This is a genomic window from Rhizobium sp. 21-4511-3d (assembly GCF_053522545.1).
Genome location: NZ_JBNWCF010000005.1, coordinates 224306 through 279838, shown reverse-complemented (window position 1 = coordinate 279838; position 55533 = coordinate 224306). Strand labels below are relative to the sequence as shown.

Here is a 55533-nt window from a genome sequence, read left to right as displayed (position 1 = left end):
TCGGCTGGATGGCCGGGCGGCGCATCAAGGCCGAGGAGATCGGCGCGCGCGAGGAAGCGCTGCGCGACCGGCTGAGCGGCCTCTGGAACCGTGACGGTCTCGGTGTTGCCATCGACGCGATGGTCGAGGAAGCGCAGCAGGCCAAGAAGAACATCCTTATTCTCTATCTCGATCTCGATGGCTTCAAGGAAGTCAACGACAGCTATGGCCACGGTACTGGCGACCAGCTGATCCGCGCCGTCGCTGCGGGTCTTAAGGTGCTGATCCCGCCTCATGCCGTTCTCGCCCGCATCGGCGGCGACGAGTTCGCCATCGCCTTCCACACCGATGGCGGCAATGCTGAAGCGTTGCAGCTTTCCGAGCAGATCCTCGATTTCTTGGCGGAGCCGCTGGAAATCGGCCGCCGCGTCGTCGTCATCGGCGCCAGCATCGGTATCGCCATGTCGCCTGAGGGCGCCGTCGGCCGCGAGGAATTCGTCCGCCGCGCGGATCTTGCGATGTACAAGGCCAAGGAAGCCGGCCGTGCGCGGATGATGCTCTACGATCCGGCGATGGATGCCGACCGCGAGGAGCGCAATGCGCTTGAGATCGATCTTCGTGCGGCAATCGAGAGCGGCGACCTGACGCTGGCCTATCAGCCGCTGATCGATGCCGAGACCTATGAGATGAACGGGGTCGAGGCGCTGGTGCGCTGGAACCGTCCGGGCTTCGGGCCGATCTCGCCTGACGTTTTCATTCCGGTTGCCGAAACCAGCGGCCTCATTGAGGCGCTCGGCCTCTTTGTGCTGCGCAAGGCCTGCGAAACCGCCAAGCAATGGCCGGAGCTGCGCATATCCGTCAACGTCTCGCCCGGCCAGTTCCGCAACCCGGCCTTCACCGATTATGTCCGCTATGTGCTGAAGCAGACGGAGATCGAGGCGTCGCGCGTGACGCTGGAGATCACGGAAGGCTACATGATCCAGAACCCGCAGCGCACCCGCCAGTCGATCGAGCGCTTGAAGACGCTCGGCGTGAAGGTGGCGCTCGACGATTTCGGGTCCGGCTTCTCGTCGATCGGCTATCTCCGCCAGTTCGGCTTCGACCGCATCAAGATCGACCGCTCGCTGGTCGATGGCGTGACGGAGAGTGAAAGCCAGCGCGAAATGCTGCAGGCGACCGTGGCGCTCGCCCGCTCGCTCAACATTCCTGTTACCGCAGAAGGCATCGAGACCGAGGCCCAAGCGGTTGCTGTCAGGCTCTTCGGCTGCGACAGCCTGCAGGGCTACTATTTCAGCAAGCCGGTTCCGGCCGACAAGATCACCGACATGCTGGAGACGCGGCGGGAAGAAAACAGCAAGCCGCGCCGGACCAGCGCGGCCTAAAAGCTATTCGCAGCTAAAGTTTACGTGCCGATATGCTTCTGGCCGCGCTTCTTGGCGAGCGCGATCTGGTGCTGCCGCTGGCGGTAGCGGAGACGGTCTTCCTCGGTGCGCGTGCCGTAGCAGTTGCTGCAGGAAACGCCTTCCTCATAGTGCGGCGAGGTGATCTCCTCGGCGGTGATCGGGTTGCGGCAGGCGTGGCAGAGCTTGTGCTCGCCTTCCTTCAATCCGTGCTCGACCGAGACGCGCTCGTCGAAGACGAAGCAGGCGCCCTCCCAGAGGCTCTCTTCCTGCGGCACTTCCTCGAGATATTTCAGGATGCCGCCCTTGAGGTGGTAGACCTCTTCGAAGCCCTGCTCCTTCATGAAGGCCGTGGCCTTTTCGCAGCGGATGCCGCCGGTGCAGTACATTGCGATCTTCGGCTTGTTGTGCAGGCCGGTATTGTTGCGCACCCATTCCGGAAACTCGCGGAAGGTCTTGGTCTTCGGATCGACCGCGCCGCGGAAGACGCCGATTGCCGTCTCGTAGTCGTTGCGGGTGTCGATGACGATCGTATCGGGGTCGGAGATCAGGGCGTTCCAGTCCTGCGGCGCCACATAGGTGCCGACGACCTTGTTGGGGTCGATATTCTCGACGCCCATGGTGACGATCTCTTTCTTCAGCTTCACCTTCATGCGAAGGAAAGGCATCTTCGATGCGCGGCTTTCCTTGTGCTCCAGGCCGGCGAATTCCGGCTGGGCGCGCAGATAGGCAAGCACCGTCCTGACACCGTCGTCCGGACCGCCGATCGTGCCGTTGATGCCTTCATGGGCAAGCAGGAGCGTTCCCTTCACGCCGTTTTCCTCGCAGAGCGCCTGCAAAGGGTCGCGCAGGCTTTCGAAGCGCGGCACGGAAACGAAATGATAGAGCGCCGCCACCAGGAACGGGCTGGATGTAGTGATGCTGTCGGTCATGGGCGGTGGAAATACAGAATATGGCGCTCCTGCGCAATGACATTACGCGGGAGCGCTGCGCTCTCATGGCGTTGGTCGCGGGGGTGAATGCTTCGAAAGACGCGTCTTCCATTCCGTATAAGAGCGCATACCGAAGGCGGGATCCGGCTCATCGTCGAGCACGCTCAGCAATTCGATGGAGTGCTTGTCCGGATCGTCAAAGTAGAGCGAGAGCGCGGGCACCCAGCCGATGACGATTGGCTCGGACACCGGCTCGCCATGGAAGCCGCGAACGTCAATACCTTTGCTCTTCAGCAGAGCGGGTGCTCGAAACATCTCATCCTGTGATAGCCGAAAGGCGATGTGCAGGCGCATCCTTATTGGCGCTGTGCCGGTTTCCCAAAGGCCAAGCATGGCGTTCTCTTTGCCGTTGACCCAGAAGAAGGCGATCCGCCGTTCCGGGAATTCGGCCGCGAGCTCAAGGCCCAGGATATCGCGATAGAAGGGGATGGAGATTCTCAGGTCGGCAACACTGAGATGCGTTTCGTAGATGCCTTGGATTTGCGGGACTGTCGCGTTGTTGGCAGGCATGATGTCCTCGGTCAGGATTTTTTTGACCGAGCCAACCTAGGACCTCAAGTAATATTGAGGTCAACGGCGCAGCTTCATTTTCTCAGTGAGCTCCAGAGCAGCCCGACGCGCCTGGCTTCCTCGTCAGGACTGTCGGCGAAGATCTCTTCGGCCTGTGCAAGCGCCAGGCGCCGGTCTTCCTGCTGCCTGCGGATGATGGCGTCGAGGAGATGGGCGAGGTCGTCGCTGCGGGTGAACAGCTGCGGTTCGGCCTCGACGAGATCGCTGAGGACGGAGAGGTCATGGACGTGGCCGAGGCGGTCGACGAGCTCCTTGGCGGCGGCGCGCTTCGCCTTCATCGCGGATGGCCAGAGCGGGGAGAGCAGCCCGTGATGGGCGCGGTAATCCTGCGTGCGCTTGCGGAGTTCGTGGAACGCGCTTTCCGAGGCTTCGCCATGGCAGGCTTCGAGCGCCTGATGCGCCTTTGCTGCCGTGCGCTTCCAGCCGTTGGCGACGAGTTTAGCGGCTTTGTTTGGGCTTGACGGAAAGGATATGTCGTCGAGGGCCCAGAGGGCGTGCTTGAGGGCTTCCGATGTTTCCCGGAGCTTCGCCTCAATGCCGGCTTCGGCCTCAGTCATCCAGTTTCGCCGCGTTTCCAGGATGGCTGCGATGCGGTCCAGCGAGCTTGCCTCTTCTGGGGCCGGTGCGTGCGACTTGAGATAGCGAACGGTCTCGATCAGTGCTTCGGCATCGCGGATGGCGGACAGCGATCGCGCCATCTCGCGCAGCCTCGCATTCTCCTGCTTCTGGAATTTCCGCGCATCCGCCGCAACCAGGCGGTAGAGCGAGCGCACCTTCTTCAGGTTCTTGCGGAAGGCGTGGATTGCCGGGTGCGTGCCCTCGGGCCGCTGCTCGATGACATCGCGCGCAGCCTGCAACTCGCCGGCGGCGGCTTCTCTGAAGCTCTTGGTGAAATCCGCGTCAGGCCGAATGCGGAAGGGCATGCCGGTCGTACTGGTATTCGGTCGCCAGCGCCTGGTTCGAATAGCGGAAATCGCCCGTCACCTCGCGACCGAGCCAGGCGGGAAGGGGCGGGGCGTCGCTTTCGGATTTCATCTCGACTTCAGCGATGATGAGGCCGCGATGCGGCCCTCCGAAGACATCCACTTCCCAGACGAAGCCTTCGTGGGGCACGCGGTAGCGGGTCTTCTCGATGACGATGCCGATGGCGCTTTCCATCAGCTCTTCGGCATCTGCAACGGGGATGTCGTATTCGAATTCGTCGCGGGTCATGGAGCTGCGGCCGATCTTCATCGTCAGCCGCGCACTCTCTCCGTCGAGGACGCGTACCCGCACCGAGCGGTCGTCCATCGAGGCGACATAGGCCTGTTTGAGGATTGCTTTCGATACGGCTTTGGCGCGCCATCCATCGGTGCGTACCAGAAACTTCCGCTCGATTTCCTTCGCCATTACAGTGAACCTTTTGTGACGACGGGGCTAAGCTAGCGCAAAAAAATAATCGTTCAAACCCATTTATGCCAAAGATCGCTTTAGTCTCGACAAAGTGTACCCTTGGGCGTATGCCGAACCCGAATTTCAATCGTTTCAAAGGATCGTGGCCATGGGCGAAAAAACACAAAAGCTCCTTTCCATCCTCAAGCTGCAAACTGTCGTTCCGGTGCTGATCATCGACGACGTGAAGGCCGGTGTTTCGCTGGCCCGCGCGCTGGTCGCGGGCGGTCTGAAGGCGATCGAGATCACCATGCGCACGCCGGTTGCTCTCGATGCCGTCCGTGCCGTTGCCGAAGAAGTCGAAGGCGCCGAAGTCGGCGCAGGCACGATCCTCAATGCTGCACATTGGGAAGCTGCCGTCGCTGCCGGTTCCAAGTTTATCGTCAGCCCGGGGGCAACACAGGAACTGCTCGATGCGGCTGCCGACTCCCACGTTCCGCTGCTTCCGGGTGCTGCCACCGTCAGCGAGGTCATGGCGCTTCGCGAGGAAGGCTACCAGGTCCTGAAGTTCTTCCCGGCCGAACAGGCCGGCGGCGCCGCTTACCTGAAGGCACTTTCCTCGCCGCTCGCCGGCATGATCTTCTGCCCGACCGGCGGTATCTCGCTGAAGAACGCCAACGACTACCTGTCGCTGCCGAACGTCGTCTGTGTCGGCGGCTCGTGGGTCGCGCCGAAGGAACTGGTTGCCGCTGGCGACTGGGCAGGCATTACCAAGCTCGCCGCCGAAGCCGCAGCGCTCAAGGCCTGACATTTTATTGATCGCTATTGATGCAGGCGGTTTCCGCCTGCATTTGTATTTACAGTTGCAGTTCCTATCTTCATCCCAGCCTCAAAACAGGGAGAAGACGGGGAATGTTCGACGCAAAGAAGCTTCTTGACCAGTTCCTGGGATCGCAGATTCCAGGTGTCGGCGGTTCGGTTCGCGACCGCGCAGGCGGCGCCGTGCAGATGGCCAAGGACAATCCTTGGAAGGCCGGAGCGCTGGCGACCGTGCTGCTCGGCACCAAGACCGGGCGCAGCATTGCCGGCAATGCGCTGACGATCGGCGGACTGGCCGCCATCGCCGGCCTCGGCTACCAGGCCTACAAGAATTATCAGGCGGGACAGGCGCCCGCCGCTCCTGCCGAGCCCGCCCGGCAGCCATCCACGCCGCTTGTTCTGCCGCCTCCTGTCGATTCCGGTTTCGGTCCGCAGTCGCCGGCAGGTAGCAACGAATTCGTGCTGGTGCTGATCCGGGCGATGATCGCCGCAGCCAAGGCCGACGGCCATATCGACGATGGCGAGCGGGCGCTGATCATGGACAAGATGAAGGCTGCTGATGTCAGCGGCGAAGCGGTCGCCTTCATCGAGAAGGAGCTGGCGTCTCCGACCGATCTCGACTCGCTGATTTCGGCTGCGAAGACCGAAGAGCAGAAGGTGGAGCTCTACACCGCTTCGCGCCTGACGATCGAGCCGGATTCGCGTGCCGAGCGCGGCTATCTCGATCTGCTTGCCGGACGCCTCGGTCTTCCCGATGCGCTCGTCGATCATATCGAGGCGACTGTGTCGTCGGCCAAGGTCACGCTCTCGCAGTGATGGCTTTGCCTCAGTGACAATAGGGCCGGTTGCCTTTCCGGGGCGGCTGGCCTATCCACTCTTCGATGAGAGGAGTGACGATGCGCGATCTTTCCACCTACAAGGTTTCCGCCCCCGGCTATGTGACGCTCAAGGGCCGTTATGTGACGGTCGAGCCTTTCGTGCGCGATGAGCATCTGCAGGCGCTCTGGGACGGGCTTGGCGGCATGGGCATCAATCCGCTGCTTCTCTATTTCTCGCAGGACGATTTCGGTGGCATCGAGGATTTTGGCGCCTGGCTCGACAACGCCAAGAAGGGCGGCTGGCTGACGCATATTTTCCGCGACAACGCCACCGGCAAGATCGTCGGGATGGCGAATTACATGCGCGCGGATGCTGCAAACGGCGTCGTCGAAGTCGGCGGTGTGGCGCATGGCGCCGATATGAAGCGCTCGCCGCTGTCGACTGAAGCGCATTACCTGATGGCAAAGCACGTCTTCGAGGATCTCGGCTATCGCCGCTACGAATGGAAGTGCGACAACAACAATGAGCCGAGCAAGGTCACAGCCGCCCGCTACGGCTTCACTTTCGAGGGCGTTTTCCGCCAGCACATGATCTCCAAGCGCAAGAACCGCGACACCGCCTGGTTCTCGATGATCGATAGCGAATGGGCCGGAATCAACGACGCGTTCGAGGCATGGCTTGCCCCTGAGAATTTCGGATCCGACGGCAAGCAGAAGCGCCGCCTCGAGGACATCCGTGCCGATCTTGAAAAGGAAAGGCTTGTATGAGCCCGGAGAGCCGTTCTCAGGCGATTGCCGCCGCCGTCATTCTGCTTGGCGCGGGGCTCGTCATCTATTTCCTGCCGAGCCTGGTGCTCTGGATCGGCAAATATTCTCCGCCACTGGCTTTTGCCGTCGGCGCCGTGCTGCTCCTCGGATTCTTCGTGATCTTCTGGCTGCGCGCCCGCTATCAGCGCAACAAGGGCCGCTGAGCTTCAGCCCTGCAGCGAGGCGCCGAGAAGCAGGGCGCCGAAGCAGATGACCAGGACTGCGCCGAGGATCTCTATCGTGTTGCCGATCCAGATCGAGGACTTCGAGCCATATCCGGCGATGCGCACAGCGGTGCCCTTCGCAGTGACCGCAAGGGTCGCAAGGATGGCGACGGTGATTGCCGTTCCCAGCGACATGGCGAGAACCGAAAGCACGCCACCGAGATAGAGACCGTTCAGCAGCGAGAAGGTCATCACCAGCAGCGCGCCGGAGCAGGGGCGAAGGCCGACGGCGATGATCGCCGACCAGGCCTCGCGGATGCTGAATGTATCCGATCCGAGCAGCGAGGGATCGGGCATATGCGACTGGCCGCAGGTCTCACAGGCCATGCCGGAAATGAAGTTGTGGCCGGCCTTGCGGGCCTTGGTCTCGCCGAAGGCGTAGACACCAGATTGCTGCGCGCTGTCATTGTCCTTCCAGTCCAGCATCATGCTGACCGGGCCTTCGGCCGTTGCCACCACTTCGCGCTTCGGCAGGCCTGAGATCATCGAGCGCAGCTTGCGGAACAGCAGCCAGCCGCCGAAGGCGATGACCATGACGAAGCTTGCGATCTCCATCGCATGCGTCGCCTGCGTCAGCGTGATGCCGCTGCCGCGCAAGACGAGCCAGGCGGCGCCGACGAGCGCCACGGCAACGACGCCCTGGATGAAGGCAGAGATAAAGGAGATGACGACGCCGCGGCGGAGCTCGACCTCGTTGGCGATCATATAGGAGGAGATGACGGCCTTGCCGTGCCCGGGACCTGCCGCATGGAAGATGCCGTAGGCGAAGGAGAGGCCGATCAGCGAGGTGAGCTGCCAGGGATCATCCCGCATCGCCTTCAGCGCGCCGGTCAGCGCGCGATAGAAGGCCTGCTGCTCGTAGTTCACATAGGCAAAGAGCGGCGCCAGCGGCCCGCCGATCGGCTGAAAGCTCGGCTCCGCCGTTCCGATACCGAGCGGCGACTGAGCATAGGCGCTGCCAGCGGCGGCAACCAGCATCAGAACCACGGCGGAAAGGATAAGCGGCCTGCCGTGCTTCAGCATGAGATTTCCAGCCTCGTGGCGAAGAGCTTCGACATGTTCGTGCCCGTCGGGTCATTGAAGAACGCGTCGGTCAGCGATTGCTTGTTCTGCGAGATCACCTGATCCGGATCGGGGCGCAGGACATCATGCTTGCAGCCCTTGAAGCCATCGCCGACCAGGACGAGCTCCTTGTCGCTCGGAAAGTCGATGGACGTATAGAGCGTGGGGTCATAGACGCCGAAGGTCAGCCTGCTCTTCAGCGGCATTGGCTGCGACGGCTTGACCGCGAAGAACATCAGGAGCTGCCCTTCCTTGTAGTCGACATGGATGATGTCCGGCTTTTCTACCGTCACGTTTTTACCGTCGACCGTCAGGTTCATGTAGTAATCGTAGTCGGCAAGGGAATCGCGTACTGTCTTGCCGACTTCCGCGAGCTCGTTCGGCTCCAGCTTCAGATCGGTGTTCTTGTCGAAATCCATGACGACGGAGGACGAGAAGACTTCGTCGAAGCGCCAGATGTTTCTGAGCTCCTGGATGTTGCCATCCGGGCCGGCTACCACTTCCAGCCGCGCCTCCACGAAAATATGCGGATGCGCCATGGCCGCGGCCGGTGCGAGTGCCAGCAGCCCGGCGATCAGGAACGTGGATTTCTTCATGCGTCGGCTTACCGCTCTGCCCAAATCGGTTGGTGTTTTCTTGCCTGACAATGGGACGGAATTGGGACCGGTCTCAAGGCGGCAAAGTGAATCAGGCCGGTTTCAGCTGTGCTTGCGGAACCAGCCGTGGAGATAGTCCACGAAGATGCGCACCTTGGCCGGCAGGTAGCGGCGGTGCGGATAAACCGCGTAGATTCCGCGATCCGTGGGCAGATAGTCGTTGAACAAGGTCACCAGACGCCCGTCCTCGATCGGCTTGCGGGCGATGAAATCGGGGATCAGCGCGATGCCAAGACCTGAAAGGGCAGCGCGCAATGTCGCATGCGGGCTGTTGACCTCCATCGGACCGGCAACGGCGACAGCAAAGGAGCTACTGTCAGGATTGTAGAAGCGGATGCTCGCCTGGGTGCGGGCATTGGTGTCGACGATGAACGGGACGTTCGAGAGGTCGGACGGATGCTCGATATTTGGATGGCGTTCCAGAAATTCCGGCGTGGCGCAGATGTGGACGCGGAAATCCGAGATCTTGCGGGCGATCATGCCGGAGTCTTCTAGCTTGGTGACACGGATCGCGAGATCGAAGCCTTCCTCGATCAGGTCGACGAAACGGTCGTCGGCCGCGATCTCGAGCTGCAGGTCGGGGTTTTCCTTGGCGAAGTCGATCAGGCACTGGCCGACTTCGGCATCGACGAAGGTGCGCGGCACCGAAATCTTCAGCCGGCCCTTGAGCTGCGCGTTATTCTCACGCACCAGATCGGCGAGATTGTCGATCTCCTTCAGGATGTCGGATGCGGTACGATAATAGGTGTGCCCGGCCTCGGTCATCGAGAACTGGCGGGTGGTGCGATTGAGCAGCAGGGCGCCGAGCTCGTCTTCCAGCTCGCGCACATATTTGGAGAGCAGCGCCTTCGAGCGGCCTGTCCTGCGCGCCGCGGCGGAAAAGCCTTCCGCTTCAACGACATCGATAAAGGCGCGTATGCGGGTAAGCGTGTCCATGGCGACCCCCTGCTTCGTTGCGGAAGATTGAACAAATTGCGTGTCTTCGTTCAATTTATTTTTTAGGCCCGGGGTCAAAAAAATTCTTGATTATGACGCCGAATATTCTTATCTCGTCCTCAGCCCAAAGTCGCACGTGCCCATGGGTGTCCGCCGAACCCTCGAATTGGTGAGGAAATCGGTAAGGTACCTGGAACTAACCCCTCCAGTCGCTATTCCGGCCAACCGGAAAATGCGAGGACGCCTGAAGCAACGACGGTGCGGGCCTTTCTAGTGTCTTTCAGCTTTCCAACAGCTGGAGTCCTTTAGAGGCACACCTTCATTGCCGGAAGTGCGGTAGGGAACACCCTCCAATCCATGGCAGACAAAGCCGGATCCATGTCGCTCACGCGGCGTTGATTCATCATTCGCGCATCGAGCGCTTGCTATGGTTCCGGGGTCTCCACCGGCTGGTTCCAATGCGAGTTCTCGTATGCCCTTTGTCCTCCGGTTTTTGCCGGAGCTCTGGAATTGTAAAGGGAATCGACATGACCACTCAGCGCATCCGCGACTTTCTCGCAACCCGACGTCCCGACGGTCCCTGCCTCGTGGTTGACCTCGACGTCGTTCGTGACAATTTCTCCGCTTTCCGCCACGCCATGCCGGACAGCGCCATCTACTACGCCGTCAAGGCAAACCCGGCTCCGGAAGTTCTGAAGCTGCTTGCTGACATGGGCTCCAACTTCGATTGCGCGTCTGTCGCCGAAATCGAAATGGCGCTCAATGCCGGTGCGACCGCTGCCCGTATTTCCTACGGCAACACGATCAAGAAGGAACGCGACGTTGCCCGCGCACATGTGCTCGGCGTCAGCCTCTTTGCGGTCGACAGCCACGAGGAAGTCGAGAAGATCTCGCGTGCCGCTCCCGGCGCCCGCGTGTTCTGCCGCGTTCTGACCGATGGCGAAGGCGCCGAATGGCCGCTGTCGCGCAAGTTCGGCTGCGTACCGCAGATGGCCGTAGACGTTCTCGTCTACGCTCATCAGCTGGGTCTGGAATCCTACGGGGTTTCCTTCCACGTCGGTTCGCAGATGACCAAGGTCGATGCCTGGGATTCGGCTCTTGCCGATGCCAAGCGCGTCTTCGTTCAGCTGGCCAAGCAGGGCATTCACCTGCAGATGGTCAACATGGGCGGCGGCTTCCCGACCAAGTACCTGCGTGACGTTCCGTCGGCGGAAGCCTACGGCCGTGCGATCTACCAGAGCCTTCGTGACCACTTCGGCAACAACCTGCCGAAGACGATCATCGAGCCGGGCCGCGGCATGGTCGGCAATGCAGGTGTCATCAAGACCGAAGTCGTGCTGATCTCGAAGAAGTCGGACAACGATGCAGCCCGCTGGGTGTTCCTCGACATCGGCAAGTTCGGCGGTCTCGCCGAAACGATGGACGAAGCCATCCGCTACCCGATCCGCACCGAGCGCGATCAGGACGAGATGGAGCCCTGCGTCATTGCCGGACCGACCTGCGACTCCGCAGACGTGCTGTACGAAAAGAATCTCTACCCGCTGCCGCTCACTCTCTCGATCGGCGACGAGATCCTGATCGAAGGTACCGGCGCCTACACGACCACCTATTCAGCGGTTGCTTTCAACGGCTTCGAGCCGCTGAAGGCCTACATCATCTGATGATGCCAGCCCCGTAGCCAGCCGGGGCGGCAAACTCACAATTCCTTTCATCGCCGCTAACTACGGTATTGGGTACGGGAGGCCACGATGGCCGCTGTTCTTGATTCTGTCCGCGCATTCTTTGCGCCTTCCATTTTCACCATCGATGCCGAGAACCCTTCGGATGTCGTGGCACGCGAGAATCTTCTCGACCGCGCCATGGGCCCGAACCGCCGCAAGAAGTCGTCGGAGAAGATCCGCCGCGGCCGCGTTCCTGCCGAAGGTCTGGCGCTCGTCGCCCGCGACAGCGATGCGCATGTCATCGGCACCGTCCGTCTCTGGAACGTCGAAGCAGGTGTCAACAGCGAGGGCACGCCGATCACGGCGCTGCTGCTCGGCCCGCTCGCCGTCGATTCCGCCTATGAAGGCAAGGGCATCGGTGGCGCGCTGATGCGTGCGGCGATCCTCGAAGCAAAGAACCGCGGCCACGGTGCGATCCTGCTGGTCGGCGATGCGGCCTACTACGAGCGTTTCGGCTTCTTTGCCGAGGGTGCTCGCCATCTCGTCATGCCCGGTCCGTTCGAACGCTCGCGCTTCCTGGCGCTGGAGCTGGTCGAGGGCTGGCTTGACGGCGCTGCCGGCATGATCGTGCCCACGGGCCGCATGCTAACGAGCGCGCCGGTCCGGAAGGCGGCCTGACCGGCAACAAGCCTCTCTCCCGAAAGGAGAGGGGCTTTTCTGTTTTCAGCCGGCGATCTTGCCGTTCTCGACCAGCCAGCCGACGGAATCCTGGACCGCTTCCAGCGAGCTGTAGCGCGGCCGGAAATTCAGAAGATTGCGGGCCTTCTCCATCGAGCAGTTCGGGCTGCGGGCGATATGTTCCCATGTCGCCGCTGCGTCGACTGGCGGCTGCTCCTTCTTCCATTCGTCGTAAGGCTTGAAGACGGGCTTCGGTTCGTGGCCGAACCAGCGATACATCGCCTCGGCATAGCCACGCAGTGTCAGCGCCTGTTCGGAGACGGCGTGGAAGCTTTCGCCGGTCGAGGCGCGCCAGTTGCCGATCGCCGCCATGAACAGGGCGGCGATATCATCGGCATGAACGTGATGGACGGTTTCCAGGCCGAAATTCGGCAGCGTCAGCTGCTCGCCGCGGGCGATAGTCTCGAAGGCCGATAGATTGAAATGACCGGCCGGATTGAGCGGCGCCCAGCCGCGGCCGACGATATGGCCGGGATGGATCAGCGTCACCGGCAGGCCGCGGAGCCTGGCTTCCTGCAGGAAGTAATCCTCGATCGCCTTCTTCTGTATGCCGTAGTCGCCGAAGGGCGCCTTTGCAGCATCCTCGCGGGTCGGCACGGCAAGCGAATGGCCATGCGTCCAGATCGTGCCGGTATGCAGCAGATGGCCGGTGTGGCCGTTCAGGGCTTCGCCGAGCTGGCGGGCGCTTTCCAGCGTGAAGCAGATCTTGTCGATGACGATATCTGCCTTCAGGGCGCAGATCGCCCGGCCGAAGCTGCCGTCACGCTCGAGAGTCTCGCGATCCATTTCCTTCCACTCGACGCTCTTCCAGGCGGCATGCGGCGTGTAGGGTTCCGACCGGCCGCGGCTGATCGCGATCACCTCATGCCCGGCCTCGACCAGCCGTGGCACCAGATAGGTGCCGACGTGACCCGTTGCTCCGATAACGGCGACGCGTGCCATAGATATCTCCTCCATCCATCCGGCCGGGACTATGTCGCGCCGTAGTGTCCTGCGGCAAGGGGCTTCATAGGTTTTCACGAGCGCGTGAAGGGCGGCGTGCTGCCGGTGATTTGTCGCGGGCAGGGCACTACCTTGCGGGCATGCAAAGATTTCTCGCCGCCCTCATCCTCGTCGTCACCATGCCGCTGTCCGCCTTTGCGGAAAACCAGCGTCTGAGTGATCTCCTCGAAAGCTTGCGCACCCGTCAGGATCTGACGCCGCTGAAAACAGTGGTTATTGCTCGTGATGGCCAGATCGTTGCCGAGCAGGGATATCGCGGCCACACGACCTCCGAATCCGCCAATATCAAATCGGCCTCGAAGTCGATCATTTCGGCCATGGTCGGTATTGCGATATCGAAGGGCTTGCTTGAGGGACCGGACCAGAAGATCGCGCCGATCCTGCGAGCCGATCTGCCTGATAATCCTGATCCGCGGCTGAACGAGATCACCATCGGCAATCTACTCTCCATGCAGGCCGGGCTCGGGCGCATGTCGGGGCCGAATTACGGGCGCTGGGTATCGAGCCGCAATTGGGTGCGCTTCGCGCTCGCTCAGCCTTTCGACGACGAGCCGGGCGGGCAGATGCTCTATTCGACAGCCTCGACGCATCTGCTGTCGGCGATCCTGACCAAGGTCGGCGGCAAGTCGACGCTGGCTCTGGCGCGGGACTGGTTCGAGCCGGTGGAAGGTTTCCGCATCGGTGCATGGGAGCGCGATCCGCAGGGCATCTATCTCGGCGGCAACCAGATGGCGATGAGCGCCCGCTCGCTGCTGGCCTTCGGTGAGCTTTACCGCAATGGCGGCAAGACGGCCGATGGCGTGCAGGTCGTGCCTGCCCACTGGATCACGCAGTCATGGCAGCAGCGCACCAATTCCCGCTTTTCCGGCGATGGTTACGGTTACGGCTGGTTCGAGCGGCAGATTGGCGGCGAGACGGTGCATTTCGCCTGGGGCTATGGCGGGCAGATGCTCTACATCATCCCGTCATTGAACCTGACGGCCGCCATGACCTCGGCCGAGAGCGGCCCCTCGGCGCGCAATGGCTATCGCGATGCGCTGCATAATGTTCTGGGAGAAATCATCCAGGCGGCGCGGCTTTCGTAAAGCCGCGCCCGAAGGATCAGGCCGAGATATCGACCACGCCGCAATCGCCGGCTTCCGAAGCGAAGGCCAGCAGCTTGCCGTTCTTGCTCCAGCTCATGGCGGTGATGGCGCCCTTGCCGGGGCGGCGGATCAGCGCTTCCTTGCTGTCGGCAAGGCGCACGGCGAGGATCATGCCGTCGATGAAGCCGATTGCCAGGATATCCTCGGCCGGATGAAATTTCACCGAGGTCGCCATGATGTTGGCGCGGGTGCCGAGCTCCAGCGGCGACTTGCCCATCGGGCCGTCCTTGCCCTGGAAGGGCCAGACGATGGCGGCCGGTGCGCCAGATGATGCCAGCCATTTGCCCTTGGCGGACCAGGAGAGCGACTTCACCTTGGCCGGATAGCCGGTCATGCGCATGTGGCGGGCTTCAGAGCCCGGCTTGATATCGAGCTTCCAGCCATGCAGGGCGTTTTCCTGCATCGAGGTGACGAGGAAGTTGCCGTCGGGCGAGAAAGTGACGCCCGTGTGCGCGCCCTTCCATTCGAGATCGACCGGCTTGGCGCTCATCGTCACCCAGTGCAGCGACACGCCATTGTAGCGGGCAGCGGCGATGCGCAGGCCTTTCGGCGCGAAGGCGAGGCCCTCGACCGTGCGCTCTTCGGTGAATTCCTTGGTCTCGCCGTTAGACAGGCGCACGAAGGCGCTCTTGCCGTAGGAGTAGGCGATGGCGCCCTGCGGGCCTGCGGCAACCTGCGAAATCCACTTGCGCGGCGCGCTGGCGAGTTCGGTGACGCTGGCATCGGCATTGATGCGCAGAACCTTACCGTCTTCGCCGCCTGAAATCAGGCTTTCGCTATGGGGATCGCGGATGCAGGTGAGCATGCCCTGATGGGCTTCGGTCACCTTCTCGCTGCCTTCCAGGCGATGGAAGGTGCCGTTGGCATTGGCGAAGAAGGGGGTGTCACCTAAAAATTCGACGGCCAGGATATGGCCGTCGAGATCAAGCGGAGCAACTGTTGGCATCAGGCCGCAGCCTCGCATGCCTTGAAGGAGGCTTCGAGCTTTTCGCGGTCGAGTTCGCGGCCGATGAAGACGAGACGCGTCTCGTGCTTCTCGCCGTCCTTCCACGGACGCTGATGATCGCCTTCGACGATCATGTGCACGCCCTGAACGACGTAACGCTCGGCATCGTCCTTGAAGGCGATGATGCCCTTGAGGCGCAGGATGTTCGGGCCCTGAGTCTGGGTGATCTTCTGGATCCAGGGGAAGAAGCGTTCGGCGATCATCTCGCCGCCGCGCAGCGAAACGGACTGAACCGTCACGTCATGGATCGGAGACACCGCGCCATGGTGATGGTGGTCGTGATCATGGTGGTGATGATCGTGGTCATGGTCATGACCATGCGCGTGATGATGATGATCGTGATCGCAATCCGGGCCGCAGACGTGATCGTCATGGCCATGCTCGAGGAAGTGCGGATCGTTTTCCAGCGCGCGCTCGAGATTGAAGGCGCCCTGATCGAGAACGCGGGCCAGATCGACACCGGAGCGGCTGGTCTTGTAGACGCGGGCCGACGGGTTGATGGCGTGGACGATGTCTTCGATCTGCGCCAGTTCTTCCGGGGTCACGAGATCGGTCTTGTTGATGAGCACGACGTCGGCGAAAGCGATCTGGTCTTCGGCTTCGCGGCTGTCCTTCAGGCGCAGCGGCAGGTGCTTGGCATCGACGAGGGCGATGACAGCATCGAGCTCGGTCTTGGCGCGGACATCGTCATCCATGAAGAAGGTCTGGGCAACTGGAACCGGATCGGCAAGGCCGGTCGTCTCGACGATGATGCCATCGAAACGGCCCGGGCGGCGCATCAGGCCTTCGACGACGCGGATCAGGTCACCGCGCACGGTGCAGCAGACGCAGCCGTTGTTCATTTCGTAGATTTCTTCGTCGGACTCGACGATCAGGTCGTTGTCGATGCCGATCTCGCCGAACTCGTTGACGATGACAGCGTATTTCTTGCCGTGGTTTTCCGAAAGAATGCGGTTCAGCAGCGTCGTCTTGCCGGCGCCGAGATAGCCGGTGAGCACGGTGACGGGAATGGGCTTCTGCTGCGTGGAAATTGCGTCGGTCATGAGAACCTCGAAGAAATTGGTATACCGCCGATGGGGCTTTAAACGGTCGGTTTCATATAAGGAGTTGGGAGCGGCAGTTCAAAGGGTTTTATAATGTTATAAGATCACATTCTGCCGGTGCTGCGTCTCAGGCCAGTTCGGATGCGTCGAATGCATCGACATCCCGCAGCAGCTCAACCAATCCTTTGACCGAATGCGCGATCAGGGCTTCGCCTTTTTCCGCAGTCGCTGCCGCGGCGTTGCCGGCGACGCCGGTGTCGTTGAGGTCGGACATCTTCCAGCCGAAGGCATGCGGGCCGTAGGCGCGCAGATGCTTGAAGCGCTCGGCAAACTCGCTTTGGCGCGAGGGGAAGTCGGCGGCTTTCTGCATCTTCACCTTGGATGGATGCAGCGCGAGCATCACCGATGTCTCTATGTCGCCACCATGGATATCGATCGCCTTTGCTTCCGGTGAAATGACGCCATCGGGGACGCCGAAGCGGGTCCAGCTGGTGGCGACCGCCAGCATGTTGAAGTGGACGCGCGCCTCGGTAGAAACGATCGCCGTCAGCGGCGAGTTGCCGCCATGGGCGTTGAGGAGCACCAGCTTGCGGATGCCAAGATCGTGCAGCATTCCGGCGATGCCGAGCCAGCGGTGGATGGCCTCACCATAGGTCAGCGTCTTCGTTCCCTCGATATCCATATGCTCGACCGAATAGCCGATCGGCTCGGCCGGCAGGAATGTGACGGGCAGGGAAGGAGGGAGTGCTGCCTTGAGGCGCTCGACAATGCCTTCGGCGATCAGGGTGTCAGTATCGAAGGGCAGGTGGGGGCCATGCTGCTCATGCGCGCCGAGTGGTAAGATGGCAATCCAGCGGCTTCTTTCGTCAGGCGTCAGCGACGGATCGTTGTCCGCAAAGTTTAGTGAGGGGACTGTCATGTGGTTTCAATGCCCCTTGTTTATGACGTGAAGCTGCGCAATGTCATATTGCAGTAAATCAAAGGGATGGCGATGGGCAAGAAGAACAAGGACGGCAAGAAGAACAAGTCCAAGAAGAAGGACCAGACCGAATATACGGTCGCCGATCTCTCGCCCGCCCTGACGCAGGCGGCGCGCTCGATGCGCACCGTGCTGTCGCGCAATCTTCTCGAAAGCGGTCTCTATGCCGGACAGGACGGCGTCATCCTGTCGCTTGCCGAAAGCGATGGCATGACGGCGGGTGGTCTGGCCCAGCGGCTCGGCGTCAAGGCGCCGACGATGACCCGCACGATCGGCCGCATGGAGGCGCAGGGCTTCCTCGAGCGCAAGCCGGATGCCGAAGATGCGCGCCTCACCAAGGTCTATCTGACCGAGCTCGGCCGCGGCAGCGTTCAGGCGATCGAAATGGCCGGATCCTCCTGCGACAAGCTTGCGACCCTCGATTTCTCCGACAAGGAAATCCGCAATCTCGTTCGTCTGCTGAAAGCGATCGACAGCAATCTCCAGGCTGAGGTGCAGCATTTCGAAGAGCCGGACGAAAATTAAACCTGGCTGAAATTTAGGTTTGCCTCTCTGCGTTTAATCTTTTAATTAAACATTTTAAGGGGCGCATCCACCCATTCGCACAAGCGCTCCATATCTCGCGCGTTGCCTGGGGAGGATGCGTGGCTCAAAAGATCAAGCTTTCGACGATTGCCGAAACACTCGGTATTTCAACGGCAACCGTCTCTCTTGCCCTACGCGACAGCCCGCTCGTGGCTGGCAGCACCCGCGACAAGATCAAGGAACAGGCCCGGGCGCTCGGCTATATCTATAATCGCCGCGCCGCCAGCCTGCGCACCTCGCGCTCCGGCATCATCGGCGTCGTGGTGCATGACATCATGAACCCGTTCTACGGGGAAATCCTGAAAGCGATCGAGAGTGAACTCGACCGCAGCCGCCACACTTTCATTCTGTCGAACCATTACGACTCCGTCGAAAAGCAGCGGACCTTCATCGAGACGCTGCTGCAGCTCGGCGGCGACGGCGTGATCATGTCGCCGGCGATCGGCACACCGCCCGAGGACCTGCAGCTGACCGAGGATAACGGCATGCCGGCGATCCTCGTTGCGCGTTCGATGGATGTCATGGACCTGCCGACCTATCGCGGCGATGACAGCTACGGCATCTCGCTTGCCACCAATCACCTTATCGGCCTCGGCCACCGCTCGATCGCCATGATCGGCGGCACCGACCAGACTTCGACCGGACGCGACCGCTACCAGGGCTATGTCAACGCGCTGCGCAAGGCCGGCATCGAGGTCGATCCGAACCTGCGCATTCCTGGGCCGCGCTCGAAGCAGGGCGGCTTCGAAGCCGCCGTCCACTTCCTGTCTCTGCCGCAGAAGCCGACGGCCGCCGTCTGCTGGAACGATCTCGTCGCCATCGGCCTGATGAACGGTATTTCCCGCGCCGGTCTGGTTCCCGGCCGCGATATCTCGGTCACCGGCTACGACGACCTCGAGGAAGCATCGATCGCCACACCGGCGCTGACCACCGTCTGGAACGGCCAGGCGGAAGTCGGCCGGCTTGCGGCGCGCGCGCTGCTCGATCGCCTTGCCGGCAGCCACGAGCCCGATGGTATCCACCTGATCAAGCCGGAGATGCGCATCCGTCAGTCGACGAGTCCCGTCAACTCCCGCTCATAGCCCCAGCCCACAGCCAAGAGGAAAAGCCATGTCCCGCATTGCCATTCTCGTTCCCGGGAAGATACACGATCGCGTTCCTGCCAGACTGCAGGAACATTTCGAGCTGGTTCCGGCGGGGCGCGATGCGAATGGCAGACTGGCGATCGATGCCGAAACGGCGAAGCGCATCCGCGGCGTGGCGGTTTCGGGCACGGTCAATGCAGCCGATATCGACGGGCTTCCCGCGGTCGAGGTGATCTCGAGCTTCGGCGTCGGCTATGACGGCGTCGATGTGAAGCATGCGGCGTCGAAGAACGTCGTCGTTACCAATACGCCCGACGTGCTGAACGACGAGGTCGCCGACACGGCGCTTGCGCTGCTTCTCAACACCGCCCGCGAATTCCCGCGCGCCGAAAACTGGCTGCGCGACGGCAACTGGAAGCCGGGCGTCAATTATCCGCTGTCGCGCTTTTCGCTGAAGGGCCGCCATGTCGGCATGTTCGGCCTCGGCCGTATCGGTCAGGAAATCGCCGCGCGGCTGGAGCCTTTCAAGGTCAAGATCAGCTACCACACGCGCAGCCGCAACCCGGATGTCGCCTATGACTACTATCCGTCGCTGAAGGAGCTGGCCGCAGCCGTCGATACGCTAATCGCCATCGTTCCGAAGACGCCGCAGACCCACAAGGTCGTCGATGCCGATATCCTTTCGGCGCTCGGATCCGATGGCATCTTCATCAATGTCGGGCGCGGCTGGAGTGTCGACGAGGATGCGCTGATCGCGGCGCTGAAGAACGGTGTCATCGGCGCCGCCGGTCTCGATGTCTTCTATGACGAGCCGAATGTGCCTGCCGGTCTGCTCGACCTGCCGAACGCCGTGCTGCTGCCGCATCTCGCATCCGGCTCGGTGCCGACGCGCAATGCCATGGCCGACCTGGTCGTGGACAATCTGATCAGCTGGTTCCAGCAGGGCAAGCCGCTGACGCCGGTGCCGGAAACGCCCGTCAAGGCTTAGGCGATGGCCTTAGCGCCGGCCTTCTTCGCCACATAATCGCGCACGGCGTCGCCGAAGGCGGCGAAGATCTGGTTCGAGGCCTTGTCGGTTTCGGCCCAATATTCCGGATGCCACTGGACGCCGACGGCGAAGGCCTTTGCGTCGATGACGGAAACGGCTTCGACCGTGCCGTCTTCGGCAAGTGCCTCGACCTGCAGGCGCGGCGCGGTCTTGGCGATCGCCTGGCGGTGCAGCGAGTTCACCTGTATTTCGCCGGAGCCGATGATGCCGGCGATGCAGGAGCCTTCCTTGACGACGACGGTCTGGCGGATGGCGTACATGCCGTCGCGGTCGACGCCTTCGGGTCTGCGGTGGTCCCAGATGCCCGGCTGTTCCTGGATCTCGCTGGCGAGCGAGCCGCCGAGCGCGACATTCAGCTCCTGGATGCCGCGGCAGATGGCGAGCAGCGGGATGCCGCGGTCGATGGCGCGGCGGATCAGCGGCAGGCTGGTCGCATCGCGCGCCGGATCGAAGGGGCCGTCGCTTTCCCGGGCTTCTACACCGTAGAGCGAGGGGTGGACGTTGCTGGCCGAACCGGAGACGAGCACACCGTCGACGCGGTCCAGAACGGCGTCGATGTCGTAGCCCTTCTCGAACGCCGGCACGATCAGCGACATGACTTCGGCGGCATTCAATGCTGCGCGGACATACTGGTGCTGGGCGGCGTGCCAGACGGCGCCATCAAGGGTGCGGATATCGGCGGGAACGGCAACGATCGGCTTGGTCATGGTCTATCCGGAAAATCTCTTGGTGATCGCTATTTGAGAGCCGAGAACGGCTACAAAGTCAACTTCTCGGCGCAATGGCTGGCCAAATTGCGGCAATGTCCTCCGTCCCTCCCGCAAATCGGCTAAACTGCTGATTTTGATGGAAAGCCCGCCTGTGCCGCATTGCTGCCGTGATGCCAAAGTCTCATAGACTAATGCTTGAAACGCGAACGGCTGCATGCTTAGCTCGTCGCCATTGCGACGGGTAGGGAAGAGTTTAGCCGCGCATTGCCATCTATACGGGAGGTTTTTGATGGATCGTCGTTCATTTATCAAGAAGGCGGGTGCAACGGGGGCAGGCGCCGTCGCGGCTGGCGCATTGGCTGCACCTGCGATCGCGCAGGAGAATCCGAAGATCTCGTGGCGCATGACCTCTTCGTTCCCGAAGAGCCTCGACACGATCTATGGCGGCGCCGATGACGTTGCCAAGCATGTTGCCGCGGCGACCGACGGCAACTTCCAGATCCAGACTTTTGCTGCTGCCGAAATCGTACCGGCTCTCGAAGCGGCCGATGCCGTCAGCTCCGGAACTGTCGAAGCGGCTCACACCTGCTCCTATTACTTCGTCGGCAAGGACCCGACCTACGCGATCGGCACCGCCATTCCGTTCGGTCTCAACGGCCGCCTGACCAATGCCTGGTTCTACGAAGGCAACGGCAATGCGCTGATGAACGAGTTCTACGCGACGCAGGGCATCTACGCGATGCCGGCCGGTAACACCGGCGCGCAGATGGGCGGCTGGTTCCGCAAGGAGATCAACACGCTCGACGACCTCAAGGGCGTCAAGATGCGTATCGCCGGCATTGCCGGTCAGGTCATGTCGAAGGTCGGCGTCATCCCGCAGCAGATCGGCGGCGGCGACATCTATCCGGCGCTCGAAAAGGGCACGATCGATGCGGCCGAATTCGTCGGTCCCTATGACGACCTGAAGCTCGGTCTGCACAAGGTCGCGAAATATTACTACTACCCGGGTTGGTGGGAAGGTGGTCCGACGGTCCACGCCTTCTTCAACCTCGAAAAGTGGAACAGCCTGCCGAAGCACTATCAGGCGGCCCTCACCGATGCCTGCGCTTACGCCAACACCAACATGATGGCGAAGTATGACATGAAGAACCCTGGTTCGCTGAAGCAGCTCGTCGCCGAAGGCGCGACGCTGCGTCCCTTCAGCCAGGAAATCATGGAGGCCTGCTTCCAGGCATCGATGGACCTTTACAAGGACATTTCCTCGAAGAACCCGTATTTCAAGAAGATCTACGAGGACCAGGCCGCCTTCAAGCGTGACGCCTATCTCTGGATGCAGCTGTCGGAATACACCTTCGATACGTTCATGATGATCCAGCAGCGCGCTGGGAAGCTGTAAGCTTTCAGGACTCTAAGTCCAAAAGTAAGCCCCGGGCGCAAGTCCGGGGCTTTTTTGTTTTTGAAAGACACTCCGCGCGTCATCCTCGGCCTTGTGCCGAGGATCTGCTGTGCTCACCAACATGGGACGGTAGATCCTCGGGACAGGCCCGAGGATGACGGCGGCGATGGTCGTTGGGCTGACAAAAAAGCCCCGGATTTCTCCGGGGCTTTTTCTTTTGCCTACTTGATGACCGGCGGCTGGCTGAGGTCGGGCTGCGCCGGCGCTGCCGGGGCGGGGGCTGCCGGCGGTTGGCCGGGCGTGCCGAGTGGCGGCAGGGTGAGGCCTGGGATCTGCGGCGATGCGCCGCCCGGAGCACCCATCGGCGGCAGGCCGAGCTGGCCGCCGAAGCCGGGAACCTCGATCTTGATGGTGTTCGGATCGACCTGCGGACCCTTGTCCAGCCAGTAGGTGACGGACTGAGGCCAGAAGATGATGATCGCGACCAGGATCAGCTGCATGCCGACCCAGGGTATCGCGCCCATGTAGATATCCTTCGTCTTCACATCGCGGCTGGCGATCGAGCGTAGGTAGAAGAGCGCGAAGCCGAAGGGCGGGTGCATGAAGCTCGTCTGCATGTTCACGCAGATCAGTACGCCGAACCAGATCAGGTCGATGCCGAGGCTGTGGGCCACCGGGGCCAGCATCGGGATGACGATGAAGGCGATCTCGAAGAAATCCAGGAAGAAGGCGAGGATGAAGATGAAGATGTTGACGAAGATCAGGAAGCCGACAGGACCGCCCGGAATGCCCGAGAGCATGTGCTCGATCCAGCGCGAGCCGTCCATGCCCTGGAAGACGAGGCTGAAGCAGGTGGAGCCGATCAGGATCATCACCACCATGGATGTTATGTGCATGGTCGAGGTCATCGCCTCGCGGATCAACGGCCAGGTGAGGCGGCGGTGCAGGGCGGCAAGCGCGATGGCGCCGACGACGCCGAGTGCGCCGGCTTCTGTCGGCGTCGCCAGGCCCATGAAGATGGTGCCGAGCACCAGGAAGATCAGCACGATCGAGGGGATCATGCCCCAGAGGACGGTGGCAAGCAGCTTCCAGTCGAAGTCGCCGCGCACTTCCTTCGGCAGCGGCGGCATCGACTTCGGATTGATGATCGACAGGATCAGGATGTAGCCGACGAAGATCGCCACCTGCAGGATCGAGGGGCCGATGGCGCCGAGATACATGTCGCCGACGGAGCGGCCGAGCTGGTCGGCGAGAACGACGAGAACCAGCGACGGCGGGATGACCTGGGTGATGGTGCCGGAGGCGGCGATGACGCCGGTCGCAAGCCGCGGGCTGTAGCCGTAGCGCAGCATGATCGGCAGCGAGATGACGCCCATGGTGATGACCGAGGCAGCCACCGTTCCGGTGATGGCGCCGAGCACGGCGCCGACGAGGATGACGGCGTAGGCCAGGCCGCCGGGAATGGCGCCGAACAGCTTGCCGGTGCCCTCAAGCAGGTCTTCCGCCAATCCGCATCGCTCGAGCACCGCGCCCATCAGCGTAAAGAAGGGGATTGCCAGCAGTAGGTCGTTGGAGACGATGCCGAAGAAGCGCAGTGGCAGGGCCTGCAGGAACACTTCGCCAAAGTGGCCGGTCGCGATGCCGATCAGGCCGAAGAACAGGCCGACCGCGGCGAGCGAAAAAGCGACAGGAAAGCCATAGAGCATGAAGATGATCATGCCGACGAACATGGCGGGCGGAATAATACCGTAATCGAACACGTGCTTTCTCCCCCAGTCGTCTTATTGCAGCGGCTTTTCGTATTTCGTGTCGATCTGGATATCGCCGACGAGTGCCGCGATCCTCTTGATGAGCTCCGAAATGCCTTGAAGGGTGAGAAGCGCGAAACCGGCAAACAGCATGAACTTGACCGGCCAGCGGATCAGGCCGCCGGCATTGGCCGAGACCTCGCCCTGCTGGAAGGAGTGCATGAAATAGGGCCAGCAGAGGATCGACAGGAAGATGCAGGCAGGGATCAGGAAGACGATCAGGCCGATCGCGTCGATCCAGAGCCGGGCGCGATCGGAGACCGATCCGTAGATCAGGTCGACGCGCACATGCTCGTTGTTGCGTAGCGTGTGAGCGGCGCCGAGCACGACGACATAGGCAAAGAGATACCACTGGATCTCAAGCCAGCCATTCGAGCTGTAATTGAAGGTATAGCGGACGATGGCATTGGCTGCGCTGATCAGGCAGCAGAAGAGCACCATGTAGTCTGCAATCTTACCGATAACTTGGCTGAATCGATCGATCAGCCGGCTGACACTCAGCAGAGCCGCCATTCCTCTCCCCATGTTTGCCTTTACGGCAAGTTCTCCTCGTTGAAATTTGTGTAAACGAAGGGTTTCTAAAATGAAAGATTAAATGGGCCGTCTAGGAGTTTAGTCGTAGGCGCGGCGCCCGGCGCCCGCATCCGGCCGTCCCGGCGGCGACAACCTATGAGTGGAATATCAGTCGGAAGTAATACATCCCGCGGGTGCGTATAACGCGTCAATATTTTGGATTTCGTCTCAAAGTTTTAGAAAAACCGGCCAAATACATAGGGTTCATGCAATCAATTTTTAAAAGGTTCTGAGTATCTTGCCCGCGCACAGGGAAAATATGGATGAAGCCACATAACCCGAACAGGGTCCCTAAGGATGTGTATCTGTCATTCGTGAGTTCCCTCTTCGGGAACCGCATGACGCTCGTGGCCGGCGTTATCGTGCATGTCGTTGCCTTCGTTGCCGTCGCCGCTAAGGCGGATGCGCCGCTCTATTATCTCCTCGCTCTCGCCTTCCTGCTGACCTTCGTCGGCCGCATGCTGACCTTCCGCCAGTTCGACAAGGTGGAGAAGCAGTCGCTGACGCGCGCCGATATCGAGCGTTGGGAGACATTCTATGTGATCGGCGCAACCTCGACCGCGGCAATCCTCGGCATCGGCAGCGGTTATGCGATCTTCATTCTGCGCGATCCCTTCGCCGAGCTCGCCTGTATCGCAGTGACGATGGCATCGATGGTGTCGGTCGTCGGCCGCAATTACGGTTCACAGCGGGCGATCGACCTGCAGACGCTTGCCTGCTGTCTGCCGATGATCGTCTGCAGCCTGATGGCGCTCGATTTCTATCGCGCCATTCTTTCGGCCTTCCTCATTCCCTTCGGCTTGACGACGCGGGCGATGGCCAATGGCGTTCGCGAATTCCTCTATGAGAATGTCATCGCCCACCGGCAGATCTCGCTGATCGCCGACCGTTTCGATACGGCGCTCAACAACATGCCGCATGGCCTCGTCATGGTGGATCCCGGCAACCGGATCCAGGTGATCAACCGCAAGGCCTGCGAGCTCCTGAAGATCGGCGACCCCGACAGGCTGAAGGATCGCGATCTCGGCGCGGTGCTGCGCTATGGCGCGCGCTACAGCTTCGTCGATGCCTCGCAGCCGGATCTGATCCTACGGCAGCTGTCGCAGGTGGCCGAAGGCAGCATGTCGCGCGTGCTGATCCATCTGCCCGAGGACCTGTCGCTTGAGTTCTCCGCCAAGCGCCGTATCGATGGCGGGGCGGTGCTGATCTTCGAAGACGTCTCCAGCCGCGTGAAGGCCGAGCAGAAGATCCTCCACATGGTCCGTTTCGATGCGCTGAGCGGGCTGCCGAACCGTGAATATTTCGGCCAGCTCGTGCAGGACTATCTGAACCGTCATCCGCGCCGCAAAGGGCCGCTCGGCTTCATGGTCATCGACATCGACGAGTTCAAGCATGTCAACGACATGCGCGGCCATATCACCGGCGACAAGCTGCTCTGCGCCATTGCCGAACGGGTCAAGGAAAAGGCCGGAAGCGCGATCGTCGGGCGCCTGATGGGCGACCAGTTCGTGATCTTCTTCCCACATGCGAAGAACCGGGAAGCGCTGGAGGCGGAGATCCGCACCGTGCATGCCGACATCCAGGGCCATTACGAGGCCGATGAGGTGACGTTCCTGATCTCGCTCAGTGCCGGTTATGCCGTGCTCGAGGGCAATGCCTTCGCGATGGACGAGTGGAGTATCAAGGCGGATCTGGCGCTCTTCGAAAGCAAGTCGCGTGGACGCGGCGGCATTGCCGGTTTCGAGCGCGAAATGGATGGCCGTTATGTCGAGCAGCAGAAGCTGAAGGCCGATCTTCGCGACGCCGTTGCCGCCGGTGCGCTGAACGCCGTCTACCAGCCGATGTATCGCGCCGATGGCTCGCGGATCGACTGTGCTGAGGCGCTGGCGCGCTGGGTGCACCCGGAGCGCGGCTCGATCCCGCCCGATGTCTTCATCCGGCTGGCCGAGGAGATGGGTATCATCTCCGACATCACCCGCTTCATCCTCGTACAGGCCTGCAGCGACTGCATGACCTGGCCGGAGCATATTGCCGTTTCGGTCAACCTGTCGGCGCGCGACCTGCGCGACAACGATATCCTGTTGCTCGTCTCCGAGGCGCTCGCCAAGACCGGCCTGCCGGCCTCGCGCCTGCATCTTGAGATCACCGAGAGCTGCCTGATCGATGAGCCGGCCGCAGTGCGCACGATCCTTGCGGAACTGCGCTCGCGCGGCATCACCATTGCCATCGACGATTTCGGCACTGGCTTCTCCAGCCTCAGCTATCTCGACACGCTGCCGCTCGATATCGTCAAGATCGACCGTTCCTTCGTGCGCAACATCGCCCAGGATACGCGGCGGCTGAAGCTGCTGCGCGGCACGGTCAACCTTGCCCGCGAGCTTGGCCTGAAGATCGTCATCGAAGGCGTCGAGACGACGGATCAGCTGGCGATCATCAACAAGGAACGCAGCGCTGACCTCATCCAGGGCTATGTGTTCTCTCCGCCGGTACCCTCGCAGAACATCGGCATCCTCTCCGGAAATCTCCGCCCGGCATCGCGCCGCAAGGCCGGAGCCGCCTGAACCCCACCACCTGATCGGTATTTTTCTCGGCGCCTTTTCCGGGCGCCATTAACCTTATTGATTCAAATGTGATTAAGATTGTTTGCAATCATTGCGCGAGAAGAAACCGTATGCTTAATAGTCCGTTAACAAACGGTGGGCGTGATGGCGGACGGGTTTTCGACAGTCAGCGATTTCAGCATGAAGCTCATGGAGGTTCTCGATCACGTCGAATACCGGCGTATCGAGAGCACCGAGGACATGGAGGATGTCGAGCGTCTGCGCTTCCGCGCCTATAAGGCGCGCGAGGTTCTGCCTGTCGCCGCCAAGACCCTGATCGACGATGTCGACTTCGACAGCCAGGCCTATGTCTTCGGCCTCTACTACTATGAAGAGCTTGTCAGCACGATCCGCATCCACCATGTGACGCCCGATCATCGGGTCTCGCAGTCGGGCGGGATCTTTCCCGCCGAGATGGATGCCTTTCTCGATGCGGGGATGACGCTGATCGATCCAGCGCGGTTTGCCGCCGATCCGCAGGCGGCTGCCGAGCTTCCTTGGCTTCCCTATCTGACGCTGCGGCCGAACATCGTCGCGGCTGCGCATTTCCGGGCGGACCGGGTGCTGCAGCATGTGCGTCCGGCGCACGCGGCTTTCTACAAGCGCGTCTTCTATGCCGACACGGTCGTCGCCTCGCGCATGACCGAGATGTACGGCTTCGACCTGACCCTGATGGCGACCAATGTGCTGGAGGTCGGGCGCAAGCTGCTGACCCGTTATCCGTTCTTCATCTCGAGCGCCAGCGAGCAGCGGATGATGTATGGCAGGGCGCCGGGCAAGGGCGCTCCGGCGCTGACGATCGTGCCGACGGCGCGTTTCGTTCCGGATGGGCAGTTGGGCACCGATCTGCCGCTCTGATTGCGTGTCGCAAGAAAGCCTTTGGCCGTACTGCATGCGGCATTCTCATGCATTGCGCTTTCTCAAAGCTTTGTGTAAGCCCTGAACAGGGATTGTTCCGCCGCAAGTGCTGCGGAATCATGGCATTCAGGCGGTCTGCCGCACTGTGCGGGCCGGGCATTTGAGGGAGACGAAATTCATGGCCGAACATCACACCGGACCCGCCGAAGTTGGCGCACCGATGGACTACAAGGAACATGAGTCCACTTACAACCTGTTCATCGCTGGCGCGAAATACGGCACGATGTTCCTCGTTGCCCTGCTGCTCGGCATGACGGCTGGTTTCTTCACCGGTGGCGGCCTGCTCGGCGGCATCCTGGTTTTCCTCATCATTCTCGTTGCCGGTATCGTCCTGCTGCGTTGATCGCGGCAGGGGGAGGGCATTCCCAGAACGTAAGCTGACGCTTGGGCCATAAGCGGGGAGACCCGTGGCGGTCTGGCTGACCCGGAGGAGGGGGCAGTTGGGCAATATCGTTTTCGTCGCAAAGGAAGCGGCGGACTTGGAAACGCGCGTATCCGCGTCTGCCGAGACCGTCAAGAAGATGAAGAACCTCGGTTTCGACGTCGTCGTCGAGGCTGGGGCCGGCGCGTTGTCCCGCATCCCTGACGGGGAGTTCGAAGCGGCGGGTGCGCGGATCGGAACGATTGCCGATGCGGCGACGGCCGATGTCGTGCTCAAGGTGCGGCGTCCGGCGGAAGCCGAGATTGCCGGCTACAAAAGCGGTGCCGTGGTCATCGCCATCATGGATCCCTACGGCAACGACGAAGCGATCGCCGGCATGGCGAAGGCCGGGCTCTCGACCTTCGCCATGGAACTGATGCCGCGCATCACCCGCGCCCAGTCGATGGACGTGCTCTCCTCCCAGGCCAATCTTGCCGGCTACCAGGCGGTCATCGAGGCGGCTGCGGTCTATGATCGGGCCATGCCGATGATGATGACGGCGGCAGGCACCGTGCCTGCGGCCAAGGTCTTCGTCATGGGTGCCGGTGTCGCCGGTCTGCAGGCGATCGCCACCGCACGCCGTCTCGGGGCCGCAGTTTCTGCAACCGACGTTCGCCCGGCCGCCAAGGAACAGGTGGCGTCGCTCGGCGCCAAGTTCATCGCCGTCGAGGATGCAGAGTTCAAGGCAGCGGAAACGGCCGGCGGCTACGCCAAGGAAATGTCCAGGGAGTATCAGGCGAAGCAGGCGGCGCTGGTTGCCGAGCATATCGCCAAGCAGGACATCGTCATCACCACCGCTCTGATCCCCGGCCGTCCGGCACCGCGCCTCGTTTCGCGCGAGATGCTGACCTCGATGAAGCCCGGCGCCGTTGCCGTTGATCTTGCGGTCGAGCGCGGCGGCAACATCGAAGGCGTCGTTGCCGGTCAGGTCGCCGAGGTCGAGGGCGTCAAGGTTATCGGCTTTGCCAATATGGCCGGCCGCGTCGCGGCCAGCGCCTCGGCGCTCTACGCCAAGAACCTCGTCACCTTCCTGGAGACCATGGTCAACAAGGACACCAAGACTGTCGTCATCAACCTCGAAGACGAGCTGATCAAGGCGACGATGCTGACCTATGCAGGTGATGTCGTGCATCCGGCATTTGGTGGTGCGAAGAAGGGGGACAACTGATGGCCGGCGAACAAATGGACAAGGCGCTGCAGCAGCTGAACGACGCCGTAACGGCCGTCGCGACCGCCGCCGCCCATGCGCCTGAAGCGGCAAGTGCCGCAACGGGCGGAATGATCGATCCCTTCGTCTTCCAGCTGGCGATCTTCGTGCTGGCGATCTTCGTCGGCTATTACGTCGTCTGGTCGGTGACGCCGGCGCTGCATACGCCGCTGATGGCGGTTACCAACGCCATCTCCTCGGTCATCGTCGTCGGCGCGCTGCTTGCGGTCGGCATTTCGGCCAGCGGCCTTGCGACCGGCTTCGGTTTCGTGGCGCTGGTCCTCGTCTCGGTCAACATCTTCGGCGGCTTCCTCGTCACGCAGCGCATGCTGGCGATGTACCGCAAGAAGGACAAGTGAGGCCGGGCGCATGACCAATATCGCAGCTTTTCTCTATCTGGTCTCCGGCGTCCTCTTCATCCTGGCGCTTCGCGGCCTCTCGCATCCGGCCACCAGCCGCAAGGGCAATCTCTACGGCATGATCGGCATGGGGATCGCCATCCTCACGACGCTGGTGCTGGCGACGCCGTCCTTCATCGGCTTCGTACTGATCGTTCTTGGCCTCGCGATCGGCGGCGGTGCAGGCGCCTATATCGCCCGTGTCATCCCGATGACGTCGATGCCGCAGCTCGTTGCCGGCTTCCACTCGCTGGTCGGCCTTGCCGCCGTGCTTGTTGCGGCCTCGGCGCTCTATACGCCGCTCTCCTTCGGCATCGGCGATATCGGCTCGATCCATACGGAAGCCCGTGTCGAAATGGCGATCGGCGCGGCGATCGGCGCGCTGACCTTCACCGGCTCGATCATCGCCTTCCTGAAGCTCGACGGGCGCATGTCCGGCAAGCCGATCATGCTGCCCTTCCGGCACATCATCAATATCGCGCTGCTCGTGCTGATCGTCTTCTTCATCATCGGCCTTGCTGTCACCGAAAGCCATTTCGATTTCTGGGCAATCATCGTGCTGGCGCTGGCGCTCGGCGTTCTGCTGATCGTGCCGATCGGTGGCGCGGACATGCCCGTCGTCGTCTCGATGCTGAATTCCTATTCGGGCTGGGCGGCGGCCGGCATCGGCTTCACGCTCGGCAATCTGGCGCTTATCATCACCGGTGCGCTGGTCGGCTCGTCGGGTGCGATTCTGTCCTACATCATGTGCAAGGGCATGAACCGCTCCTTCGTCTCGGTCATTCTCGGCGGCTTCGGCGGCGAGATGTCGGGCGGGGCTGCCGATAATTCCGACAAGACGGTCAAGCTCGGCTCGGCCGAGGACGCAGCATACCTGATGGCCAATGCCTCCAAGGTGATCATCGTGCCGGGCTACGGCATGGCGGTCGCTCAGGCGCAGCATGCGCTGCGCGAACTCGCCGATAACCTCAAGAAGGCCGGCGTCGAAGTCAAATACGCGATCCATCCGGTCGCCGGTCGCATGCCGGGCCATATGAACGTGCTGCTCGCCGAAGCGAATGTTCCCTATGACGAGGTCTTCGAGCTCGAGGACATCAATTCGGAATTCGCGCAGGCCGACGTTGCCTATGTCATCGGCGCCAATGACGTGACCAACCCGGCCGCCCGCGACGACAAGACCTCGCCGATCTACGGCATGCCAATCCTCGATGTCGACAAGGCGAAGACCTGCATCTTCGTCAAGCGCTCGCTCGGTTCGGGTTACGCCGGCATCGACAATACGCTGTTCTACAAGGACGGCACGATGATGCTGCTCGGCGATGCCAAGAAGGTCACCGAAGAGATCAACAAGTCGATCGGCCACTGACGCCGCCCGTATCGATAATGCCAAATACGAAAAGGCCCGCCGGAGAGCGGGCCTTTTCCATTGCCGCCGGACCCTCTCAGGTCGCGGCGGGCGCCAGCGTCATCTTCTCCACGCCAACGGCCAGGTTGAGGCCTTCCTGGGCCTGGACGTTCAGCGGCTGCAGCATGAAGGATTGGTTGGTGCCGCCAGCAATCACCTTGGCGCCTGCACCGGCACCGAGGCTCGCATCGGCGCCGACGCCGTAATATTCGCCGGCCAGCGCAAATTGCGGGAAGTCGGTGCCGGTCTTGGCGAGCACCTGCCAGATCATCACGCTCTTGCCGGTCTCGCCGATATCGATACCGAATTTCTCGATCTTGCCGGCATAGACGGCCTTCATGCCGCCGGAGGCCGGGGTGTAGGTGCAGATCAGGTTCTTCTCGGACTTGATGATGAGCCCCTGGCCGCCGTCCGATCCGCAGACCAGCCGGCCGAGAGTGACATAGTCCGCAGCTGCCGCCGGTGTGGCGCAGGCTGCAGCGGTCAGCGCGGCGGCTGCGATCATCGTGTGCTTGAACATGGTCCTTCTCCTTTGAATGACCTGTTCGAAACGGGCGATGCTTTTGATTGTTCCCTTTGCCGGCTAGTCGCGGGCAAGCGTGCTGCGCGGCGCGGTCAGCACCCAGAGAAGGCCTTCCGGCAGATAATCGACCTGCACCGTGCCGCGGAATGCGGCGGCGGCGTGGGTCTTGATCACGGTCGTGCCGAAGCCCGAACGGTCGGGGCTCCTGACCTCCGGCCCCTGTGACTCGCGCCAGACGAAACGCAGCATCGGTTCGGTCTGGCCTTCTTCCTCGGCATCTTCCCAGGAGAGCGCCACCCGTCCCTCGGGAACGGAGAACGCGCCGTATTTCACCGAGTTGGTGGCAAGCTCATGCAGGGTCAGGCCGAGGTTCTGAACCGCTTCCGGCTTCAGCATGAAATCCTTGCCTGATATCTCGATCTGATCGACGGCCTGCGGGAAGGCATCGAGATGGATGTCGATGACGCGGCGCAGTGAGGCGCCTGCCCATTGCTCGCTGGTCAGGAGCTCGATCGAGCGGATGAGGCCATCGAGGCGCTCGGCGACGGCCGCCTGGAAGCCTTCGACGCTGTCGGCCTGCTTGGCGAGCTGGCGCATCATCGCCTGCGCCAGCGTCAGCAGGTTCTTGGTGCGGTGCACGAGTTCGTGCATGACGAAATGCAGCCGGTCTTCGGTCTGGCTACGGTCGAAAGAGGCATTAGACAGCGCCACCGCCACCTGGTTTGCCTCGATGACGCTGGTATCGATGGGGGCGACGATATGGCCTTCGCCCATGCGGTTCGCCATCTCGGCGATATCGCGGATCGTCGTGCGCACTTGGCGGGCGACGGCATAGGCGGCGAAAACCGCGACGGCGAGGAGCGCGATGCCGCCGATGATCAGGAAGCGCCAGGTTGTCAGGATCGAGGCCTGCGCCGTCGAGATCGGTCCCCAGATGACCGTCTTCCACGACCAGCCGGGGATCTGCGCGTAGCCGAGCAGTTGGTCCGGCAGAATTGCCGTGTCCTCGAAGACGCCGCGCGAGGCAATCAGCGACGGCAGGATACGGGAATCGAAGGCGGTGCCGGGCGCAATCGCAAACGGGCCGCTGGAAGCGACGACATGGCCCGACTGGTCGATGACAGCGGCGGACCAGCCGGGTGCGAGGCCTTCCGGCTGCAGGATCTTGGCGAGGTCGCTGGCATTCTGGGTGATGATCAGTGCAGCCGTCTTGCCGATATCGACGGGCATCGTGACGTTATAGACCCACTCGTTGCTGACCGATCCCTTGAAGACGTTGGATGCCTCGATACGGCCGCTGTCGAGGGCATATTTCAGCGCCGTCAGGTTGCTCATCTTGCCGAGCTGGGTGCCGAAATCGCGGCGGGTGTTCAGAAACTGCTGGCCTTCCTTGTCGGTGGCGATGACGAAGAGCGTGTCGCCGCGCAAGGCCGTCTCGGTGCGGGCGTGGAAGGAAGCGTAGTCCTCGTGCTCGAGTTCCGGCGAGGTGGCGAGCAGGCGCAGCGTCGTCGCCATGTCCTGCAGCTGCCTGTCGACGGACCGGGAAAGTGCGAGCGCATCCTGCGCCGTCTCGCGGCGCAGCGTATCGCGCTGATTGTCTTCCAGCTGGAGCAGAAGAAGGGTCACGAAGGCGAAGATCGGGACGGCGATCGCAACCGCCATGGCAACCAGATAAGTGCCGATCGAGGCCTTGGGAAACATGCGGGAACGCAGGCTCATCGGCAGGGTCTTCCCGGATGCCGGGCGGCAAGGCACGCGAAATTCTTGCCAACAGTTACGAAAGCAGAAAACTGCATTGCCGCCATTGCCCTCAACGCGTCCTGATTCCCGATAGCCTGCTATCGATGCGCCGTCATGTTAGGGGGTGGGGGAAGGGGTTGCAACATACTAAATGCACGCAGGCGCTCTGTCGGATTCCGTACACAGGTTCAGCTGAACCGAGTGAGCCCGAAAGCCTCCAGCATGGCGTCGCGTTCTCCCGAGAGGATTTCCTTCGATGCGAGCAGGCCGGCGACCGGCGCCAGCGTCACGCCGGAATGCATGATGGCGATGTAGAGGCCGTCAACGCCGCCATTGCCGATGATCGGTAAGCCATCCTTCGGTGTCGGCCGGTAGCCGACGGTGAAGAAGTCCATCGACAGTCTGTCGCTCTCGGCAAGGTTGGCCTTCACCTTGGCAAACAGCGCTGCCGCTGTGACCCGATGATCTTCGCCGGGATCGCTGCCACCGAAATCGCTTCCGGCAATGATGCGGCCTTCGGCGGTCTGGCGCATGTGAAGTTCCATCGCAATCACCAGGCCGTTCAGGCGCTTCTCGAAAGGACGGGAATGGACGATCAGCCCGGCCGGTGCTTCGAGAGGCAGGGTGACGCCGGCAGAGGCGGCGATCGGAACCGATCCTGCGCCAGCCGCAAGCACGACATGGTCAGCCTCGAAAATCCCTTCGGAGGTGACGACGCCGGTAATGCGCTCGCCACTGCGCAGCAATCCACGCACCGCAGCAGCGACGAACTTGGCGCCGCGGGCTTCGGCATCGGCGAGCATCAGTCGGGTGGCGGCCACCGGTTCGACCGCGCCTTCTTCGGCGGCATCGAGGGCAAAATCGGGGATTTGTGTCAGGAAGGGTTCGCGGGCAGCGATATCGGTCTTGCCGATGGGCCGGATGTCATAGCCCCAGCTCGCATGTTCTTTGTGGTAGGCGAGCAGTTCAGCTTCCGGCAGATCCCAGCAGATGCCGCCGCACCAGGAAAGCGGCAGGCCGGGCAGTTGCGCAGCCAGACGTTTCCACTCGGCCATAGAGCGGCGGCGGAAGCGGAAATAGAATTCGGGATTGCCCCAGCTGGCATTGATCCAGGCAAAGGAATTGGGTGTCGCAACGCCGCCGGTATCTTCGGCGATCACAGTGACATCGGCGCCATCGCGGGTCAGGTGCCAGGCGATGGAGGCGCCGATGATGCCGGCACCGGCGACGATCACACGTTGTTTCGCCGCCATGGTGCCGTCTCCGATGCTTCAGGATCAGCCGTTGCTGGGTGCGCCGAGTCGAGCCATGCCGTCGCGGGCCGGCTGGTATTTCGGGTCGAGGCCGACAGCGTGGCGATAGGAGCGCATCGCCTTGTCCTTGTCGCCGCGGCGCTCATAGACCAGCGCCTGGTTGGCCCAGGATTCGGCGACATTGCCGTTGAGCTCGATCGCGTGGTTGAAATCGGCGAAGGCGTTATCGTCGTCGTTCAGCGCGATATAGGAAATGCCGCGGCCGTTATAGGGCTCGGGCGAATTCGGAGAGAGCGAGATCGCCTTCGAGAAGTCGTCGATCGCCTTGTCCTGCTGATTGCGCTTCTGGAAGATCAGGCCGCGATTGTGATAGGCGCGTCCGTCGGTCGTTCCGAGCTGGATCGCCTTGGAGAAGTCGTTGAAGGCTGCGTCGTCCTGACCAGCCTGACGGTAGACGTTACCGCGGCCGATATAAGCGACGTCGTAGTTCGGGTTGATCTGCAGGGCGGCGTTATAGTCGCCGATCGCCTGCTGCTGCTGACCCATATTGCGGTAGACCAGCGCGCGGTTGGCATAGGCCTGGTAGAAGCGCGGGTTGATCTGCAGCGCGGTGTTGAAATCGTTCAGCGCAGCCTTGAACTGGCCGGCGCGGCCATAGGCGGAGCCACGAACGTTATAGCCTTCGGGATCGCGCGGATTGGCGTTGATCACCGAGGTCAGCGAGGCGATGTTCCCTTCCGAGCCCTGGGCCTTGTCGATGCGGATCACGGCATCGGAGGTGTTGTCGGTCTGGCAACCTGCGAGACCGGCCGCGGCAAGAACCGCGAGCATCGGCAACAGCCGCGCCTTGGGCGCGCGCAAGGACCGGGACGAAGAGAACAAGAAATCAGCCATTCGTGCGCTTTCCCCATGCGTCATATCCGCGGCAGCCGGATATGCGATCTTTCAGCGGCAAAAATTAAAAAGGCGGCGGCGACACCAATCGCCCCCGCCAACATGCATCTGAAAACGTCGAAATAACGACGGCAACGCCTTAGCGTGCAACCAGACCTTCGCGCTGTGCCCGCTTGCGAGCCAGCTTGCGAACGCGGCGAACGGCTTCAGCCTTTTCGCGAGCGCGCTTCTGCGACGGCTTCTCGTAATAGTCGCGCATCTTCATTTCGCGGAAAATACCTTCGCGCTGCATCTTCTTCTTGAGAGCGCGGAGAGCCTGGTCAACATTGTTATCGCGGACGAGTACCTGCACGAGAATCACGTTCCTTTGGTTTTGGTTGCGCCATGAGGCGACACGGCGCCAGAGGCAAAAACATAACGTTCGCGCGGCGAGAGCCTTGCGATTGGTGATGCGGGATAGCAGATCGGATTGGTGAAGTCCAGCCGGGATAGCGGCTTTCACGGAAAAAATGGGGATTGGCGCCGAGGTTGCAAGACCGAAACCCATCCATACGGGCGAATGGTCTTTCCCCGGAAAGAATCGTAGATTTGCCGCTCAAGCTCAAGGGCGCTGCATGTTCATGACGCGTACGCAGCAAATCGGCGTGTTCATCGGTCTGTTGATCGTTGCGGCGCTGACCGCCGTTCGGGCGAGCGATCCGCCGCTGCTGCAGCAGGCGCGGGATGTCACTTTCGACGAGTATCAGCGGATTGCGCCGCGGCCCTTCGAGCCGGTGCCGGTTCATGTCATCGATATCGACGAGGCATCGCTGAAGGAATTTGGCCAGTGGCCCTGGCCGCGCGACCGGCTGGCACTGCTTGTCCGGCGGCTCTCGGACCTGGGTGCGGCGGCCATCGCCTTCGACATGCTGTTTGCCGAGCCGGACCGGCTGTCGCCGCGCTCGCTGGCCGCGGGGATCGAGGGGATCGCGCCTGACGTCATCGCCAGGCTCCCCGATAACGATCAGATCTTTACCGATGCGATTGCCGGCAAGCCCGTGGTGCTGGGCTTCGGTCTTTCCAACGAGGGCGATTACCGGCCACCGGTCAAGGCAGGCTTTGCCTTCACCGGCGAGGATCCGGCCTCGGCCCTGCCGCATCTCTCGGCCGCGACGCCATTGCGGCCGGGGCTGGCTGAGAATGCCGCGGGAATCGGGCATATCAGCCTCAATCCCGGCAATCCCTCGCCCGTGGTGCGCGCCGTTCCGCTCTTCGTCAGCGACGGCAATCAGTTCTATCCCAATCTTGCGATGGAGGCGCTGCGCGTCGCGCAGGGGGCGTCAACCTATGTGCTCGCCGGCGCACCAGGAATTGCTGGTGTCATGACCTCGGCCAAGATCGGCGATTTCGTTGTCCCCGTCACCTCTGCCGGTGAGCTCTGGCTCTATGTGACGCCCGATCGCGCCGAGCGCTATATCTCCGCCCGGCTGATCCTCGGAGCGGCCGATCCGCCGCCTGCGGTCGCCGAGGCGATCAATGGCAGCATTATCTTCATCGGCACTTCGGCCGCGGGACTTCAGGATATCCGCACCACGGCGCTCGGCGAGAACGTGCCAGGTGTTTCGCTGCATGCGCAGACGGCCGAGCAGATCCTGTCCGGTCACTTCCTGTCACGGCCGGATTGGGCCGATGGGCTGGAGATCCTGTCGATCGCTGTGCTCGGCACGCTGCTGGTTTTCGTCACCACCTTCGTCAGCCCGGCCGTCGCGCTCGTCTGCGGTCTGGCGATTACGGCGCTGGCGCTTGCGGCCTCGTGGTTCTGCTTCTCGGCGCTCGGCCTGCTCTTCGATCCGCTGGCGCCGATCGTCGGCGGATCGATCACCCATTTCGCCGCGACCTCCTTCCGCATCCTGGTCATCGACCGCGAGCGGCGCGAGGTGCGGCGTGCCTTCGGTCATTATCTCTCGCCGTCGTTGCTCTACCGGATCGAGCATAACCGCGATGCGCTGCGGCTCGGCGGCGATGATCGTGAGCTCACCGTGATGTTCGTCGACGTCCGGCATTTCACGGCGATCAGCGAGCGGCTGGCGCCGACCGCCGTCGTCGGCTTCCTCAACACGCTGCTCGATGCATTGAGCCGCCATGTGATCGAGAATGAAGGCACGCTCGACAAGTTCATCGGCGACTCGATCATGGCGTTCTGGAATGCGCCCGTTGATGTCGCCGATCATGAGGCCAAGGCGGTGCGTGCGGCGCTGGCCATGCGCGAGACGCTGGAGCGGCTGAACGCGACGGATGCCTTCGGTTTCGGAACGGACAATCCGGTCGGGATCGGCATCGGCATCCACACCGGCATTGCCTGCGTCGGCAATATGGGTGCGGAAACGCGCTTCAATTACTCTGCCGTTGGGGATGCCGTGAATGTCGCGGCACGCATCGAATCCTCCTGCAAGGAGGTCGGCTTCGATATTCTGATCTCCGAGGAGACCGCGCGGCGCCAGCCGGAGATCGCCCTGCTCGAAGCCGGGGCCGTGGGGCTGAAGGGCAAGAGTACGCGTACCGAGCTCTTCGCCGTCGTCGGCGATGCCGAACTTGCCGCCTCGGCGGAATTTGAGGAATTGCGCAGCCTGCACAGTGAATTGCTGGCGGCGCTGCGTATCCGCTCGTCGAAGCTCCGGCGGCTTGCAAGCGCGGTGCGTCTGCGGGCCAAGATCGTCTCGCCGCAATTGCCGGATTTCTATCGCAAGCTGGCGCGGCGCGCCGATCACTTCCGCCATGCGGATACGGAGGCGGATGAGCAGCCGCGGGCGGCGACCTAGCGGTTGTTGCTCCAGCCGCGGCCCTTGCCGCCCCAGCCGCCACGATCCCTGTCATTGCCCCGGTCGCCGTCGCGATCGCCTCTTCCGTGGTCATCGTCGCCGCGGTCGTGATTGCCGTGGGGATCGTGGTCGGGACGATCCGGCCTGTCGGGCCTATCCGGTCTGTCCGGCCGGTCAGGCTTGTGCGGCTTGTCGGGTTTATGAGGCTTGTGCGGCTTATCCGGCTTGTGCGGTTTCGGTGGCTTTTCCGGGGGCGGAGGTGGTGGTGGCGCGACACGAGGCGCAGGGGCGACCGGATCGCGACGATCGCGGAGGGCCGCGGTCATGCCGCAGCTCGTTCCCATCATACCGGAAAGACGCTGGTTGCCGGAGAGAAAGGGCAGGGCGCGTGCTGTGCCCAGGGTGTCGAGCACGTTGCGGTCGACAGGCCTTACGTCCGTCATCGCCCCGTTGCGCTTGGCGACCACGCAGTCGCAGCGCTGCGTCAGCTGGCGGCAGCCGCCGGGACCGCAGAATTGCGCGGCGCCATTCAGCAGCACCACCGCCGTCGTACCGTCGGGGCCGACATAGAAGTCGAAGGCGGTACCGCGCACGCCGATCGTGCCGGCCGGTGTCAGGATCTGGTAGGCTGACGATTTCGAGCTGCCGCTGATCCAGCGGAAGGTGCCCTTGGCGGCCTTGATGCTGAGGCGCTTCACGGAATCGGAATCGTCGAAGACGTAGCGGTCGATGACCACCGACGAACCCCAGCCGACGGCAAGCTTGGTGCCGTCGCGGAAAACGAACTGGCCGAGGCCGGATTGCGAGGTGCGGATGCGCTCGTCGCGATAGACGGAGGAGCTGACGATGAGGGGGCCCTGCTCGCCGGTGACTTCCGTCTTTATCTGCACAGCTTCGCCGACAGGCTCCGCAGCGGCGGCCGTCCAGGCATTGAGCAACAACAGACCGAGCGCCACGACGATGGCGCAACGCAAACGCAACATGAAATACCCCTCACACATATGGATATTAGCATGTGCGGCATTGACGGGTCTGCCTGCCCTCTTGGGCTAACCCTGTCCAACGCCCGCATTTCGGCGCATCGGTGAGGAACCAGCGATTTCGCGCATGTCAAACAAAAGCCTGTCCACGTCGCAAAAGAAACGTTGTGCCGCATTTGGATTTGCGATTTGTATTGCCACGAAGAAGAATGCCTGTCCCTGAAGGAGATGATGGCGGATGCGGAAATACTCGGTCTTTGCCGTTGCGAGAGAAGCCCTGCGAGCCCACAAGGGCTGGGAGAAGCAGTGGACCTCTCCGGAACCGCGCGCGGAATACGACGTCATCATCATCGGCGGCGGCGGCCATGGTCTCGGTGCTGCCTATTACCTCGCCAAGGAGCATGGCATCACCAATGTCGCGGTGCTCGAGAAGGGCTGGCTCGGCGGCGGCAATACCGGCCGCAACACGACCATCATCCGCTCGAACTATCTCTATGAAGAGAGCATGCACATCTACGAGCATTCGATGAAGCTCTGGGAGAACCTCTCCCAGGACCTCAACTACAATGTGATGTACTCGCCGCGCGGCGTGATGATGCTCTCGCACAATGTGCACGACCAGCAGTCCTTCAAGCGCCATATCCACGCGAACCGCCTCTATGGCATCGACAATGAGTGGCTGACGCCGGAACAGGCCAAGGCCTATTGCCCGCCGCTCGATATCTCGGCGACGGCGCGCTATCCGATCAATGGCGCCGCCCTGCAGCGCCGCGGCGGCACGGCCCGTCACGATGCGGTTGCCTGGGGCTATGCCCGCGCTGCCTCCGATCGCGGCGTTCACATCATCCAGAATTGCGAAGTCACCGGCATCCGCCGCGGCCCGGACGGGCGCGTTACCGGTGTCGAGACCAATCGCGGTTATATCGGCGCGAAGAAGATCGGCGTTTCCGCTGCCGGTCACTCGACTGTCGTCATGAACATGGCCGATGTCCGCGTGCCGCTGCAGTCGAGCCCGCTTCAGGCGCTGGTTTCCGAGCCGCTGAAGCCGATCTTCCCCTGCGTCGTGATGTCGAACACGGTGCACGCCTATATTTCGCAGTCGGACAAGGGCGAGCTCGTCATCGGCGCCGGTACGGACCAGTATAATTCCTACTCGCAGACCGGCGGCCTGCAGATCATCACACATACGCTCGATGCGATCTGCGAACTCTTCCCGATGTTCCGCCGCGTCAAGATGATGCGCCAGTGGGGCGGTATCGTCGACAACACGCCGGATCGTTCGGCGATCCAGTCGAAGACGCCTGTTCCGGGTCTTTATGTCAACTGCGGCTGGGGCACCGGCGGCTTCAAGGCGACGCCGGGTTCGGCGAACCTGTTTGCGCATCTCATCGCCCGCGATGAGGCGCACAAGTTCAATGCCGGGCTGACGCTGGATCGCTTCCGCACCGGCCGCCTGATCGACGAGGCAGCGGCTGCCGCCGTTGCGCACTGATGATTGCGGAGGTCCTCCTTTCGGCAGGACTTGTCATGGGGGCGGTGCCCGCTGGCAATGTCGTGCCGGAAGCCCAGGATTTCCGGCTTCAGAAGATCGAGCGGGCAGGGGGCGAGAAGGATTGGCCCTTTGTTGCAGATAGCGGGATGCTCGCCTGCGCTTTCGTTCTCCGGCAGCCGGCGGTCTATTTCCTGCCGTCGGAGGGCGGTTCGAAGGAACGGGCCTACGTGATCGATACGGACTTATACGGAATGGCTTTCGCAAATATCGGAATAACGGATGTGCTGAAGCCCTACGACAATTTCGAGCAGCTGCTCAAACGGATCGGCCCCTATGTCGCGCTTGGCAGGCGGCTTTGCAATCAACCTCCCGGAACCATCGTGTCCGGATCGGAACTCTAAGACGGGTATCAAATGCTACTGATCTACTGCCCATATTGTCAGGAAGAGCGCTCCGAGCTCGAATTCCGCGGTGCCGGCGATGCGCATATCGCCCGCCCGCCCGATATCGCCTCGATCTCCGACGAGGCTTTCGAGGAATATTTCTTCCTGCGCGACAACCCGAAGGGCCTGATCTTCGAGCGCTGGCGCCACATGCATGGCTGCGGCCGCTTCTTCAATGCGGCGCGCGACACGATCAGCGACAAATTCATCAAGACGTATAAGGCAGGCGAGCCGAAGCCGGATATCGGCGCGGCCACCATCCCGCACGCCCCCGTCGAAACCCAAGCGACCGAGGGAGACGCGAAATGAGCGGCGCAAACCGTATTGCCGGCAAGGGCCGCCTGACGCCTGCCAAGACCGCTCGTTTCACCTTCGACGGCAAGAGCTATACCGCGCTTGAAGGCGATACCGTCGCCTCGGCGCTGATTGCCAACGGCATTCACCTCGTCGGCCGCTCGTTCAAGTATCACCGTCCGCGCGGCATCCTGTCGGCCGGTGCGGAAGAGCCGAATGCGCTGATCGACGTTGCCCGCGACAGCGCCCGCAAACAGCCGAACGTGCGCGCCACGGTTCAGGAAGTCTTCGACGGCATGATCGTCAAGTCGCAGAACCGCTTCCCGTCGCTGGCCTTCGACATCGGCGGCGTCAACAATCTGATGTCGCCCTTCTTCGCGGCCGGTTTCTACTACAAGACCTTCATGTGGCCGAAGGCTGCGTGGAAGCACATCTACGAGCCGATGATCCGCCGTGCGGCTGGTCTCGGCGTTGCGCCGACCGAAGCCGATCCCGATCACTATGCCAGCCGCTATGCGCATTGCGACGTGCTGGTTGCCGGTGCCGGCGTTGCCGGTCTTTCGGCGGCACTTGCAGCTGCGGAAGCCGGCGCGAGCGTCATCATCTGCGACGAGCAGCCCGATGTCGGTGGCGCGCTGCGCTACGACAGCGGCGTGAAGATCGACGGCGTCGACGGTTACACCTGGGCGCAGCAGACAGCCGCCAAGTTGCGCGCGATGGACAATGTCCAGGTGCTGACGCGCACGACTGCCTTCGGCTACTACAACCACAATTTCATCGCGCTTGCCGAGCGCGTGACCGACCATATGGCGAAGCCAGGCCGGGACCTGCCGCGCGAGCGTCTGTGGCAGGTGCGTGCCAAGCGCGTCATCCTCGCCAACGGCTCGATCGAGCGCCACATGGTGTTCGCCAACAACGACCGTCCGGGCATCATGCTGGCCTCCGCCGCCCGCATGTATCTCAACCAGTACGGCGTCGCCGTCGGCGCCAAGGTTGGCGTCTACACGGCGCATGACTCGGCATACGAAGCGGCCTTCGATCTGAAGCGCGCCGGTGTGGCGATTGCCGCGATCGTCGATTGCCGTCCGCAGCCGGGTGCCGCTGTTCTTGCCGAGGCACGTTCGCTCGGCATCGAAGTGCTGACCGGCCATGCCGTCATCGACACGGCAGGCAAGCTGCGCGTCTCCTCGATGAGCGTCGTGCGCAATGGCGGCGGTTCGCCGCGCAAGATCGCCATCGATGCGCTGCTGGTTTCGGCCGGCTGGACGCCATCGGTGCATCTGTTCTCGCAGTCGCGCGGCAAGGTGAAGTTCGAGCCGGAAACTGAGCGTTTCCTGCCGGGTACGTACGCTCAGGAATGCCTCTCTGTCGGCGCCTGCAACGGCACGGACGATCTGCAGCAGACGATCGAGGAGTCGCTCGCTGCCGGTGAACTGATGGCTCAGGCTTCGGGGAAGCAGGCAAGCGGCAAGATCAGCATCTCCGCCGAGCAAGCCTTCCAGTGGACGGGCGGCATGATCGGCGCTGCCGAAGGTGCGGGTCCGGAGACCAGCGCCAAGGCCTTCATCGACTTCCAGCACGATGTCTGCGCCAAGGATATCCGCCTCGCGGTTCGCGAAGGCATGCATTCGATCGAGCACATCAAGCGCTTCACGACGAACGGCATGGCCTCCGACCAGGGCAAGCTGTCGAACATGCACGGCCTGGCGATTGCCGCCGAAATGCTCGGCAAGGACATCCCGCAGGTCGGTCTCACGACCTTCCGCGCACCGTACACGCCTGTCACCTACGGCACGCTGATTGCGCATTCGCGCGGCGAGCTGTTCGATCCGACGCGCAAGACGCCGCTCCACCAGTGGGAAGAGGCCCAGGGCGCCGTGTTCGAGGACGTCGGCAACTGGAAGCGTGCCTGGTTCTACCCGCGTGCGGGCGAAACCATGCATCAGGCCGTAGCGCGTGAGTGCAAGACGGCGCGTGACGTCGCGGGTGTCTTCGACGCCTCGACCCTCGGCAAGATCGAGGTGGTCGGTCCCGATGCGGCCCAGTTCATGAACCTGATGTATACCAACGCCTGGGACACGCTGAAGCCCGGCAAGTGCCGCTACGGCATCATGACCCGTGAAGACGGCTTCGTTTACGACGACGGCGTCGTCGGCCGCCTCAGCGAGGATCGCTTCCATGTGACGACGACAACAGGCGGTGCGCCGCGCGTTCTCAACCACATGGAAGATTATCTGCAGACCGAATTCCCGCATCTGAACGTCTGGCTGACCTCGGTCACCGAACAATGGGCGGTTATCGCGGTTCAGGGTCCGAAGGCGCGCGAGATCATCGCTCCGCTCGTCGAAGGCGTCGATATTTCCAACGAAGCCTTCCCGCACATGAGCGTTGCCGAGTGCAAGGTCATGGGTGTTCCGGCCCGTCTGTTCCGCGTCTCGTTCACCGGTGAAGCCGGTTTTGAAATCAACGTGCCTGCCGATTACGGCCAGGCCGTTCTCGAAGCCGTCTGGGCCAATGCCGAGCCGCTCGGCGCCTGTGCCTACGGTACCGAGACGATGCACGTGCTGCGCGCCGAAAAGGGCTACATCATCGTCGGTCAGGATACCGACGGCACGGTGACGCCTGACGATGCCGGTCTCTCCTGGGCTGTGTCCAAGAAGAAGAGCGATTTCGTCGGCATCCGCGGTCTGAAGCGTATCGACCTGACGAAGGAAGGCCGCAAGCAGCTGGTTGGTCTCGTCACCAAGGATCCGAAGGTCGTTCTGGAAGAAGGCGCGCAAGTCGTCGCCAATCCGAACGAGCCGAAGCCGATGACGATGCTTGGCCACGTAACCTCGTCCTACTGGTCGGAAAATTGCGGCCGTTCGATCGCCTTCGCGCTTGTTGCCGGTGGCCGTGCGCGGATGGGCGAGACGCTCTATATCCCGATGCCGGACAAGACGATCGCCGTCGAGGTGACTGACATGGTGTTCTTTGACAAGGAAGGAGGCCGGATCAATGGCTGAGACCGCAACCCGTAGATCCGTTCTCGCCGGCCGCCAGGGCGGCTCTTGGGCCGTCCGCCTGACGCCCGCGGCAAACGCCACCCGCGTTGCGCTGCGTGCGCCGCAGGCTTCGCTTTCGGCCCTTTCATCGGCGCTCGGCGTCACCATCCCGAATGCGCCGAAAACCTCCGGTCGCGCCAATGGCCGCTCGGTTCTCTGGATCGGGCCGGATGAGTGGCTGGTCATCGACGAGAATGGCGGCGACCTGATGGGCGCGCTTGCCGGTGCCGGCGTGCTGCATTCGGCAACCGACGTCTCGCACCGCAATGTCGGAATCATCGTTTCCGGCCCGGGCGCCGAACTGGCGCTTGCCTCCGGCTGCCCGCAGGACCTGTCGCTTGCGGCGTTCCCTGTCGGTGCCTGCTCGCGCACCATCTTCGGCAAGGCCGAGATCGTCATCTTCCGTACCGAGGACGATACGTTCCGCGTCGAGTGCTGGCGCTCCTTCGCCGACTTCGTCTTCGGCCTGCTTGCCGACGGCGCGGAAGACGCGGCGCATTAAATTGCTATTGCCGCCGGAGTGATCCGGCGGCTCCTTCTTAGACCTCCGGCCGATCCTTCGGATCAAACTGTGCGATGGTAATCCACGTCGCGGTCAGTGCCGGCTTCTTCTCGTTTTCGATTTCCACCGTCACTTCATAGGTCGTCATCATCATCGCTGCGCCGCGCAGGCGGGCGTCGGCGAGGGTGAAGCGAGCGCGGATGCGGGCACCGCATTTGACCGGCGACATGAAGCGGATCTTGTCGAAGCCGTAGTTGATGCCCATCGTCTGTTCGCGGATCTTCGGCAGGGCGTCGAAATTCATGGCCGAGAGCAGCGAAAGCGTCAGGAAGCCGTGGGCGATCGTTCCGCCATAGGGGCTTTCGGCGGCGGCACGTTCGGGATCGGTATGGATGAACTGGTGATCGTTGGTGGCGCCGGCGAAGGCGTCGATCATCGTCTGGTCGACCGTGATCCAGTCGGACACGCCGGTCTCGTTGCCGACGAGACCAATCACGTCAGCGAGTGCAATTTCCTTACCCATTCAGTCCTCGTCAAAACGGCCGCAGGCGTGAAGCCTTATCGCGCCTTTATGACGTTTGCGACAAGGATTCGCCGGGGATGGCCGGGAAGCCTAATTTTCCAGATAGAACATAGCGCTGCGGGCGGGAAGGGTTACTGCCGCGGCCACTTTTTTGCTGCTCGAGCGGCTGAGCTCGCGCCATCCGGATCCGGCCGGTAGCGTGAAGGGAAGGGGATCGTTCGAGCGGTTGAAAGCGATGGCAAGGCGCACGATCTTGCGCGCCGTTCCGTCCCGGGTCGCGAGCATCATGCCGAAGGAGGCAAGGTTCGGTGTTTCCCATTCGCCCGTCGTCATCGGCTGACCGGACGGAGAGAGCCAGGCGACATCGCCATTGCCGGTGAAGAAGTTGCTTTCGGAGAAGACCGAGAAGCGCTTCCTGAGGCCGGAGACGAAGGCCGTGTGGGCGATCAGCTCGTCGTCCAGCGCCTTCCAGTCGACCCAGGTGATCTCGTTGTCCTGACAATAGGCGTTGTTGTTGCCGCGCTGGGTGCGGCCGCCTTCGTCGCCTGCCGTCAGCATGATGCTGCCGCGGCTGGCGAAGAGCGTCGCGATCAGCGCCATCAGGTCGGCGCGGCGTCTGGCGTTGATGTCGGGATATTTGGTCTCCCCCTCGACGCCGTTGTTCCACGAGTGGTTCTCGTTGTGGCCGTCGCGGTTGGCCTCGCCATTCGCCTCGTTGTGCTTGCCGTTATAGGAGACGAGGTCTTTCAGCGTGAAGCCGTCATGGGCGGCGAGGAAATTGACGCTGCGGGTCGCCTGCCGGCCATCGCGGCCGAAAATGTCGGAGGAGCCGGCAAGTGCCGTTGCGAGCGGCCCGGTCTTCCAGTCGTCGCCGCGCCAGTAGCAGCGGATGTCGTCGCGGACACGGTCGTTCCATTCCAGGAAGGGGGCAGGGAAATTGCCGAGCTGGTAGCCGCCGGGGCCGATATCCCAGGGTTCGGCGATCATGACGCGGTCGGCAAGGACCTCGTCGGCGAGGAGCGCGGTCAGCGTCTGGCCGCGGCCTTCGAAGCCGTTGGCGGTCCGGCCGAGGACCGGCGCCAGATCGAAGCGGAAGCCATCGATGCCGGCGCCGAGTACGAAATGGCGGAGGCTGTCGATGATCAGCTGGCGGACATAGGGATGGTCGCAGGCGACGGTGTTGCCGGTTCCGGTGTCGTTGACGAGTTCGCCGTTGCGGCCGGGCAGGTGGTGGTAGAAGGAGAGGTTGTCGAGACCGCGCAGCGACAGCGTCGTGCCGTAGCGGTCGCTCTCGCCGGTATGGTTGAAGACGAGGTCGAGGATGACGGCGATGCCTTCGGTGTGGAGCTTGGCGACCGTATCTCTCAGCTCGGCCATGCCGCCGGGGCAGAGGCGCGGATCGAGCGCCATGAACGCGACCGGATTGTAGCCCCAGCCATTGGTGAGATTGAGCGGCGGCAGATGGCGCTCGTCGATCCAGGCGGTGATCGGCATCAGCTCGATCGCATCGACGCCGATCCGCTTCAGGTGGGCGATGATCGAGGGATGGGCCAGCGCCGCCACCGTGCCGCGCTGCTTTTCGGGTACATCAGGGTGCAGGATGGTGAAGGGTTTCACGGCCACTTCGTAGATGAAACCGCCAGAGCGGAAAAGCGGCTTGCCGGGCTTTGCCTTCTGATCGCGGGTGACGATCGCTTTCGGCATCAGATCCTGGGTGTCTTCGCCCAAGATGCCCAGGCGCGGATCGTGCTTGAACGGCCGGTCCAGCTCCTTGGCATAGGGGTCGACGAGGAGTTTCGAGGGATCGAACCAGAGGCCGTTATCAGGCGAATAGATGCCATCGGCGCGCAGGCCGTAGCGCGCGCCCTCCTTCAGGTTGTCGACGAAGAGGCGGTGGAAGTGGCCGTCCTCGCGCGCCATGGGCAGGCGCGCGACTTCCTTGTTGCCGCTCTTGTCGAAAAGGCAGAGCTGGATCTCTGCGGCGTGGTGCGACCAGACTGTGAACTCGACGCCGGTTTCGAAAAGAACGGCGCCGCCTTGTGCCCTGTTGTCTGCCCGCATGTGCCCCCGGTCAGGTGATGACGGAAGGTGCGTCCCGGCCCGTGCGCTTGCGGATGTCGGCGATGGCCTCCGCGGCGGCGATCAGGTCGGCCAGCGCCTCCTGCGTTTCGATATTGTGCCGGCTCGAATCCGGCTCGTAACGCTCGATATAGACGCGCAGGGTTGCGCCAGACGTGCCAGTGCCGGAGAGACGGAAGACGACGCGGGAGCCGCCCTTGAAGAGGATGCGGATGCCCTGATGCTCGCTGACCGATTTGTCGACCGGGTCGTGATAGGCAAAGTCGTCCGCCTTCTCGACCGTCAGGCTGCCGATGGTCTTGCCTGGCAGCGTCGGAAGCTGGGCGCGCAGATTGTCGATCAGGCCATTTGCGGCATCGGTATCGACGCCTTCGTAGTCGTGGCGCGAATAGTAGTTGCGGCCGTAGGTCTGCCAGTGCTGGGTGACGACGTCCTGAACGCTCTCGCCGCGCACAGCAAGGATGTTCAGCCAGAGCAGCACGGCCCAGAGGCCATCCTTCTCGCGCACGTGGTTCGAACCGGTGCCGGCGCTTTCCTCACCGCAGATCGTCGCCATACCGGCGTCGAGCAGGTTGCCGAAGAACTTCCAGCCGGTCGGGGTCTCGTAGATGCCGATGCCGCGCTTTTCGGCGACGCGGTCGGCGGCGCCCGAGGTCGGCATGGAGCGGGCGATGCCGGCGAGGCCGCCGGAATAGCCGGGCGCCAGGTTGGCGTTGGCAGCAAGGATCGCCAGGCTGTCGGACGGGGTGACGAAGATGCCGCGGCCGACGATCAGGTTGCGGTCGCCGTCGCCGTCGGAGGCTGCGCCGAAATCAGGGGCGTCGTCGCCCATCATCTCGTCGTAGAGTTCCTTGCAGTGAACCGGGTTCGGGTCCGGATGGTGGCCGCCGAAATCGGGCAGCGGCATGAAATTGCGCACGGAACCGAGCGGCGCGCCAAGACGGTTTTCGAAGATTTCCTTGGCATAGGGGCCGGTGACGGCGCTCATCGCATCGAAGGCGATGCGGAAGCCGAGGCTGATCAGGTTGCGGATGGCGCCGAAATCGAACAGCTCTTCCATCATCGCGGCATAGTCTTCGACCGAGTCGATGACCGAGAGGATCATGCCGCCCGGCAGCTCTTCCTTGCCGATGCGGTCGATATTGACGTCGGAGAAGTCGGCGATCTTGTAGCTGTCGATCACCTTGGTGCGCGCGAATATCGCGTCGGTGATCTTTTCAGGGGCCGGGCCGCCGTTGCTGACATTGTATTTGATGCCGAAATCTTCGGTGGGGCCGCCGGGATTGTGGCTGGCAGACAGGATGATGCCGCCAAAGGCCTTGTACTTGCGAATGATGTGGGAAGCGGCAGGCGTCGAGAGAATGCCGCCCTTGCCGACGATGACCTTGCCGAAGCCGTTTGCGGCGGCGAGCTTGATCGCCTTCTGGATGACTTCGCGGTTGTAGTAGCGTCCGTCACCACCGATGACGAGGCTCTTGCCCTGGTAGCCTTCCAGCGAATCAAAGATCGACTGGATGAAGTTCTCAGCATAGTTCGGCTGCTGGAAGACCGGGACCTTCTTGCGGAGCCCCGAGGTGCCGGGTTTCTGATCCTGGTAGGGCGTGGTGGATACGGACTTGTTCATTTTCTGTCACTTGCCTTTCGGGGCGAGGCTTGAATACAGGGCAGCGTAGCGTTCGGCGCTCTTCTCCCACGAGACATCCGATTTCATGCCCTGCTTTTGCAGTTGGGTCCAGACTTTTTGATCCGCATAGAGTGTCATCGCGCGGCGGATGGCCTGTAGCATACCCTCAGCCGTGACGGGAGAAAACTGTATTCCTGTCGCAACTTTAGCCGCAAGCGCGGCATGGTTAGCATCGATTACCGTGTCGTTGAGACCACCGGTGCGGGCGACGATCGGCACGCAGCCGTAGCGCAGGCCATAGAGCTGCGTCAGGCCGCAAGGCTCGAATCGCGAGGGGATGATGATCGCGTCGCAGCCGGCCTGCATCAGGTGGGACATCGGCTCGTTATAGCCGATCGAGATGCCGATGCGGCCGGGATGACGGGCGGCGGCGGCGAGCAGCGAGCCTTCGAGCGCCGGATCGCCGGAGCCGAGAATGGCGAGCTTGCCGCCGAGCGCGACGATCTGGTCGGCCGTCGCGGCGATCAGGTCCATGCCCTTCTGCCAGGTCAGGCGGCTGATGATGCAGAAGATCGGTGCATCGTCGTCGTGCAGGCGGAAGAATTCGGAGATCGACTTGCGATTCTCGGCGCGGTTTTTCAGCGTCGCCGGGCCGTAATGGGTGTGGACGACTGGGTCGGTCGCCGGGTTCCAGATATCGGCGTCGATACCGTTGACGATGCCGTGCAGCGCGTCGCGGCGGCTGGCGATGACGCCCTCGAGACCCATGCCGAATTCCGGCGTCAGGATTTCGTCCGCATAGGACGGACTGACCGTGGTGATCGCCCACGAGGTCTGCAGGCCGCCCTTGAGATAGCCGATATGGCCGTAATATTCGATACTCTCGGTGGAGAAGGCATGCGGCGGCAGGCGAAGACCGGGGAAGATCTCGGCGCCGAACTGGCCCTGGAAGGCGATGTTGTGGACGGTGAGAACGCTCGGCAGTTCCGGTGTCGGGTAATAGCGCATGTAGACAGGGGTGAGTGCCGCCTGCCAGTCATGGGCATGGACGAGATCCGGGCGCCAGTCGGGCATCAGGCCGGCAGCGATCTCGGCGCCTGCCAGAGACAGGGCGGCAAAGCGCCGCCAGTTGTCGGGATAGTCCTTGCCGGTCTGGTCGAGATAGGGACCGCCGGGACGATCGTAATAAGCGGGGGCATCGAGCACGAGGATATCGAGACCCTCGTGCTGCACTTCCAGAACCGTCGCAGGCTCTCCCAGGAGATCATCGAACTGAAGGCGGACGACCGGATTGCGAATGGCCCGCATGACGGCGGGATAGCCGGGCATGAGGGTCTTCGTCTCGATACCGAACCGCTTGAGAGCGATGGGCAGGGCGCCCGCCACATCGGCGAGCCCCCCTGTCTTGATCAAAGGGAAGACTTCGGACGAAACCGAAAGAACTTTCATATGTTTAAAGATCCAGCTTATCGATCATGGGCTGCGTAATCAGGCAAATGCCGCTTTCCGTGCGCCGGAAGCGCTTGGCATCGAGTACCGGATCCTCACCGACAACGAGGCCTTCCGGAATGACGACGCCATGATCGATCACGACGTTCTTCAGCTGGGCGCGGCGGCCGATCTTGACACTCGGCAGAACGACCGCGCCTTCCAGTTTCGAATAGGAATTAGCGCGAACGCCGGTGAAGAGAAGGCTCTTGTTGAGGCTGGCGCCCGAAATGATGCAATCGCCGGCGACGACCGAGGACGTTGCCGAGCCACGGCGGTTCTCGTCGTCGTGGACGAATTTCGCCGGAGGGGTGATCTCGGCATAGGTCCAGATCGGCCAGGACTTGTCGTAGATATCGAGATCGGGAACGATCGCCGTCAGGTCGATATTGGCCTGCCAGTAGGCTTCGATCGTTCCGACGTCGCGCCAGTAAGGCTCGTTCTCGAAATCGGAACGGACGCAGGACTGGGCGAAGCGGTGGGCGACGGCCTTACCGTTCTTGACGATATAGGGGATGATGTCCTTGCCGAAGTCCTTGCTGGAATTCGGATCGGCGGCATCGCGCCGCAAGGCATCGATCAGGAACTTCGTGTGGAAGACATAGATGCCCATCGACGCGAAGGAGCTGTCCGGCTTGCCGGGGATAGCCGGCGGATCGGCGGGCTTCTCGACGAAGTCGATGATCCGGTCGGTCTCGTCGACATGGACGACGCCGAAGCCGGTCGCTTCCATGCGCGGCACTTCAAGGCAGCCGATGGTGACGTCGGCGCCGGAATCCACATGCTGCTGCAGCATGTATTCGTAGTCCATCTTGTAGACGTGGTCGCCGGCCAGGATGACCATGTATTCGACGCCATAGTCCTGGATGATGTCGATGTTCTGATAGACCGCGTCGGCGGTGCCTTCATACCACTGCGTTTCGGAAACGCGCTGGGAGGCCGGCAGAATGTCGAAGCTCTCATTGCGTTCCGGGCGGAAGAAGTTCCAGCCGCGCTGCATGTGGCGGATCAGCGAGTGCGCCTTGTACTGTGTGGCGACGCCGATGCGGCGGATACCGGAATTCAGCGCATTGGACAGCGCGAAATCGATGATGCGCGCCTTGCCGCCGAAGTAGACCGCGGGCTTGGCACGGCGGTCGGTGAGTTCCTTCAGGCGGCTTCCCCTACCGCCGGCCAGAACGTAAGCCATTGCATCGCGGGCAAGTGGCTGAATGCGCTTCTCTACCATAGTCTACTCCTCCCACCAGTCTTCAAGTCTCAGGTTCAAGCATGATCGTCGCCAGCGGCGGCAAAGTGATCGTGGCGGCGATGGTCCCACCGGCATTGACGGCTTGCACGCGCCCGCCATTGCCCTTGCCGCTGCCGCCATAGATATCGGCATCCGTATTGAGGATTTCGCGCCAGCGCCCCTCGAAAGGCAGGCGGATTGAGTAGTTCTCGCGGTAAACCGGGGTGAAATTGGTGATGACGGCCACCGGCTTCTGATCCGGCGCCTTGCGCAGCCAGGCGAAGACCGAGTTCTCGTGATCGTCGGCGATCAGCCATTCGAAGCCTTCGCCCTCGCAATCGCGGGCATGAAGTGCAGGCTTCGAGCGGTAGGTGAGGTTGAGATCGCGCACCAAGCGGCGCATCCCTTCATGCATGCGGTATTGCAGCAGGTTCCAGTCGAGCGAGGTGGCCTCGCTCCATTCGCTCCACTGGGCGAATTCCTGGCCCATGAACAGCAGCTTCTTGCCGGGATAGCCCCACATGAAGGCGTAATAGGCGCGCAGGTTTGCGAATTTCTGCCAGTCGTCGCCCGGCATCTTGGCGATCAGCGATCCCTTGCCGTGCACGACTTCGTCATGCGACAGCGGCAGGACGAAGTTTTCCGAATAGGCATAGAGCAGGCCGAAAGTGAGCTCGTTGTGATGGTGGCGGCGATGAATGGGATCGCGCTTCATGTAGCTCAGCGTGTCGTGCATGAAGCCCATGTTCCACTTGAAGCCGAAGCCGAGGCCGCCTTCATGGACGGGCTGCGAGACCTTTGGCCAGGACGTCGATTCCTCGGCAATGGTCATGACGCCGGGGTGTTCCCCGTAGATGCGCATGTTCATGTCCTGCAGGAAGCGCACGGCCTCGAGGTTTTCGTTGCCGCCGTATTCGTTCGGGATCCATTCGCCGTGTTTGCGCGAATAGTCGAGATAGAGCATCGAGGCGACGGCATCGACGCGCAGGCCGTCGAGATGGAATTTCTCGGCCCAGTAGAGCGCGTTGTTGACGAGATAAGAGAGGACTTCGGTGCGGCCGAAATTGTAGATCGCCGTGTTCCAGTCCGGATGGAAGCCCTTGCGGGGATCCTCATGCTCGTAGAGCGCCGTGCCGTCGAACCAACCGAGACCGTGCTCGTCGGTCGGGAAATGCGCCGGTACCCAGTCGAGGATGACGCCGATGCCGACCTTGTGGCAGCCGTTGACGAAGCGGGCGAAACCTTCCGGCTCGCCGAAGCGGGCGCTTGGCGAATAGAGACCCGTCGTCTGGTAGCCCCAGGAGGGGTCGTAGGGATGTTCGGTGATCGGCAGGAATTCGATGTGCGTGAAGCCCATGTCCGTGACATAGGGGATCAGCGTGTTGGCGAGCTCGTCCCAGGACATGAACGTGCCGTCCTGGCGGCGCTGCCAGGAGCCGGCATGGACCTCGTAGATGGAGATCGGCTGGCGGCGCTTGTCGGTCTCGCGCCAGTGCTTGAGATGGGCGGCATCCTCCCATTCCTGCAGAAGCTCCGGCGCGGTGACCGAGGCGGTCTTCGGACGCAGTTCGCTGCGGCGGGCGAAGGGGTCGGCCTTCAGCGGCAAGAGCACGCCGTCATTGCCGCGGATCTCGAACTTGTAGGGCACACCGGTCGGCACATCAGGGGCGAAAATCTCCCAGATGCCGGCGCCGGAGCGAAAGCGCATGACGTGACGGCGGCCATCCCAATTGTTGAAATCGCCGACGACGGAGACGCGCTGGGCATTCGGCGCCCAGACGGCAAAGTGGATACCTTGCGCGCCTTCATGCTTGATCCAGTGGGCGCCCATCTTGTCGAAAAGGCGCAGATGCGAGCCTTCGCGAACGTAATAGTCGTCCATCGGGCCGAGAACCGGGCCGAAGCTGTAGGGGTCGGTGACCGCCCATTCCGCATCACCCTTGCGGGCGCGATAGCGGACCGGCTGCTGCTTGGTGAGCTTCACCGGGCCGGCGAAGAAACCGTCCGGGTGAAGCTGTGTCAGTTCGCCGATGACCGTGCCGTCGAGCGACATGGCGGTGACTTCTTCCGCACCCGGAATGAAGCAGCGGGCGGCATAGCTGTCACCCGCCTGATGCACGCCGAGCGCGGCAAAAGGATTTGCATGCGAGCCAGCGAGAATCGCCGCGATTTCGTCTGCCGAAATTTCCCAGGGACGCTTTACCTCAGGGGCTGTTTTCGGCGTTTTCATCCGGCTCTCCAGATCTCGTCGGCATATTGCCGGATCGTGCGGTCGGAGGAGAACCAGCCCATCCGTGCCGTGTTGTTGATCGTCTTGGTGTACCAGGACGACTGGTTGTTCCAGATCTGGTCGACCTCGCGCTGGGCAGCGGCGTAGGCGTCGAAATCGGCGGCGACCATGAACCAGTCGTGCGAATAGATGCCGTCGATCAGCTGGGTGTAGCGGTTGCGATCATCCGGCGAGAAGACGCCGCCGGCGATCGAGGCGAGCGCCTGCGACAGCTCGCGGGATCTCTCGATGATTTCGCGCGGATTGTGGCCGTCGCTGCGTACCTTCGCCACTTCATCGGCCTGCAGGCCGAAGATGACGATGTTGTCGTCGCCGACATTGTCGCGCATCTCGACATTGGCGCCATCGAGCGTTCCGATGGTCAGCGCGCCGTTCAGCGCAAACTTCATGTTGCCGGTGCCGGAGGCTTCCATGCCGGCCGTTGAGATCTGCTCGGAGAGGTCGGCAGCGGGAACCATAACTTCGGCCAGCGAGACGTTGTAGTTCGGCACGAAGACGACCTTCAGCAAGCCGCGGACGGCCGGGTCGTTGTTGACAGTGCGGGCAACATCGTTGATCAGTTTGATGATCAGCTTGGCATTGTGATAGCTCGGCGCCGCCTTGCCGGCGAAGAGTTTTACGCGCGGCGTCCAGTCCATTTCCGGATGCGAGCGGATCTGGTCGTAGAGCGCCACGGCTTCGATGACGTTGAGCAGCTGGCGCTTGTATTCGTGGATGCGCTTGATCTGGATGTCGAACATCGCCGACGGATCGAGCTTCACGCCCATGCGGCTGGCAACGAGATTGGACAGCGCCACCTTGTTGGCGCGCTTCACGGCGGCGAACTTCTGCTGGAAAGCCGGATCGCTCGCGAATCTGTCGAGCGGCTTCAGCTTCTCGGCATCGTCCATGAACTCGTCGCCGATCGCTTCGCGGATCAGACCTGTGAGCCCCGGATTGCACTGCTGCAGCCAGCGGCGCGGCGTGATGCCGTTGG

51 protein-coding genes (2 of these 51 only partly in view) are annotated in these 55533 nt (G+C 62.3%); 24 read left to right on the top strand and 27 right to left on the bottom strand.

Annotation, left to right across the window (positions count from 1 at the left end):
• A protein-coding gene (locus tag ACQZ5H_RS13935) for a bifunctional diguanylate cyclase/phosphodiesterase (RefSeq protein WP_449098046.1) crosses the window boundary here: on the top strand, positions 1–1361 show its 3' portion. It extends 847 nt beyond the left edge of the window; the window shows 1361 of its 2208 coding nt (coding positions 848–2208); its start codon lies off the left edge, out of view; its stop codon occupies positions 1359–1361.
• A gap of 20 nt (positions 1362–1381) precedes the next feature.
• On the opposite strand, the gene trhO is transcribed toward ACQZ5H_RS13935, so the two are convergent.
• The 4 genes from trhO to ACQZ5H_RS13915 all read right to left on the bottom strand — a co-directional run bounded on the left by trhO (position 1382) and on the right by ACQZ5H_RS13915 (position 4330).
• Positions 1382–2311 (bottom strand): oxygen-dependent tRNA uridine(34) hydroxylase TrhO, encoded by a 930-nt coding sequence (gene trhO / locus ACQZ5H_RS13930; RefSeq protein ID WP_449098045.1) that lies wholly within the window; start codon positions 2309–2311, stop codon positions 1382–1384.
• A 63-nt stretch (positions 2312–2374) separates the two neighbouring features.
• Positions 2375–2881 (bottom strand): VOC family protein, encoded by a 507-nt coding sequence (locus tag ACQZ5H_RS13925; protein ID WP_449098044.1) that lies wholly within the window; start codon positions 2879–2881, stop codon positions 2375–2377.
• A 74-nt stretch (positions 2882–2955) separates the two neighbouring features.
• Positions 2956–3864 (bottom strand): CHAD domain-containing protein, encoded by a 909-nt coding sequence (locus ACQZ5H_RS13920; RefSeq protein WP_449098043.1) that lies wholly within the window; start codon positions 3862–3864, stop codon positions 2956–2958.
• The gene (locus tag ACQZ5H_RS13915) at positions 3842–4330 is read right to left on the bottom strand and encodes a CYTH domain-containing protein (protein ID WP_130282226.1); all 489 of its coding nucleotides are present in this window, start codon (positions 4328–4330) and stop codon (positions 3842–3844) included. Before ACQZ5H_RS13915 ends, ACQZ5H_RS13920 begins: the two co-directional genes overlap by 23 nt.
• 151 nt (positions 4331–4481) lie before the next feature.
• Here ACQZ5H_RS13915 and ACQZ5H_RS13910 point away from each other — a divergent pair, with 151 nt between their 5' ends.
• From ACQZ5H_RS13910 to ACQZ5H_RS13895, 4 genes are all read left to right on the top strand, one after another.
• Entirely contained in the window at positions 4482–5120 is a 639-nt protein-coding gene (locus ACQZ5H_RS13910; protein WP_449098042.1) for a 2-dehydro-3-deoxy-phosphogluconate aldolase, read from the top strand.
• A 104-nt stretch (positions 5121–5224) separates the two neighbouring features.
• The gene (locus tag ACQZ5H_RS13905; RefSeq protein ID WP_203427983.1) at positions 5225–5947 is read left to right on the top strand and encodes a tellurite resistance TerB family protein; all 723 of its coding nucleotides are present in this window, start codon (positions 5225–5227) and stop codon (positions 5945–5947) included.
• Between the two features lie 80 nt (positions 5948–6027).
• Entirely contained in the window at positions 6028–6717 is a 690-nt protein-coding gene (locus tag ACQZ5H_RS13900; protein WP_130282222.1) for a GNAT family N-acetyltransferase, read from the top strand.
• Positions 6714–6920 carry a hypothetical protein gene (locus tag ACQZ5H_RS13895; protein WP_112719749.1) on the top strand — a complete coding sequence of 69 codons (207 nt, stop codon included), beginning with the start codon at positions 6714–6716 and terminating at the stop codon, positions 6918–6920. Before ACQZ5H_RS13900 ends, ACQZ5H_RS13895 begins: the two co-directional genes overlap by 4 nt.
• Before the next feature lie 3 nt (positions 6921–6923).
• On the opposite strand, the gene ACQZ5H_RS13890 is transcribed toward ACQZ5H_RS13895, so the two are convergent.
• The 3 genes from ACQZ5H_RS13890 to ACQZ5H_RS13880 all read right to left on the bottom strand — a co-directional run bounded on the left by ACQZ5H_RS13890 (position 6924) and on the right by ACQZ5H_RS13880 (position 9634).
• Complete coding sequence (locus ACQZ5H_RS13890; RefSeq protein ID WP_449098041.1) at positions 6924–8003, bottom strand: nickel/cobalt transporter; 1080 nt, start codon at positions 8001–8003, stop codon at positions 6924–6926.
• Entirely contained in the window at positions 7997–8638 is a 642-nt protein-coding gene (locus ACQZ5H_RS13885; RefSeq protein WP_112719747.1) for a DUF1007 family protein, read from the bottom strand. Before ACQZ5H_RS13885 ends, ACQZ5H_RS13890 begins: the two co-directional genes overlap by 7 nt.
• A 102-nt stretch (positions 8639–8740) precedes the next feature.
• On the bottom strand, positions 8741–9634 hold the full coding sequence (locus tag ACQZ5H_RS13880; protein ID WP_112719746.1) for a LysR family transcriptional regulator: 894 nt from the start codon (positions 9632–9634) through the stop codon (positions 8741–8743).
• A gap of 527 nt (positions 9635–10161) precedes the next feature.
• Between ACQZ5H_RS13880 and odc2 the strand changes: the two genes are divergently transcribed.
• Positions 10162–11295 (top strand): ornithine/lysine decarboxylase, encoded by a 1134-nt coding sequence (gene odc2, locus ACQZ5H_RS13875; protein WP_449098040.1) that lies wholly within the window; start codon positions 10162–10164, stop codon positions 11293–11295.
• 87 nt (positions 11296–11382) lie between these two features.
• A complete protein-coding gene (locus ACQZ5H_RS13870; protein ID WP_449098039.1) occupies positions 11383–11973 on the top strand; it encodes a GNAT family N-acetyltransferase in 591 nt (196 codons plus the stop codon).
• 45 nt (positions 11974–12018) lie between these two features.
• Here ACQZ5H_RS13870 and ACQZ5H_RS13865 read toward each other — a convergent pair whose 3' ends face one another.
• Positions 12019–12975: an NAD-dependent epimerase/dehydratase family protein gene (locus tag ACQZ5H_RS13865; protein ID WP_449098038.1), complete on the bottom strand. Its 957-nt coding sequence runs from the start codon at positions 12973–12975 to the stop codon at positions 12019–12021.
• A 179-nt stretch (positions 12976–13154) separates the two neighbouring features.
• Between ACQZ5H_RS13865 and ACQZ5H_RS13860 the strand changes: the two genes are divergently transcribed.
• Positions 13155–14120 carry a serine hydrolase domain-containing protein gene (locus ACQZ5H_RS13860; protein ID WP_449098104.1) on the top strand — a complete coding sequence of 322 codons (966 nt, stop codon included), beginning with the start codon at positions 13155–13157 and terminating at the stop codon, positions 14118–14120.
• A 16-nt stretch (positions 14121–14136) separates the two neighbouring features.
• Here ACQZ5H_RS13860 and ACQZ5H_RS13855 read toward each other — a convergent pair whose 3' ends face one another.
• The 3 genes from ACQZ5H_RS13855 to ACQZ5H_RS13845 form a co-directional block, all read right to left on the bottom strand.
• Complete coding sequence (locus ACQZ5H_RS13855; protein WP_449098037.1) at positions 14137–15126, bottom strand: WD40 repeat domain-containing protein; 990 nt, start codon at positions 15124–15126, stop codon at positions 14137–14139.
• Entirely contained in the window at positions 15126–16229 is a 1104-nt protein-coding gene (locus ACQZ5H_RS13850) for a CobW family GTP-binding protein (RefSeq protein ID WP_130282212.1), read from the bottom strand. The genes ACQZ5H_RS13855 and ACQZ5H_RS13850 overlap by 1 nt, the downstream gene beginning before the upstream one ends.
• A 127-nt stretch (positions 16230–16356) precedes the next feature.
• Complete coding sequence (locus ACQZ5H_RS13845) at positions 16357–17148, bottom strand: creatininase family protein (RefSeq protein ID WP_449098036.1); 792 nt, start codon at positions 17146–17148, stop codon at positions 16357–16359.
• Positions 17149–17220: 72 nt separating this feature from the next.
• Here ACQZ5H_RS13845 and ACQZ5H_RS13840 point away from each other — a divergent pair, with 72 nt between their 5' ends.
• From ACQZ5H_RS13840 to ACQZ5H_RS13830, 3 genes are all read left to right on the top strand, one after another.
• The gene (locus ACQZ5H_RS13840) at positions 17221–17733 is read left to right on the top strand and encodes a MarR family winged helix-turn-helix transcriptional regulator (RefSeq protein ID WP_199628958.1); all 513 of its coding nucleotides are present in this window, start codon (positions 17221–17223) and stop codon (positions 17731–17733) included.
• Positions 17734–17852: 119 nt separating this feature from the next.
• Positions 17853–18875 carry a LacI family DNA-binding transcriptional regulator gene (locus ACQZ5H_RS13835; RefSeq protein ID WP_112719739.1) on the top strand — a complete coding sequence of 341 codons (1023 nt, stop codon included), beginning with the start codon at positions 17853–17855 and terminating at the stop codon, positions 18873–18875.
• Positions 18876–18903: 28 nt separating this feature from the next.
• A complete protein-coding gene (locus tag ACQZ5H_RS13830; protein WP_449098035.1) occupies positions 18904–19866 on the top strand; it encodes a 2-hydroxyacid dehydrogenase in 963 nt (320 codons plus the stop codon).
• On the opposite strand, the gene ACQZ5H_RS13825 is transcribed toward ACQZ5H_RS13830, so the two are convergent.
• Entirely contained in the window at positions 19863–20633 is a 771-nt protein-coding gene (locus ACQZ5H_RS13825; RefSeq protein ID WP_449098034.1) for a gamma-glutamyl-gamma-aminobutyrate hydrolase family protein, read from the bottom strand. The two genes, ACQZ5H_RS13830 and ACQZ5H_RS13825, sit on opposite strands and share 4 nt — an antisense overlap.
• A 292-nt stretch (positions 20634–20925) precedes the next feature.
• Here ACQZ5H_RS13825 and ACQZ5H_RS13820 point away from each other — a divergent pair, with 292 nt between their 5' ends.
• A complete protein-coding gene (locus ACQZ5H_RS13820; protein ID WP_130282204.1) occupies positions 20926–22032 on the top strand; it encodes a TRAP transporter substrate-binding protein in 1107 nt (368 codons plus the stop codon).
• A 221-nt stretch (positions 22033–22253) separates the two neighbouring features.
• Here the strand turns inward: ACQZ5H_RS13820 and ACQZ5H_RS13815 are convergent, their stop codons facing one another.
• On the bottom strand, positions 22254–23792 hold the full coding sequence (locus tag ACQZ5H_RS13815) for a TRAP transporter large permease (RefSeq protein ID WP_112719735.1): 1539 nt from the start codon (positions 23790–23792) through the stop codon (positions 22254–22256).
• Between the two features lie 21 nt (positions 23793–23813).
• Complete coding sequence (locus ACQZ5H_RS13810) at positions 23814–24353, bottom strand: TRAP transporter small permease subunit (RefSeq protein WP_112719734.1); 540 nt, start codon at positions 24351–24353, stop codon at positions 23814–23816.
• 323 nt (positions 24354–24676) lie between these two features.
• Here ACQZ5H_RS13810 and ACQZ5H_RS13805 point away from each other — a divergent pair, with 323 nt between their 5' ends.
• The 6 genes from ACQZ5H_RS13805 (at position 24677) to ACQZ5H_RS13780 (ending at position 31323) form a co-directional block, all read left to right on the top strand.
• The gene (locus ACQZ5H_RS13805) at positions 24677–26974 is read left to right on the top strand and encodes a putative bifunctional diguanylate cyclase/phosphodiesterase (RefSeq protein WP_203427996.1); all 2298 of its coding nucleotides are present in this window, start codon (positions 24677–24679) and stop codon (positions 26972–26974) included.
• A gap of 144 nt (positions 26975–27118) precedes the next feature.
• Positions 27119–27871: an N-acyl amino acid synthase FeeM domain-containing protein gene (locus ACQZ5H_RS13800; protein WP_112719844.1), complete on the top strand. Its 753-nt coding sequence runs from the start codon at positions 27119–27121 to the stop codon at positions 27869–27871.
• A 178-nt stretch (positions 27872–28049) separates the two neighbouring features.
• Positions 28050–28274, top strand: a complete 225-nt coding sequence (locus tag ACQZ5H_RS13795) for an aa3-type cytochrome c oxidase subunit IV (protein ID WP_112719732.1) — start codon at positions 28050–28052, stop codon at positions 28272–28274.
• Between the two features lie 97 nt (positions 28275–28371).
• Positions 28372–29520, top strand: a complete 1149-nt coding sequence (locus ACQZ5H_RS13790; RefSeq protein ID WP_449098033.1) for a Re/Si-specific NAD(P)(+) transhydrogenase subunit alpha — start codon at positions 28372–28374, stop codon at positions 29518–29520.
• Complete coding sequence (locus ACQZ5H_RS13785) at positions 29520–29918, top strand: proton-translocating transhydrogenase family protein (protein WP_112719730.1); 399 nt, start codon at positions 29520–29522, stop codon at positions 29916–29918. Before ACQZ5H_RS13790 ends, ACQZ5H_RS13785 begins: the two co-directional genes overlap by 1 nt.
• Before the next feature lie 10 nt (positions 29919–29928).
• Positions 29929–31323: an NAD(P)(+) transhydrogenase (Re/Si-specific) subunit beta gene (locus tag ACQZ5H_RS13780; protein WP_199628963.1), complete on the top strand. Its 1395-nt coding sequence runs from the start codon at positions 29929–29931 to the stop codon at positions 31321–31323.
• A 76-nt stretch (positions 31324–31399) separates the two neighbouring features.
• On the opposite strand, the gene ACQZ5H_RS13775 is transcribed toward ACQZ5H_RS13780, so the two are convergent.
• The 5 genes from ACQZ5H_RS13775 to rpsU form a co-directional block, all read right to left on the bottom strand.
• Positions 31400–31882: a DUF992 domain-containing protein gene (locus ACQZ5H_RS13775; protein ID WP_449098032.1), complete on the bottom strand. Its 483-nt coding sequence runs from the start codon at positions 31880–31882 to the stop codon at positions 31400–31402.
• A gap of 63 nt (positions 31883–31945) precedes the next feature.
• Complete coding sequence (locus tag ACQZ5H_RS13770) at positions 31946–33604, bottom strand: sensor histidine kinase (protein WP_203428000.1); 1659 nt, start codon at positions 33602–33604, stop codon at positions 31946–31948.
• Positions 33605–33813: 209 nt separating this feature from the next.
• Positions 33814–34878: an NAD(P)/FAD-dependent oxidoreductase gene (locus tag ACQZ5H_RS13765; RefSeq protein WP_449098031.1), complete on the bottom strand. Its 1065-nt coding sequence runs from the start codon at positions 34876–34878 to the stop codon at positions 33814–33816.
• Between the two features lie 24 nt (positions 34879–34902).
• Entirely contained in the window at positions 34903–35772 is an 870-nt protein-coding gene (locus ACQZ5H_RS13760; RefSeq protein ID WP_112719725.1) for a tetratricopeptide repeat protein, read from the bottom strand.
• Between the two features lie 139 nt (positions 35773–35911).
• Entirely contained in the window at positions 35912–36124 is a 213-nt protein-coding gene (rpsU, locus tag ACQZ5H_RS13755) for a 30S ribosomal protein S21 (protein WP_003585885.1), read from the bottom strand.
• A 268-nt stretch (positions 36125–36392) separates the two neighbouring features.
• On the opposite strand from rpsU, the gene ACQZ5H_RS13750 reads away from it, so the two are divergent.
• On the top strand, positions 36393–38570 hold the full coding sequence (locus ACQZ5H_RS13750) for a CHASE2 domain-containing protein (RefSeq protein WP_449098103.1): 2178 nt from the start codon (positions 36393–36395) through the stop codon (positions 38568–38570).
• Here ACQZ5H_RS13750 and ACQZ5H_RS13745 read toward each other — a convergent pair.
• A complete protein-coding gene (locus tag ACQZ5H_RS13745; RefSeq protein WP_449098030.1) occupies positions 38567–39553 on the bottom strand; it encodes a FecR family protein in 987 nt (328 codons plus the stop codon). The genes ACQZ5H_RS13750 and ACQZ5H_RS13745 overlap by 4 nt on opposite strands.
• Positions 39554–39788: 235 nt before the next feature.
• Here ACQZ5H_RS13745 and ACQZ5H_RS13740 point away from each other — a divergent pair, with 235 nt between their 5' ends.
• From ACQZ5H_RS13740 to soxG, 5 genes are read left to right on the top strand one after another with little or no spacing between them, the layout of a single operon-like run.
• On the top strand, positions 39789–41042 hold the full coding sequence (locus ACQZ5H_RS13740; protein WP_449098029.1) for a sarcosine oxidase subunit beta family protein: 1254 nt from the start codon (positions 39789–39791) through the stop codon (positions 41040–41042).
• Positions 41042–41443 carry a hypothetical protein gene (locus ACQZ5H_RS13735; protein WP_449098028.1) on the top strand — a complete coding sequence of 134 codons (402 nt, stop codon included), beginning with the start codon at positions 41042–41044 and terminating at the stop codon, positions 41441–41443. The genes ACQZ5H_RS13740 and ACQZ5H_RS13735 overlap by 1 nt, the downstream gene beginning before the upstream one ends.
• Before the next feature lie 12 nt (positions 41444–41455).
• The gene (locus tag ACQZ5H_RS13730; RefSeq protein ID WP_449098027.1) at positions 41456–41794 is read left to right on the top strand and encodes a sarcosine oxidase subunit delta; all 339 of its coding nucleotides are present in this window, start codon (positions 41456–41458) and stop codon (positions 41792–41794) included.
• Positions 41791–44784 (top strand): sarcosine oxidase subunit alpha, encoded by a 2994-nt coding sequence (locus ACQZ5H_RS13725; RefSeq protein ID WP_449098026.1) that lies wholly within the window; start codon positions 41791–41793, stop codon positions 44782–44784. Before ACQZ5H_RS13730 ends, ACQZ5H_RS13725 begins: the two co-directional genes overlap by 4 nt.
• Positions 44777–45325: a sarcosine oxidase subunit gamma family protein gene (gene soxG / locus ACQZ5H_RS13720; protein ID WP_413710290.1), complete on the top strand. Its 549-nt coding sequence runs from the start codon at positions 44777–44779 to the stop codon at positions 45323–45325. The genes ACQZ5H_RS13725 and soxG overlap by 8 nt, the downstream gene beginning before the upstream one ends.
• A 37-nt stretch (positions 45326–45362) precedes the next feature.
• On the opposite strand, the gene ACQZ5H_RS13715 is transcribed toward soxG, so the two are convergent.
• From ACQZ5H_RS13715 to ACQZ5H_RS13685, 7 genes are all read right to left on the bottom strand, one after another.
• The gene (locus ACQZ5H_RS13715; protein ID WP_130282172.1) at positions 45363–45848 is read right to left on the bottom strand and encodes a MaoC family dehydratase; all 486 of its coding nucleotides are present in this window, start codon (positions 45846–45848) and stop codon (positions 45363–45365) included.
• Between the two features lie 90 nt (positions 45849–45938).
• Entirely contained in the window at positions 45939–47909 is a 1971-nt protein-coding gene (gene glgX, locus ACQZ5H_RS13710) for a glycogen debranching protein GlgX (RefSeq protein ID WP_449098025.1), read from the bottom strand.
• A 10-nt stretch (positions 47910–47919) separates the two neighbouring features.
• A complete protein-coding gene (locus ACQZ5H_RS13705; protein ID WP_112719713.1) occupies positions 47920–49551 on the bottom strand; it encodes an alpha-D-glucose phosphate-specific phosphoglucomutase in 1632 nt (543 codons plus the stop codon).
• Between the two features lie 6 nt (positions 49552–49557).
• Positions 49558–51000, bottom strand: a complete 1443-nt coding sequence (glgA, locus tag ACQZ5H_RS13700) for a glycogen synthase GlgA (protein ID WP_112719712.1) — start codon at positions 50998–51000, stop codon at positions 49558–49560.
• Between the two features lie 4 nt (positions 51001–51004).
• Complete coding sequence (glgC, locus tag ACQZ5H_RS13695; protein ID WP_449098024.1) at positions 51005–52267, bottom strand: glucose-1-phosphate adenylyltransferase; 1263 nt, start codon at positions 52265–52267, stop codon at positions 51005–51007.
• A 22-nt stretch (positions 52268–52289) separates the two neighbouring features.
• Positions 52290–54497 carry a 1,4-alpha-glucan branching protein GlgB gene (glgB, locus tag ACQZ5H_RS13690; RefSeq protein WP_449098023.1) on the bottom strand — a complete coding sequence of 736 codons (2208 nt, stop codon included), beginning with the start codon at positions 54495–54497 and terminating at the stop codon, positions 52290–52292.
• Positions 54494–55533, bottom strand: the 3' portion of a protein-coding gene (locus tag ACQZ5H_RS13685) for a glycogen/starch/alpha-glucan phosphorylase (protein ID WP_199628982.1). Its footprint extends 1423 nt past the window's final position; only the last 1040 of its 2463 coding nucleotides appear in the window; the start codon falls outside the window, past its right edge; it ends in the stop codon at positions 54494–54496. The genes glgB and ACQZ5H_RS13685 overlap by 4 nt, the downstream gene beginning before the upstream one ends.

What these genes read in the sequence shown, in the direction of transcription:
- soxG (WP_413710290.1), top strand. Translation starts at nt 44,777, where the DNA reads ATGGCTGAGACCGCAACCCGTAGATCCGTTCTCGCCGGCCGCCAGGGC.
- ACQZ5H_RS13845 (WP_449098036.1), bottom strand. Translation starts at nt 17,148, where the DNA reads ATGACAGTCCCCTCACTAAACTTTGCGGACAACGATCCGTCGCTGACG.
- ACQZ5H_RS13730 (WP_449098027.1), top strand. Translation starts at nt 41,456, where the DNA reads ATGCTACTGATCTACTGCCCATATTGTCAGGAAGAGCGCTCCGAGCTC.
- glgX (WP_449098025.1), bottom strand. Translation starts at nt 47,909, where the DNA reads ATGCGGGCAGACAACAGGGCACAAGGCGGCGCCGTTCTTTTCGAAACC.
- ACQZ5H_RS13735 (WP_449098028.1), top strand. Translation starts at nt 41,042, where the DNA reads ATGATTGCGGAGGTCCTCCTTTCGGCAGGACTTGTCATGGGGGCGGTG.
- glgC (WP_449098024.1), bottom strand. Translation starts at nt 52,267, where the DNA reads ATGGTAGAGAAGCGCATTCAGCCACTTGCCCGCGATGCAATGGCTTAC.
- ACQZ5H_RS13840 (WP_199628958.1), top strand. Translation starts at nt 17,221, where the DNA reads ATGGGCAAGAAGAACAAGGACGGCAAGAAGAACAAGTCCAAGAAGAAG.
- ACQZ5H_RS13850 (WP_130282212.1), bottom strand. Translation starts at nt 16,229, where the DNA reads ATGACCGACGCAATTTCCACGCAGCAGAAGCCCATTCCCGTCACCGTG.
- ACQZ5H_RS13830 (WP_449098035.1), top strand. Translation starts at nt 18,904, where the DNA reads ATGTCCCGCATTGCCATTCTCGTTCCCGGGAAGATACACGATCGCGTT.
- ACQZ5H_RS13785 (WP_112719730.1), top strand. Translation starts at nt 29,520, where the DNA reads ATGGCCGGCGAACAAATGGACAAGGCGCTGCAGCAGCTGAACGACGCC.
- ACQZ5H_RS13760 (WP_112719725.1), bottom strand. Translation starts at nt 35,772, where the DNA reads ATGGCTGATTTCTTGTTCTCTTCGTCCCGGTCCTTGCGCGCGCCCAAG.
- ACQZ5H_RS13860 (WP_449098104.1), top strand. Translation starts at nt 13,155, where the DNA reads ATGCCGCTGTCCGCCTTTGCGGAAAACCAGCGTCTGAGTGATCTCCTC.
- ACQZ5H_RS13810 (WP_112719734.1), bottom strand. Translation starts at nt 24,353, where the DNA reads ATGGCGGCTCTGCTGAGTGTCAGCCGGCTGATCGATCGATTCAGCCAA.
- glgB (WP_449098023.1), bottom strand. Translation starts at nt 54,497, where the DNA reads ATGAAAACGCCGAAAACAGCCCCTGAGGTAAAGCGTCCCTGGGAAATT.
- ACQZ5H_RS13780 (WP_199628963.1), top strand. Translation starts at nt 29,929, where the DNA reads ATGACCAATATCGCAGCTTTTCTCTATCTGGTCTCCGGCGTCCTCTTC.
- ACQZ5H_RS13920 (WP_449098043.1), bottom strand. Translation starts at nt 3,864, where the DNA reads ATGCCCTTCCGCATTCGGCCTGACGCGGATTTCACCAAGAGCTTCAGA.
- trhO (WP_449098045.1), bottom strand. Translation starts at nt 2,311, where the DNA reads ATGACCGACAGCATCACTACATCCAGCCCGTTCCTGGTGGCGGCGCTC.
- ACQZ5H_RS13820 (WP_130282204.1), top strand. Translation starts at nt 20,926, where the DNA reads ATGGATCGTCGTTCATTTATCAAGAAGGCGGGTGCAACGGGGGCAGGC.
- ACQZ5H_RS13775 (WP_449098032.1), bottom strand. Translation starts at nt 31,882, where the DNA reads ATGTTCAAGCACACGATGATCGCAGCCGCCGCGCTGACCGCTGCAGCC.
- ACQZ5H_RS13765 (WP_449098031.1), bottom strand. Translation starts at nt 34,878, where the DNA reads ATGGCGGCGAAACAACGTGTGATCGTCGCCGGTGCCGGCATCATCGGC.
- ACQZ5H_RS13865 (WP_449098038.1), bottom strand. Translation starts at nt 12,975, where the DNA reads ATGGCACGCGTCGCCGTTATCGGAGCAACGGGTCACGTCGGCACCTAT.
- ACQZ5H_RS13870 (WP_449098039.1), top strand. Translation starts at nt 11,383, where the DNA reads ATGGCCGCTGTTCTTGATTCTGTCCGCGCATTCTTTGCGCCTTCCATT.
- ACQZ5H_RS13740 (WP_449098029.1), top strand. Translation starts at nt 39,789, where the DNA reads ATGCGGAAATACTCGGTCTTTGCCGTTGCGAGAGAAGCCCTGCGAGCC.
- ACQZ5H_RS13745 (WP_449098030.1), bottom strand. Translation starts at nt 39,553, where the DNA reads ATGTTGCGTTTGCGTTGCGCCATCGTCGTGGCGCTCGGTCTGTTGTTG.
- ACQZ5H_RS13885 (WP_112719747.1), bottom strand. Translation starts at nt 8,638, where the DNA reads ATGAAGAAATCCACGTTCCTGATCGCCGGGCTGCTGGCACTCGCACCG.
- ACQZ5H_RS13895 (WP_112719749.1), top strand. Translation starts at nt 6,714, where the DNA reads ATGAGCCCGGAGAGCCGTTCTCAGGCGATTGCCGCCGCCGTCATTCTG.
- glgA (WP_112719712.1), bottom strand. Translation starts at nt 51,000, where the DNA reads ATGAAAGTTCTTTCGGTTTCGTCCGAAGTCTTCCCTTTGATCAAGACA.
- ACQZ5H_RS13770 (WP_203428000.1), bottom strand. Translation starts at nt 33,604, where the DNA reads ATGAGCCTGCGTTCCCGCATGTTTCCCAAGGCCTCGATCGGCACTTAT.
- ACQZ5H_RS13825 (WP_449098034.1), bottom strand. Translation starts at nt 20,633, where the DNA reads ATGACCAAGCCGATCGTTGCCGTTCCCGCCGATATCCGCACCCTTGAT.
- ACQZ5H_RS13880 (WP_112719746.1), bottom strand. Translation starts at nt 9,634, where the DNA reads ATGGACACGCTTACCCGCATACGCGCCTTTATCGATGTCGTTGAAGCG.
- ACQZ5H_RS13925 (WP_449098044.1), bottom strand. Translation starts at nt 2,881, where the DNA reads ATGCCTGCCAACAACGCGACAGTCCCGCAAATCCAAGGCATCTACGAA.
- ACQZ5H_RS13805 (WP_203427996.1), top strand. Translation starts at nt 24,677, where the DNA reads ATGAAGCCACATAACCCGAACAGGGTCCCTAAGGATGTGTATCTGTCA.
- ACQZ5H_RS13915 (WP_130282226.1), bottom strand. Translation starts at nt 4,330, where the DNA reads ATGGCGAAGGAAATCGAGCGGAAGTTTCTGGTACGCACCGATGGATGG.
- odc2 (WP_449098040.1), top strand. Translation starts at nt 10,162, where the DNA reads ATGACCACTCAGCGCATCCGCGACTTTCTCGCAACCCGACGTCCCGAC.
- ACQZ5H_RS13795 (WP_112719732.1), top strand. Translation starts at nt 28,050, where the DNA reads ATGGCCGAACATCACACCGGACCCGCCGAAGTTGGCGCACCGATGGAC.
- ACQZ5H_RS13715 (WP_130282172.1), bottom strand. Translation starts at nt 45,848, where the DNA reads ATGGGTAAGGAAATTGCACTCGCTGACGTGATTGGTCTCGTCGGCAAC.
- ACQZ5H_RS13705 (WP_112719713.1), bottom strand. Translation starts at nt 49,551, where the DNA reads ATGAACAAGTCCGTATCCACCACGCCCTACCAGGATCAGAAACCCGGC.
- ACQZ5H_RS13910 (WP_449098042.1), top strand. Translation starts at nt 4,482, where the DNA reads ATGGGCGAAAAAACACAAAAGCTCCTTTCCATCCTCAAGCTGCAAACT.
- ACQZ5H_RS13890 (WP_449098041.1), bottom strand. Translation starts at nt 8,003, where the DNA reads ATGCTGAAGCACGGCAGGCCGCTTATCCTTTCCGCCGTGGTTCTGATG.
- ACQZ5H_RS13725 (WP_449098026.1), top strand. Translation starts at nt 41,791, where the DNA reads ATGAGCGGCGCAAACCGTATTGCCGGCAAGGGCCGCCTGACGCCTGCC.
- ACQZ5H_RS13750 (WP_449098103.1), top strand. Translation starts at nt 36,393, where the DNA reads ATGACGCGTACGCAGCAAATCGGCGTGTTCATCGGTCTGTTGATCGTT.
- ACQZ5H_RS13900 (WP_130282222.1), top strand. Translation starts at nt 6,028, where the DNA reads ATGCGCGATCTTTCCACCTACAAGGTTTCCGCCCCCGGCTATGTGACG.
- ACQZ5H_RS13800 (WP_112719844.1), top strand. Translation starts at nt 27,119, where the DNA reads ATGGCGGACGGGTTTTCGACAGTCAGCGATTTCAGCATGAAGCTCATG.
- ACQZ5H_RS13855 (WP_449098037.1), bottom strand. Translation starts at nt 15,126, where the DNA reads ATGCCAACAGTTGCTCCGCTTGATCTCGACGGCCATATCCTGGCCGTC.
- ACQZ5H_RS13905 (WP_203427983.1), top strand. Translation starts at nt 5,225, where the DNA reads ATGTTCGACGCAAAGAAGCTTCTTGACCAGTTCCTGGGATCGCAGATT.